Annotated in this window: 57 protein-coding genes and 1 tRNA gene (1 of these 58 only partly in view); 25 read left to right on the top strand and 33 right to left on the bottom strand. The window is 63.9% G+C overall.

Features of this window, described 5'->3' with window-relative positions:
* Window positions 1–232: 232 nt before the first annotated feature.
* Complete coding sequence (locus DBZ32_RS11410) at window positions 233–3,184, top strand: [protein-PII] uridylyltransferase (protein WP_235830149.1); 2,952 nt, start codon at window positions 233–235, stop codon at window positions 3,182–3,184.
* A gap of 55 nt (window positions 3,185–3,239) precedes the next feature.
* Here the strand turns inward: DBZ32_RS11410 and DBZ32_RS11405 are convergent, their stop codons facing one another.
* Window positions 3,240–5,435: an ATP-binding protein gene (locus tag DBZ32_RS11405; RefSeq protein WP_162906725.1), complete on the bottom strand. Its 2,196-nt coding sequence runs from the start codon at window positions 5,433–5,435 to the stop codon at window positions 3,240–3,242.
* Between the two features lie 179 nt (window positions 5,436–5,614).
* Between DBZ32_RS11405 and DBZ32_RS11400 the strand changes: the two genes are divergently transcribed.
* Window positions 5,615–6,157 carry a response regulator gene (locus tag DBZ32_RS11400; RefSeq protein WP_119167282.1) on the top strand — a complete coding sequence of 181 codons (543 nt, stop codon included), beginning with the start codon at window positions 5,615–5,617 and terminating at the stop codon, window positions 6,155–6,157.
* A 121-nt stretch (window positions 6,158–6,278) separates the two neighbouring features.
* Here the strand turns inward: DBZ32_RS11400 and DBZ32_RS11395 are convergent, their stop codons facing one another.
* From DBZ32_RS11395 to DBZ32_RS11375, 5 genes are all read right to left on the bottom strand, one after another.
* Window positions 6,279–7,478, bottom strand: a complete 1,200-nt coding sequence (locus DBZ32_RS11395; RefSeq protein WP_119167759.1) for a phosphoglycerate kinase — start codon at window positions 7,476–7,478, stop codon at window positions 6,279–6,281.
* Window positions 7,479–7,705: 227 nt separating this feature from the next.
* Window positions 7,706–8,743: an endonuclease/exonuclease/phosphatase family protein gene (locus tag DBZ32_RS11390; protein ID WP_119167281.1), complete on the bottom strand. Its 1,038-nt coding sequence runs from the start codon at window positions 8,741–8,743 to the stop codon at window positions 7,706–7,708.
* Between the two features lie 145 nt (window positions 8,744–8,888).
* Window positions 8,889–9,542 carry a GNAT family N-acetyltransferase gene (locus DBZ32_RS22465; RefSeq protein WP_119167280.1) on the bottom strand — a complete coding sequence of 218 codons (654 nt, stop codon included), beginning with the start codon at window positions 9,540–9,542 and terminating at the stop codon, window positions 8,889–8,891.
* Window positions 9,543–9,676: 134 nt separating this feature from the next.
* A complete protein-coding gene (locus DBZ32_RS11380) occupies window positions 9,677–10,486 on the bottom strand; it encodes a M48 family metallopeptidase (protein WP_119167279.1) in 810 nt (269 codons plus the stop codon).
* 54 nt (window positions 10,487–10,540) lie between these two features.
* Window positions 10,541–11,305 carry a creatininase family protein gene (locus DBZ32_RS11375; RefSeq protein WP_119167278.1) on the bottom strand — a complete coding sequence of 255 codons (765 nt, stop codon included), beginning with the start codon at window positions 11,303–11,305 and terminating at the stop codon, window positions 10,541–10,543.
* A gap of 89 nt (window positions 11,306–11,394) precedes the next feature.
* On the opposite strand from DBZ32_RS11375, the gene DBZ32_RS11370 reads away from it, so the two are divergent.
* Window positions 11,395–11,811, top strand: coding sequence for an EVE domain-containing protein (locus DBZ32_RS11370; protein ID WP_119167277.1), 417 nt, complete (start codon window positions 11,395–11,397; stop codon window positions 11,809–11,811).
* Window positions 11,812–11,821: 10 nt separating this feature from the next.
* Here DBZ32_RS11370 and DBZ32_RS11365 read toward each other — a convergent pair whose 3' ends face one another.
* Window positions 11,822–12,979, bottom strand: coding sequence for an AAA family ATPase (locus tag DBZ32_RS11365; protein ID WP_119167276.1), 1,158 nt, complete (start codon window positions 12,977–12,979; stop codon window positions 11,822–11,824).
* 111 nt (window positions 12,980–13,090) lie between these two features.
* Here DBZ32_RS11365 and DBZ32_RS11360 point away from each other — a divergent pair, with 111 nt between their 5' ends.
* The 6 genes from DBZ32_RS11360 (at window position 13,091) to DBZ32_RS11335 (ending at window position 19,164) form a co-directional block, all read left to right on the top strand.
* On the top strand, window positions 13,091–13,477 hold the full coding sequence (locus tag DBZ32_RS11360; RefSeq protein ID WP_119167275.1) for a Rieske (2Fe-2S) protein: 387 nt from the start codon (window positions 13,091–13,093) through the stop codon (window positions 13,475–13,477).
* Between the two features lie 178 nt (window positions 13,478–13,655).
* On the top strand, window positions 13,656–15,593 hold the full coding sequence (gene acs, locus DBZ32_RS11355) for an acetate--CoA ligase (RefSeq protein WP_119167274.1): 1,938 nt from the start codon (window positions 13,656–13,658) through the stop codon (window positions 15,591–15,593).
* 551 nt (window positions 15,594–16,144) lie between these two features.
* Window positions 16,145–16,366: a hypothetical protein gene (locus tag DBZ32_RS11350; RefSeq protein WP_119167273.1), complete on the top strand. Its 222-nt coding sequence runs from the start codon at window positions 16,145–16,147 to the stop codon at window positions 16,364–16,366.
* Between the two features lie 36 nt (window positions 16,367–16,402).
* Window positions 16,403–16,771 (top strand): hypothetical protein, encoded by a 369-nt coding sequence (locus tag DBZ32_RS11345; protein WP_119167272.1) that lies wholly within the window; start codon window positions 16,403–16,405, stop codon window positions 16,769–16,771.
* Entirely contained in the window at window positions 16,768–17,856 is a 1,089-nt protein-coding gene (locus DBZ32_RS11340) for a sulfotransferase (RefSeq protein ID WP_119167271.1), read from the top strand. The genes DBZ32_RS11345 and DBZ32_RS11340 overlap by 4 nt, the downstream gene beginning before the upstream one ends.
* A gap of 12 nt (window positions 17,857–17,868) precedes the next feature.
* On the top strand, window positions 17,869–19,164 hold the full coding sequence (locus DBZ32_RS11335; RefSeq protein ID WP_119167270.1) for an arylsulfotransferase family protein: 1,296 nt from the start codon (window positions 17,869–17,871) through the stop codon (window positions 19,162–19,164).
* 16 nt (window positions 19,165–19,180) lie between these two features.
* Here DBZ32_RS11335 and DBZ32_RS11330 read toward each other — a convergent pair whose 3' ends face one another.
* From DBZ32_RS11330 to DBZ32_RS11275, 12 genes are all read right to left on the bottom strand, one after another.
* Entirely contained in the window at window positions 19,181–19,501 is a 321-nt protein-coding gene (locus tag DBZ32_RS11330; RefSeq protein ID WP_119167269.1) for a phosphoribosyl-ATP diphosphatase, read from the bottom strand.
* Window positions 19,498–20,343 carry an imidazole glycerol phosphate synthase subunit HisF gene (hisF, locus tag DBZ32_RS11325; protein WP_119167268.1) on the bottom strand — a complete coding sequence of 282 codons (846 nt, stop codon included), beginning with the start codon at window positions 20,341–20,343 and terminating at the stop codon, window positions 19,498–19,500. Before hisF ends, DBZ32_RS11330 begins: the two co-directional genes overlap by 4 nt.
* Window positions 20,340–21,089 carry a 1-(5-phosphoribosyl)-5-[(5-phosphoribosylamino)methylideneamino]imidazole-4-carboxamide isomerase gene (hisA, locus tag DBZ32_RS11320; RefSeq protein ID WP_119167267.1) on the bottom strand — a complete coding sequence of 250 codons (750 nt, stop codon included), beginning with the start codon at window positions 21,087–21,089 and terminating at the stop codon, window positions 20,340–20,342. Before hisA ends, hisF begins: the two co-directional genes overlap by 4 nt.
* Window positions 21,086–21,637, bottom strand: a complete 552-nt coding sequence (locus DBZ32_RS11315; protein ID WP_119167266.1) for a GNAT family N-acetyltransferase — start codon at window positions 21,635–21,637, stop codon at window positions 21,086–21,088. The genes hisA and DBZ32_RS11315 overlap by 4 nt, the downstream gene beginning before the upstream one ends.
* A gap of 7 nt (window positions 21,638–21,644) precedes the next feature.
* Window positions 21,645–22,289: an imidazole glycerol phosphate synthase subunit HisH gene (gene hisH, locus DBZ32_RS11310; protein WP_119167265.1), complete on the bottom strand. Its 645-nt coding sequence runs from the start codon at window positions 22,287–22,289 to the stop codon at window positions 21,645–21,647.
* Window positions 22,290–22,351: 62 nt separating this feature from the next.
* Window positions 22,352–22,939: an imidazoleglycerol-phosphate dehydratase HisB gene (gene hisB, locus DBZ32_RS11305; RefSeq protein WP_119167264.1), complete on the bottom strand. Its 588-nt coding sequence runs from the start codon at window positions 22,937–22,939 to the stop codon at window positions 22,352–22,354.
* A 180-nt stretch (window positions 22,940–23,119) separates the two neighbouring features.
* Window positions 23,120–23,329, bottom strand: coding sequence for a cold-shock protein (locus DBZ32_RS11300; RefSeq protein WP_119167263.1), 210 nt, complete (start codon window positions 23,327–23,329; stop codon window positions 23,120–23,122).
* 272 nt (window positions 23,330–23,601) lie between these two features.
* Complete coding sequence (locus DBZ32_RS11295; protein WP_119167262.1) at window positions 23,602–23,811, bottom strand: cold-shock protein; 210 nt, start codon at window positions 23,809–23,811, stop codon at window positions 23,602–23,604.
* A 235-nt stretch (window positions 23,812–24,046) separates the two neighbouring features.
* On the bottom strand, window positions 24,047–24,412 hold the full coding sequence (locus tag DBZ32_RS11290; RefSeq protein WP_235830199.1) for a DUF2927 domain-containing protein: 366 nt from the start codon (window positions 24,410–24,412) through the stop codon (window positions 24,047–24,049).
* A gap of 52 nt (window positions 24,413–24,464) precedes the next feature.
* Window positions 24,465–24,770 (bottom strand): hypothetical protein, encoded by a 306-nt coding sequence (locus DBZ32_RS11285; RefSeq protein ID WP_119167260.1) that lies wholly within the window; start codon window positions 24,768–24,770, stop codon window positions 24,465–24,467.
* Between the two features lie 234 nt (window positions 24,771–25,004).
* The gene (locus DBZ32_RS11280) at window positions 25,005–26,537 is read right to left on the bottom strand and encodes a YifB family Mg chelatase-like AAA ATPase (RefSeq protein WP_119167259.1); all 1,533 of its coding nucleotides are present in this window, start codon (window positions 26,535–26,537) and stop codon (window positions 25,005–25,007) included.
* 161 nt (window positions 26,538–26,698) lie between these two features.
* On the bottom strand, window positions 26,699–27,160 hold the full coding sequence (locus DBZ32_RS11275) for an EF-hand domain-containing protein (RefSeq protein ID WP_162906724.1): 462 nt from the start codon (window positions 27,158–27,160) through the stop codon (window positions 26,699–26,701).
* A 236-nt stretch (window positions 27,161–27,396) separates the two neighbouring features.
* On the opposite strand from DBZ32_RS11275, the gene DBZ32_RS11270 reads away from it, so the two are divergent.
* Complete coding sequence (locus DBZ32_RS11270; RefSeq protein WP_119167257.1) at window positions 27,397–28,152, top strand: response regulator; 756 nt, start codon at window positions 27,397–27,399, stop codon at window positions 28,150–28,152.
* Window positions 28,149–29,528 (top strand): sensor histidine kinase, encoded by a 1,380-nt coding sequence (locus DBZ32_RS22460; RefSeq protein WP_119167256.1) that lies wholly within the window; start codon window positions 28,149–28,151, stop codon window positions 29,526–29,528. Before DBZ32_RS11270 ends, DBZ32_RS22460 begins: the two co-directional genes overlap by 4 nt.
* Here the strand turns inward: DBZ32_RS22460 and DBZ32_RS11260 are convergent.
* A complete protein-coding gene (locus DBZ32_RS11260) occupies window positions 29,525–30,106 on the bottom strand; it encodes a uracil-DNA glycosylase family protein (RefSeq protein ID WP_119167255.1) in 582 nt (193 codons plus the stop codon). The two genes, DBZ32_RS22460 and DBZ32_RS11260, sit on opposite strands and share 4 nt — an antisense overlap.
* Entirely contained in the window at window positions 30,103–30,846 is a 744-nt protein-coding gene (cobB, locus tag DBZ32_RS11255; RefSeq protein WP_119167254.1) for a Sir2 family NAD+-dependent deacetylase, read from the bottom strand. The genes DBZ32_RS11260 and cobB overlap by 4 nt, the downstream gene beginning before the upstream one ends.
* 105 nt (window positions 30,847–30,951) lie before the next feature.
* On the opposite strand from cobB, the gene DBZ32_RS11250 reads away from it, so the two are divergent.
* On the top strand, window positions 30,952–31,467 hold the full coding sequence (locus DBZ32_RS11250) for a low molecular weight protein-tyrosine-phosphatase (protein WP_235830148.1): 516 nt from the start codon (window positions 30,952–30,954) through the stop codon (window positions 31,465–31,467).
* 10 nt (window positions 31,468–31,477) lie between these two features.
* Window positions 31,478–32,323, top strand: coding sequence for a fructosamine kinase family protein (locus DBZ32_RS11245; protein WP_119167252.1), 846 nt, complete (start codon window positions 31,478–31,480; stop codon window positions 32,321–32,323).
* On the opposite strand, the gene polA is transcribed toward DBZ32_RS11245, so the two are convergent.
* Window positions 32,320–35,178, bottom strand: a complete 2,859-nt coding sequence (gene polA, locus DBZ32_RS11240) for a DNA polymerase I (protein ID WP_119167251.1) — start codon at window positions 35,176–35,178, stop codon at window positions 32,320–32,322. The genes DBZ32_RS11245 and polA overlap by 4 nt on opposite strands.
* An 81-nt stretch (window positions 35,179–35,259) precedes the next feature.
* Here polA and DBZ32_RS11235 point away from each other — a divergent pair, with 81 nt between their 5' ends.
* On the top strand, window positions 35,260–35,643 hold the full coding sequence (locus tag DBZ32_RS11235) for a bleomycin resistance protein (protein ID WP_119167250.1): 384 nt from the start codon (window positions 35,260–35,262) through the stop codon (window positions 35,641–35,643).
* 104 nt (window positions 35,644–35,747) lie between these two features.
* Here DBZ32_RS11235 and DBZ32_RS11230 read toward each other — a convergent pair whose 3' ends face one another.
* Together DBZ32_RS11230 and DBZ32_RS11225 are read right to left on the bottom strand one after the other, a co-directional pair.
* Window positions 35,748–36,113 (bottom strand): helix-turn-helix domain-containing protein, encoded by a 366-nt coding sequence (locus DBZ32_RS11230; protein WP_119167249.1) that lies wholly within the window; start codon window positions 36,111–36,113, stop codon window positions 35,748–35,750.
* A 313-nt stretch (window positions 36,114–36,426) separates the two neighbouring features.
* Window positions 36,427–36,792 carry a hypothetical protein gene (locus DBZ32_RS11225; RefSeq protein ID WP_119167248.1) on the bottom strand — a complete coding sequence of 122 codons (366 nt, stop codon included), beginning with the start codon at window positions 36,790–36,792 and terminating at the stop codon, window positions 36,427–36,429.
* Window positions 36,793–37,228: 436 nt separating this feature from the next.
* On the opposite strand from DBZ32_RS11225, the gene DBZ32_RS11220 reads away from it, so the two are divergent.
* Window positions 37,229–38,950 (top strand): putative bifunctional diguanylate cyclase/phosphodiesterase, encoded by a 1,722-nt coding sequence (locus DBZ32_RS11220; protein WP_208539197.1) that lies wholly within the window; start codon window positions 37,229–37,231, stop codon window positions 38,948–38,950.
* Between the two features lie 55 nt (window positions 38,951–39,005).
* Here DBZ32_RS11220 and phaR read toward each other — a convergent pair whose 3' ends face one another.
* Both phaR and DBZ32_RS22645 read right to left on the bottom strand, forming a co-directional pair.
* Window positions 39,006–39,665 carry a polyhydroxyalkanoate synthesis repressor PhaR gene (gene phaR, locus DBZ32_RS11215; RefSeq protein WP_407923494.1) on the bottom strand — a complete coding sequence of 220 codons (660 nt, stop codon included), beginning with the start codon at window positions 39,663–39,665 and terminating at the stop codon, window positions 39,006–39,008.
* 324 nt (window positions 39,666–39,989) lie between these two features.
* Window positions 39,990–40,121, bottom strand: coding sequence for a hypothetical protein (locus DBZ32_RS22645; RefSeq protein ID WP_268877942.1), 132 nt, complete (start codon window positions 40,119–40,121; stop codon window positions 39,990–39,992).
* Between the two features lie 71 nt (window positions 40,122–40,192).
* On the opposite strand from DBZ32_RS22645, the gene DBZ32_RS11210 reads away from it, so the two are divergent.
* From DBZ32_RS11210 to phbB, 4 genes are all read left to right on the top strand, one after another.
* Window positions 40,193–41,491 carry an alpha/beta fold hydrolase gene (locus DBZ32_RS11210; RefSeq protein ID WP_119167246.1) on the top strand — a complete coding sequence of 433 codons (1,299 nt, stop codon included), beginning with the start codon at window positions 40,193–40,195 and terminating at the stop codon, window positions 41,489–41,491.
* Window positions 41,492–41,670: 179 nt separating this feature from the next.
* Window positions 41,671–42,843: an acetyl-CoA C-acetyltransferase gene (locus DBZ32_RS11205; protein ID WP_119167245.1), complete on the top strand. Its 1,173-nt coding sequence runs from the start codon at window positions 41,671–41,673 to the stop codon at window positions 42,841–42,843.
* Window positions 42,844–42,913: 70 nt separating this feature from the next.
* On the top strand, window positions 42,914–43,648 hold the full coding sequence (locus DBZ32_RS11200; protein ID WP_119167244.1) for a GNAT family N-acetyltransferase: 735 nt from the start codon (window positions 42,914–42,916) through the stop codon (window positions 43,646–43,648).
* Between the two features lie 157 nt (window positions 43,649–43,805).
* Window positions 43,806–44,531 (top strand): acetoacetyl-CoA reductase, encoded by a 726-nt coding sequence (phbB, locus tag DBZ32_RS11195; RefSeq protein ID WP_119167243.1) that lies wholly within the window; start codon window positions 43,806–43,808, stop codon window positions 44,529–44,531.
* Between the two features lie 99 nt (window positions 44,532–44,630).
* Here the strand turns inward: phbB and DBZ32_RS11190 are convergent, their stop codons facing one another.
* Complete coding sequence (locus DBZ32_RS11190) at window positions 44,631–45,536, bottom strand: DMT family transporter (RefSeq protein ID WP_162906722.1); 906 nt, start codon at window positions 45,534–45,536, stop codon at window positions 44,631–44,633.
* Between the two features lie 99 nt (window positions 45,537–45,635).
* Here DBZ32_RS11190 and DBZ32_RS11185 point away from each other — a divergent pair, with 99 nt between their 5' ends.
* A complete protein-coding gene (locus tag DBZ32_RS11185) occupies window positions 45,636–46,514 on the top strand; it encodes a LysR substrate-binding domain-containing protein (protein WP_119167757.1) in 879 nt (292 codons plus the stop codon).
* A gap of 19 nt (window positions 46,515–46,533) precedes the next feature.
* Here the strand turns inward: DBZ32_RS11185 and DBZ32_RS11180 are convergent, their stop codons facing one another.
* The gene (locus tag DBZ32_RS11180; protein WP_119167241.1) at window positions 46,534–46,965 is read right to left on the bottom strand and encodes a GNAT family N-acetyltransferase; all 432 of its coding nucleotides are present in this window, start codon (window positions 46,963–46,965) and stop codon (window positions 46,534–46,536) included.
* 359 nt (window positions 46,966–47,324) lie between these two features.
* On the opposite strand from DBZ32_RS11180, the gene DBZ32_RS11175 reads away from it, so the two are divergent.
* Entirely contained in the window at window positions 47,325–48,272 is a 948-nt protein-coding gene (locus DBZ32_RS11175) for a transporter (RefSeq protein ID WP_162906721.1), read from the top strand.
* 128 nt (window positions 48,273–48,400) lie between these two features.
* On the top strand, window positions 48,401–48,775 hold the full coding sequence (locus DBZ32_RS11170) for a hypothetical protein (protein ID WP_119167239.1): 375 nt from the start codon (window positions 48,401–48,403) through the stop codon (window positions 48,773–48,775).
* Between the two features lie 248 nt (window positions 48,776–49,023).
* On the opposite strand, the gene DBZ32_RS11165 is transcribed toward DBZ32_RS11170, so the two are convergent.
* Entirely contained in the window at window positions 49,024–49,959 is a 936-nt protein-coding gene (locus tag DBZ32_RS11165) for a LysR family transcriptional regulator (protein WP_119167238.1), read from the bottom strand.
* Window positions 49,960–50,063: 104 nt separating this feature from the next.
* On the opposite strand from DBZ32_RS11165, the gene DBZ32_RS11160 reads away from it, so the two are divergent.
* A complete protein-coding gene (locus tag DBZ32_RS11160; RefSeq protein WP_119167237.1) occupies window positions 50,064–50,483 on the top strand; it encodes a tautomerase family protein in 420 nt (139 codons plus the stop codon).
* 118 nt (window positions 50,484–50,601) lie between these two features.
* Here DBZ32_RS11160 and DBZ32_RS11155 read toward each other — a convergent pair.
* Window positions 50,602–50,692: transfer RNA gene (locus DBZ32_RS11155), tRNA-Ser, on the bottom strand.
* Between the two features lie 180 nt (window positions 50,693–50,872).
* On the opposite strand from DBZ32_RS11155, the gene DBZ32_RS11150 reads away from it, so the two are divergent.
* The gene (locus tag DBZ32_RS11150; protein WP_119167236.1) at window positions 50,873–51,196 is read left to right on the top strand and encodes a hypothetical protein; all 324 of its coding nucleotides are present in this window, start codon (window positions 50,873–50,875) and stop codon (window positions 51,194–51,196) included.
* Window positions 51,197–51,251: 55 nt separating this feature from the next.
* On the opposite strand, the gene DBZ32_RS11145 is transcribed toward DBZ32_RS11150, so the two are convergent.
* Together DBZ32_RS11145 and prfB are read right to left on the bottom strand one after the other, a co-directional pair.
* Entirely contained in the window at window positions 51,252–51,866 is a 615-nt protein-coding gene (locus tag DBZ32_RS11145; RefSeq protein ID WP_162906720.1) for an MBL fold metallo-hydrolase, read from the bottom strand.
* A gap of 139 nt (window positions 51,867–52,005) precedes the next feature.
* A protein-coding gene (gene prfB / locus DBZ32_RS11140) for a peptide chain release factor 2 (protein WP_119167234.1) occupies window positions 52,006–53,134 on the bottom strand; the annotation gives its coding sequence in 2 pieces (ribosomal slippage) (window positions 52,006–53,064 and window positions 53,066–53,134; 1,128 coding nt in all).
* A 149-nt stretch (window positions 53,135–53,283) separates the two neighbouring features.
* On the opposite strand from prfB, the gene DBZ32_RS11135 reads away from it, so the two are divergent.
* Window positions 53,284–53,766 (top strand): GNAT family N-acetyltransferase, encoded by a 483-nt coding sequence (locus DBZ32_RS11135; protein ID WP_162906719.1) that lies wholly within the window; start codon window positions 53,284–53,286, stop codon window positions 53,764–53,766.
* An 11-nt stretch (window positions 53,767–53,777) separates the two neighbouring features.
* Here the strand turns inward: DBZ32_RS11135 and DBZ32_RS11130 are convergent, their stop codons facing one another.
* On the bottom strand, window positions 53,778–54,326 hold the final stretch of the coding sequence (locus DBZ32_RS11130; RefSeq protein ID WP_119167232.1) for a penicillin-binding protein 1A. The gene runs 1,908 nt beyond the window's last position; 549 of the gene's 2,457 nt are visible here — the last part of the coding sequence; its start codon lies off the right edge, out of view; its stop codon occupies window positions 53,778–53,780.

Here is a 54,326-nt window from a genome sequence, read left to right as displayed (position 1 = left end):
ACCGCAGGTGGGGTTGGACTCCGTTAAGCCTCGGTTGCGTGATCGTGGTCCAGCGCGGCATTCTGCAGGAGCCAGTACAGATCGCTGTTGTGGTTGCGCGCATGGTTGCCATGTAGGGCCTAGGAATCTCAGCTGCAGGGTCTTCACCTTGTCGCAAGGCCTGATCCGTCAACATCGAACAGCGAGCTTCTCTTCAAGGCACCTCGGCGAGCGGACGGCCACGGTCAGACACATGGATACAGCGGTAACCCTCAAGCGCGATGCAGTTCGCCCCGACGGCGACACATCTTCGATGGTCGGGCGAACGCGGCGTCGCGGGTCGTCGCGGCCGCAAGGTGCCGGCAATCGGCGGGCGATTCTGGATCGGTCCAAGCTGCAGGACAAGATGGCCGGCCTCCTGATGCGTGCCTCCACGCCGGAGCGGGCGCGCAGCGAGATTCTGGAGCTTCTCAAGGGTGCCCTTGCCGAGGGCCGGGAAGAGATCCAGCGCCGCTTCGAAGCCGGGGCTTCGGGTCGCACGACCGCCGCCCTACTGGCCTGGCAGGCCGATCAGATCGTCCGCCTGATCTACGATCACGTGGGGCAAGACCTTTATCCGCTGGCCAATCCCTCGATGGCCGAACGGCTCGCCGTTGCGGCTGCCGGTGGCTACGGCCGTGGCGAGCTCGCGCCCTATAGCGACATCGATCTGCTGTTCCTGCTGCCCTACAAGACCACGCCGCGCAGCGAGCAGGTGATCGAATCCGTCCTCTACTTCCTGTGGGATCTCGGCTTCAAAGTCGGTCATGCGACAAGAAGCGTTGACGACTGCCTGCGTCAGGCACGGCAAGACGTGACCATCGCGACAAATCTGCTGGAGTCTCGCTTCTTGTGGGGTGACCAGGCGCTGTTCCTGGAGTTCAAGTCGCGCTACGCCGCCGAAGTGCAGGCGGGCAAGGGCATTTGGTTCGCGGAAGCCAAGCTGGCGGAGCGCAGCCGCAGGCACCAGCGCTACGGTCAAGGCTCGCGCTACGCGTTGGAGCCGAACGTCAAGGAGTCGAAAGGCGGCCTGCGCGATCTCCACACCATCTTCTGGCTTGGTAAATTTCTGTATCAGGTCGATGAGGTGGACAAGCTGATTGACAAGGGTGTCTTCACCAAAGCCGAGGCGAGAGCTTTCGAGAAGGCTCTCGAGTTTCTCTGGACCCTGCGCTGTTGGCTGCATTATCAGACCGGCCGCGGCGAGGAGCGCCTGACCTTCGATCTGCAGCATGCGATCGCCCCCCTGATGGGCTACAACGAGCATGCTGGCAAGAAAGCCGTCGAGCGTTTCATGAAGCGCTACTTCCTGGTGGCCAAGGACGTCGGGGACCTGACCCGGATCTTCTGCGCCCAGATCGAAGCGGAGCACAACCGGCGCTCTCGCTTCCGGATGCCTCTGCTGCGCCGCCGCCGTCAGATCGGCGGCTTCAAGCTGGAGGGAGATCGTCTGACGGTCAAAGGGCCGGAGCACTTTGCCGAGAAACCGGTCGATCTGCTGCGTCTCTTCCAAGTCGCGCAGGCCAACGATCTGGACATCCATCCCGATGCGCTTCGCTCGGCCACCCAGTCGCTGAAGCAGATCGACAAGTCGCTCAGGCAGAACGCCAAGGCTAACCAAGTTTTCCTGGATATCCTGACCGGCGACAAGGACCCTGAGACGGCGCTGCGGCGGTTGAACGAGGCTGGCGTGCTCGGCCGTTTCCTGCCCGACTTCGGGCGCGCCGTCAGCATGATGCAGTTCAACATGTATCATCACTACACTGTGGATGAGCATACGCTCTTCGCGATCGGCATCCTGCACGCCATCGAGCAGGGCAAGCTTCAGGAAGAAGCCCCGATCGCCAGCAGCGTCATCCACAAGGTGCTGAATCGCCGCGTGCTCTTTCTGGCGGTTCTGCTCCACGATATCGCCAAGGGCCGGCCAGGCGATCATTCGGAGGAAGGGGCCAAGATCGCCCACCGTCTCTGTCCCCGGCTCGGTCTTTCGTCGGAGGAGACGGAGACCGTCGCCTGGCTCGTGCTGCATCATCTCGCCATGTCCGATACCGCCTTCAAGCGGGATATCGACGATCCCAAGACGATCCAGGACTTCGCAGGATTGGTGCAGTCTCGCGAGCGTTTGAATCTGCTGCTCGTGCTGACTGTGGCCGATATCCGCGCCGTCGGTCCCGGGGTCTGGAACGCCTGGAAGGCTTCGCTGCTGCGCGAACTCTATTGGCGGAGCGAGGAAGTGCTGTCAGGCGGTTTCTCGACCGAGGGCCGCGAGCGGCGGATCGCAGGCAAGAAAGCGGCTCTGCGACAGGCGCTCGAAGAGTGCGCCGAAGCTTTCGAGCCCGAGTGGATCGAAGGCTTCCTCGATCGCGGCTACGACGCTTACTGGCTGTCGCTCGACGTCGAGACGCTGTTGCGCCACGCGCGGCTGATTCGCACTGCCGAAGTCGAAGGGCGGCTGCTGACGGTCGATACCTGGGTCGATCCTTACCGGGAAGCGACCGAGGTGACGATCTACACGGCCGATCATGCCGGCCTGTTCAACCGCATTGCCGGCGCCTTGGCGGTGGCGGGCGCCAATGTGGAGGTGGCGCGCATCTTCACCCACAAGGATGGCATGGCGCTCGACATCTTCTGGGTCCGCGACGCCGCCAAGGGCGGCGCCTTCGCCAAGCCGAGCAAGCTGGCCAAGCTCTATGCAGCGATCGAACAGACTCTATCCGGCTCGATCCGTCCTTTGACCGAGCTCCGCCGGCAGGCGCCGAACCTGCCGTCGCGTTTCGAAGTCTTCACTGTTGCCCCACGGGTGTTGATCGACAACGCGGCCAGCCGCCATCACACGGTGATCGAGGTCAACGGCCGCGATCGACCTGGTTTGCTCTATCGGCTGACCTTGGCGCTAGCTCGCCTTGGGCTGATGATCGATTCGGCTCAGATCACCACCTACGGCGAGCGGGCGGTCGACAGTTTCTATGTCCATGATGCGCTCAATTCTAAGATCGAGAGCCCTCAGCGACTCCGCGCGATCCGAAAGAAACTGCTGGAGGCACTGGAGGACGGTGTCTGCGCTCCGGCCGGTGCGCAGACGGTGAGGGCGCGCCCGAAATCCGCCGTCGGAGCCAAGAGCCTGGCGAAGCCGGCGAAGAGCAGGAAGCGCGCGGTAGCGAGCTGAGTGTTCGGACTAGGCTCGCAATATCTATGCGCGAAAGTCTAGATATTTCGAGATCTTACATGCTCCCGGATAACGACTTGTCGCTTTGCCGTTCGGTGCGCTGCCACGCGCTGGTATAGCCCTGTATCAGCACTTCGATTTCCCGCAGCTCTTCCTCGAGCGCGGCGGTGGCTGACTGCGCGTCACCGTACTCTCGGCTCGCCTCCAACCGCTCCGCCATAGCATGCAACCGGTCAAATCCAAGGTTGGCTGCAGCCCCCTTCAACGCGTGGGCCGACAGCTGAATTCGGTCCTGGAAGTCCGCTTTCTCGGAAAGAGCCGCTTTAACGTCGTCCACGCAAAGACCTATGGAAATCGGTAACCGGTTGAGGAGGTCGCTTACAGTCTGGCGGCCGAGAGCGAGTTCCAGAGAGTCGATGGTCTCGCGATTCCAGTGTGGGAACTGCGCAGTCTTCAAGTCGTGTAAAGTCGCCATGGAAGAACTGTCCGGGGGTGACGGAAAGGTCGACTCTCGGTTTCGACTCCGCGAGTCGGCCGAGCCGCCAAAGCCCCCGATGACGGCAACCAACTCACTCCAGTCGACGGGCTTCGTGAGCACGCCGTCCAGCCCGGCAGTATGATAGAGCCTCTTATTTTCCTGTGCTGCATCTGCGGTCAGAGCGAAAATGGGAGTCTCGGCGGCTTGACCGTCAAGCCGACGGATCTGGCGCGTCGCCTCCGGACCGTCGACGACCGGCATCTGCATGTCCATGAGAATCACGTCGACACCCTTCGCCGCCTCGCTGACGGCCTCGGCTCCGTCGGTGACAGCAACAACCTCTGCGCCGAGAGCCGTGAGCATACGACTGATCACCATTCGGCTTGCCTCGACGTCCTCCGCCAGCAGTATCCGGCGATTGGCGAAGGGTTTGGCCGAGACAAGATCGGTCAGACTGGGTTCGATCCGCGCCGTGTCGAACTCTTGGTAGCGCATATCGACGCGGCGGAATGGAAGTTGGAGCGTCATCGAGGTTCCGACTTTCTCCACACTTTGCAGAGTCAGGTCGCCGCCCATGGCGCGGGCCAGCTTGCGGCTGATCGCCAGTCCGAGACCGGTCCCGCCGAACTTCTGATCGACCTGCGCATCGGCCTGCTCGAAAACATCGAAAACGGCCTCCTGCCGACTGACTGGAATGCCGACCCCGGTGTCCCGAACGACGATCTGAATCATAGAGTGCTCGTCGTTCGGCGGGCCGACGTTGGCGGCGATTTCTACATGGCCTTCGGCAGTGAACTTCAACGCATTGCCAAGAAGATTATTCAGAATCTGTTCCAGTCGATGTCCGTCGATCTCGATGTATTCTGGCAGGTCCTTGCCGACTTCGAGTTTGAGGTCGAGGGATTTCGAGGTGATGGTTTTCTTGTAGAGCGTCTGAAGATCGTTCAGCAGTTCGTGCACGTTGAGGGGATGCTCGGTGAAAACCATGCGACCGGCTTCGATCTTCGATAGATCCAGGAGATCGTTCAACAGCTCGACGAGGTTCTTGGCTGAGCGGCGTGTCACTTCCAGCATCTCGTGATGCTCAGCCCTCAGGCGCTCCATGGACAGGAGTTCCAGAGATCCTATGATCGCCGACATTGGCGTGCGCAGTTCATGGCTGACGTGTGCCAGAAACTGTGACTTCGCCTCGTTGGCATCGTCCGCTGCGATGCGCGCGATTTTGAGCTGCTTTTCGGTCCTCCGTCTTCGGTCTTCGGAAAGCAGCAGCCAGCCAACGAGATAGCAGCCACCCGTGTGGGTGACCATGATCGGCACCGCCAACTCGCTCAATATGGTCTGTGCCAGTTCGATGCCGAGCAAGCTGATACCCAGCGCAATGGGCAGGATGCTGAGCAAGCCGGCGATCGCAAGATGCTGCACGCCGAAGCGGGGGTTGCGCTGCCGCAGATGCCAGAGCCCGATTGACAGACAGACGAAGCCAACGATGGCGAGCAAGGCCGGTACCGTTCCCGCACCGCCGATGGCGATTCGGATTCCGCCTATACTGAGCCCCGCGACGACAGCGGCTAACGGACCGCCAAAGGCCCCCGACAGCAGGATTGGGACCGCGCGTACATCGAAAATGATGCCGGGTGCGAAATCCACGGGAAGATACATGGCGACAGCGCCTGCGGCACCGAAGACGAGCCCCATTGCCAAGGAGCGAACGATCGCGACGGCCTTCTCAAGGTGGGGGACGACGGCGGCATAGGCGACGGCGAGGGCAGCCATCAAACCTAGATTCTCTACTAGAGGGACTAGCAGTGTGAAGTTGGGCATCAACGTCTTCGCAGACTATCTCGCGCAGGGGATGAAACCCTGAGGTCTGTAACCTTACCACACTCTTACCTTGTTTCCGTAATCTGGAAAATGTACAGTTCGGAGATGGTTCTTTGCAAGGAGACATTCAAATGAATAAGATTGTATTTGTCGTAGATGATGTAGAAACAGATCGAGAATTAGTTGCAGATAACTTGATTAAGAGTGGATTTTCTGTCGTAAAATTTTCAAATGGTGAAGAAGCCGTTCGCGCTGTTGAAACCGTAAAGCCCGTCGCTGTTGTATCCGACATCTTTATGCCCAAGCTGGGGGGGCTCGAGATGATCCGATTACTTCGCCGAAAAGGTTATTGTGGACTGATTGTTGCGATGTCAAGTGGTGGGAATTTCAATGGGTTTGATGCGATTAAATATGCAATTGTATTGGGTGCTGATTTGGGCATTAGAAAACCGATAAATATTAAAAAAATCGGAGCCCTTATTTCTGTTGAAATCGAAAGAGCATCTTTTAAAAATGGAATTAACAATTTGGATTTTCTAAATACACCGCAATTTGCCAAAGAATTTTCGCGTTTAGCTATTAATTCGAAAGATATAGCCCGAAGATATTGGAGCTCTTTCGTCAGGACAAATCTGATCACCTCTCACAGGGCGATATGCCAGGCGAAGAACTGAAATTCCCGCAAAAATTGCACATATGTGAATCTTGTGAATCTCTACCGTTTAGACAGATTTCTCCCATTGCTCGCAAGCAGTGTGGAGCAGGCGAATGGAATGCCAAAGCCTGCCCGGGATCCTAAGCTGCGTCTTCCAAGGCTTTGACGCCGGGCAGGGTTTTGCCTTCGAGCCATTCCAGGAACGCGCCGCCTGCCGTAGACACGTAGGAGAAGTGTTCGAGTGCTTTGGCGTTCGCCAGAGCTGAGACTGTATCGCCGCCGCCGGCGACGGTGAGCAGTCGCCCTGCCCGACTGTAGTCGGCCACTGCCCTCGCGACGAGATTGGTTCCGCTGTCGAAGGGGGGAACCTCGAAAGCGCCGAGCGGGCCGTTCCAGACGACCGTCTTACAGCTTCCCAGGCGCTTGACGATATGTTCGGCGGTTGCCGGGCCGATGTCCAAGATCATGCGGTCGGCCGGGACGTCCTTGACCGAGACAGTGTCGTGGACCGCATTGGCGGTCAGGCTTTTCGCCACCAGAGCATCTGTCGGCAGCAGGATGTCGCAGTCGTTGGCTTTGGCGATCTTGACGATCTCCGTCACGGTGTCTGCCATTTCCGTCTCGCAAAGTGAGGTGCCGACATCGACGCCCAGGGCATGCAAAAAGGTATTGGCCATGCCGCCTCCGACCACGAGAAGCTGCACCTTGCCGACCAGATTGCCGAGCAGGTCGAGCTTCGTCGAAACCTTGGCGCCTCCGACAATTGCGGCGACCGGGCGCTCGGGTCGTTCCAAGGCCTTGGACAGCGCCTCCAACTCCTGCTGCATCAGACGGCCCGCGGCGGCCGGCAGCCGGCGAGCCAGCCCGTCGACCGAGGCATGGGCGCGATGCGCCGCCGAGAAAGCGTCGTCGATATAGAGATCGCCGAGATCGGCCAGGCTGTCGGCGAAATCGGGCCCGTTGGCTTCCTCGCCGGCGTGGAAGCGAAGGTTCTCGAGCAGGAGAACTTCGCCGGGCGCGAGTTTATTCACCGCATCCTTGGCGGTCCGACCGACGCAGTCCTCCGCGAAAGCCACCGGACGATTCAGCACTCCGGCCGCGGCTTCCGCCACCGGCCTCAGCGACATCTCCGGATCGGCTTTGCCTTTCGGGCGGCCGAAGTGGGCGAGCAGCACCACTTTGGCGCCACGCCCGACCAGATCGTCGACCGTCTGCTTGGAGCGTAAAATCCGGGTCGTATCGGTGATGCGGCCGTCGCGCAGCGGCACGTTGTAGTCGACGCGGACCAAGGCCGTCTTGCCGGAAACCTGCAGGTCGTCGATCGTCTTGAAGCTGGGCATGCGGTCCCGCCTGTTGTTGAGATGAACGCGAAGGAACTTGCGCCAGCGCAAGGCTGACAATTCAGCGGCAGTGATACTCGATCTTGCGCCTCTGCGCCAAGGCGCCACAGGATGAAGGCCCTGGTAGGCCGATGGCGTGTTTGAGCGCGCTGTCTCTAAAACTCTTGCCGGACTGGTTGCAGAGGTCGGCAGTCGAACTGCTGGCCGGGAGAAATCGTCGAGAACCGCTAGAGCTCAAGAGTGACGCTCTGGGGGCGATGATCGCTCGGCAGCTTCTCGCGCTCGCCCGGCAGGTCCTCCCGAACCTGGGCGTTGAAGACGTCATGCTCGATCAGGCCGGTTGATGCGCGTGTGCCGGCGTTCCAGTAGAGGCTCGCCGACAGGAGGATATGGTCCAGCAGAATCTTGCGGTCCTCCACTTCCTCGATGAAGTCGTCGAAGATCGCCGTCCAATTCAGGTCCTTCGGCATATCGTCGACGAAGCCGTGACGCAACATGCGGGGCGGAATGTAGGGCGAGCCGGCGAGAGTGTTCGCCAGGCCATGGGTCAGATAGCGCTTCTCGAAGTAGTCGAACCCGGGACCGTCGTTGAAGTCGCCGATTAGGGCGAGGGCCGCTTGTTCGTCTTGCGCGAAGCTGAGATCGAGGTACTCGCGCACGCGCATGGCTTCGGCCGAGATCCGTTGTCGCGCCTGCAGCGCCTCGCGCACATACTCGTCTCGACGCAGGGGATCGCGCCATAGCCGCTCACCCTGATGGACATACTTCGACTTGGCATGCAGGTTGATCAGACGCAGCTCGCGCCCCGAAGAGGTCATGATCTTCAGCACAAGCGGCGGACGGGTGAAGCCGTAGCTGTCGAGCACCAGGTCGCGATCGACGTCGACCTCCCAATCTGCCTCGAAATCCAAGCCCAGCTCTTGAGTGATGCGAAAGACATCGGCGACGGCGTCGCTGCTGCGTTTGATGAGGGTATAGAGTTTCTGTTGCCCCGCGCCGGCCGGCCCTTCGACGGCGTAGCGGTCGCCGAGAAACTGGGTGATGAAAAGCACCATCTCGCTCTTGCGGCTCGGCCCCTCCTGCAGAGCCACGATGTCTGCATTCATGGCCTCGATCACCGCAGCGACACGTATACAGAGACCGGGCAGGTCGCTTACTCCGCCGACCTCCTCGGAGCGGCGAAGCTGTGGGGCTCCGGCATTGTCAGCCGTGAACCAGCGGTTCATCCATTCGACGTTCCAGTTGGCGATCTTGAGCGTCGGCACGGTTCACCTCCTGAGTTTTGGGCAACGCGGAGGGCAATGCTATCCCAGAGAGATAACGGTGCGGTGACGATGGGTGAGAAGCCGTTGCGACAACTTCCGGACGCCCTTCTCGGTCCTTTGTCTCGTCCGCCGGAGAGACGAAAACTCACAGCGCTTTGAGCAGCAGAACCCACTCGCCGGTCGGACCGTCCGGCCAGGGCACAAGCGGACGCCTCGCGGTCTCTATATATCCATGACGCAAATAAAGCGCGAAGGCACCGAGATTGCTGGAGTCGACGATGAGGCTCATTTGTGCGGCACCAGTCTCTCGCGCCTTCTCTTCGGCCAGGTCGAGCAGCCGGCTGCCAAGGCCCCGGCGCTGGAAGGCCGGCAGCACCGCCAGCACGTTGACGTACCAGGAGCCCGGCGCTCCGGCTGCGGTCACCGCAGCCTCTGCCTCGGCCTCCAACTCCACCAAGGGCCGAACGGTCGCCGGTAGCTCGGCCAGATCCCCGGCCTCGAAGGGCGCGTCCTGGCGGTAACCGACCAGCATGCCGGCAACTTCCGGCGCCGCTCCGGGCGCCAGCGGCGCCTCGATCACGACGGCGTTGCGATAGGAAAACCCGCCGGTCTCCCGCCGGGCCCGCTCGATCCCGGCGTCCAGGGCGGTCTGCCCAGTTTCGGCCGACGCGGCCCAGAGATGCAGCGGCAGCCCCTCGCCCGCGAGGTTCGCCAGTTCGACGAGCAAGGGCGCATCGTCCGGGCGTGCCGGGCGCGCAGAGGGTGTGGAGCCCGTGCCGCCTAATTCCGTCCGTGTCATTCCTATTCCGCGTTTGGTCCGCCGCGTTGCCCAAGGCGCTTGTCCGGCTGGGCAAGCGATGACCTTAAGATAGAGAACGTCGGGTCCTGAAGCTGTGACGGATTTCACGGCCGCCGCCGCGTGCCAAATCCGATCTAGCCGCCGTAGCGCAGCAACTCCGCGCCATGCCGCCGGAGCCAACTCTTGGTCCAGCCGGGCTCATCGCTTAGCGCCTCGCAGAGGCGCCAGAAGGCGGGGGAGTGGTCGAGGTGAACCAAATGAGCGACTTCGTGGGCGACCACGTAGTCGAGCACCGGAAGGGGAGCGAAAACCAGGCGCCAGGAAAAGTTGAGGTCGCCGCGCTGCGAACAGCTTCCCCAGCGGCTGCGGGTGTCGCGCAAGGTTATGCGACCCAAGCGCCGGCCTTGGGGCTGGATCTTTCGCGCGGCCTTACCGTCCGGCGAGATGTCGCGGTCGACAAGCTTTGCTGCCTTGGCACGAGCCCGGCTGGTAATTTCGCGGCGTGCCTCGGTCTTCAGATGGTCCGTGATGCGGCGCGCGAGATGCTCCGCCGCCCCGCCAACCCAGAGAATACCTTTGTCCTTCCAGGGCGGCCGCCGGCTCCAGGGCGCGTGCTTGACCAAGTGCTCTTCGCCCAGGATCGGCAAGAGCGCGCCGTCGGTGAAGGGCAGGGGCGCGGGCAGACGTTTGAGACGGGCCGCGATCCAACCGCGGCTGCGGTCCACGAAAGCCAGACCCTCCGACAAGGCCACGCCCGACGGAAGGGTGAGAGACAGCCCGTCACCGCCGTCGGCCGCCGTGCCGGGTGCCAGGCGCAGGATGATGCGGCGTGCACGCGCATTGACGCGCACCGCGATCGGCACCGTGCGGCCATCGATCTCGACGGTTGGCGGCGCGGCAACCGGTGGGGGCGCCGTCTTCAGCAAGGCCTGGATTCGACTCATAGCAGTGGAATCTTATCAGGAGCGCTCGGAGTCGCGCAGGCCTTGCCATTGCGCTTAGCCGGATGCCGCGAAACTCCGCCAGTCCTCCGAGAGAGTCCTGACGGCCGTCTCATAAAGCTTTCGACCCTTCTCGACGCTGGCCAGGGTGGGGTCGCTGCCCATGCGGCCGTCCGGGAACTTGCGTCGGTAATCGGCGGCGTCGGTGAAGCCACCGCTGGGCGCCACTCTTGGGCTCATCTCGGCCGCGCCCCGTTCGGCCCGCTGCGCCTCCTCCGGGTAACCGTAATAGGTCAGAGAGATCTCCGAAGCGGTGGCGTGTTGGCCGTCGCTGCCGCCGAACAGTTGCTTTGCCAGGGCCTGGACGTCCCGATGGTCCCACCAGTTGCGCAGGCGACAGGTGAGCGCCGGGCGGTTTGTTGGCGCGGCGCCCAGGCTGGCCTGCGCATAGACCTCCGAGAAGGCGGCCGAAACCGTGGCGATGTTTCCGCCGTGGCCGTTCAGGAAGTAGAAGCGGTCGAAACCATGGCGGGCGAGCGAGTTGATCCAGTCCTGCAGTACGGCGATCAGGGTCGAAGGCCGCAGCGTCATGGATCCGGCGAAGCCCAGGTGATGTTGCGCCATGCCGACGGAGACCGTAGGGGCAACCAGAGCGCCGGTCTGCTCGGCGATGCCGCCCGCCAAGATTTCGGGGCAGAGCGCATCGGTACCGACGAAGCCGGTCGGGCCGTGCTGCTCGGTCGAGCCGATCGGGATCAGGATGGCGGTCGAGGTCTTGAGGTAGGCCTCGACCTCCGGCCAGGTGGAAAGTTGCAGTTTCATGAGGACTCCTCGATGGGCGGGCCCTCTAGGCTAGCGCCGCAGCAGCGCTTTTGCTATCCGCAGTGCGAACGATAAGCAGGGAGTGCGTCATGGCCTATTGGCTGATGAAGAGCGAACCGGGCACCTGGTCCTGGGACGATCAGGTTGCCGCCGGCACCGACCATTGGGATGGCGTGCGCAACTACCAGGCCAGTAACAACCTGAAAGCCATGAAGCTGGGCGATCGAGCTTTTTTCTATCATTCGGTCAACGAGAAGCGGATCGTCGGTATCGTCGAGGTGGCGCGCGAGTACTACCCCGACCCCACCGACGCGTCCGGCCGCTTCGGCATGGTCGACGTCACGGCGGTCAAGCCGGTAGCGCGGCCGGTGACGCTTGCCGAGATCAAGGGGGAGCCCAAGCTCGCGGAGCTTCCGCTGCTCAAGCAGTCGCGCCTCTCGGTCATGCCAATTCCAGACGAGGCTTGGCGCCTGATCTGCTCCCTGGCGGAGACCGATCCCGATTGAGCCGTCCGGGCTAGCGCTTCGGCCAGGTCCAAGGTGGACTCTCCGCAGTTCCGATTAGCGTTTCCCCCAAGCCCTTCCTGAGTTCGTAGCCGGTGCAGTGGCCGTGTTGCTTGAGGGCGTTGACGAGAGGAGCTGCATGAGAAACGACGATGATCTGAGACCGCTTCGAGGTCTTGGCGATTAGCCGCGCCAGCGGCTCCAGAAGAACCGGGTGCAGACTCGTTTCGGGCTCGTTCAAGACCATCAACGGAGGTGGTCGCGGGGTAAGAAGGGCCACCACGAGCAGCAGATATCGCAGCGTTCCGTCCGAAAGCTCGGCGGCTCGCAAGGGCCGCAGCAGTCCATGCTGACGCATGACGATCTCGAAGAGGCCGTCGGTTACCGTCACCTCCACCGAACTGTCTGGAAAGGCATCCTCGATAGCGTCGTGCAACGCTTGAGGATCGCCGATCTCAAGAATGGTCTGAAGCGCTGCGGCGGCATCGGCACCATGAGAGGCTAGAACGGGTGTTCTCGTTCCGACCTGCGGGAAGCGTACCGGGGCTTCCAGATCGGTTCTGAAGTGATCGTAAAAACGCCAGGACCGCATGCGTTCTCGCAGCGCGAGGAGCTCCGGAGCGCCGCGCGGGTCCGACGCGTGGGTCATCATGCTTTCGAAGCTCGGCAGGCTGGTCAGAACGTTTCGGCGTATGCCCGCCTCGTCCACGACAGTGACGCTCGGCCCGTTGCGCTGCGCGAGCAAGTTGGTGCGTTTGAGATGTTCGCCGACCCAAAGGGCTTCGGTTTTGATTTCGGGATCGTAGTTGAACAGAGAGCGGCCAGCGCGGAACGGCAGGCCCAAATCGATCGCATAGCCATAATCGCTGTCCGCGAAGCCCAGTTTCAGACTGACCCGTTCGCGCCTTACCGTTCCTTGAATGGCGACGTCGCCCGTCTTCATGCCGCGAGAGAAGGCTTCCGGTCCTGCCCAGAGCGTCGATTGCAATCCGCCCTCCAGGGCGAGAGCTCCGATGGCCTGCCCTTGCGCAACATCCGCCAATAGGCGCACGGCCTTGTAGAGGCTCGACTTGCCACTCCCGTTGGGTCCGGTGATGACCGTCAGCTGTTCGAGCGGAATCACGAGATCCCGCAGGGAGCGGTAACCGGAAACTGCGAGGGTCAGGACCATGGGCGGTTCGTTTGATCCTGTTGCTGTGTCGGATCTCCGTACTTGCACAAAGAACACCAAAACGCTTCAAACCGCTATAGTTGCTGCCTGGACCGAGACCACCGAGGCGTTATGGCCGCTCCCCCACTTAGTCGTTTGCGAGAGCTGCCGCTCCGCCTTTGCCGTCTGACGGAGATCGAGGATGGCGAGGGCAAGTCGCTGCAGGTGCATGATCGCTCGGGTCCGCGCGAACTGGTGCTGCTGCGCGACGGCGCGACCGTGTACGGCTACCTGAACAGCTGCCCGCACCTGGGGGTGCCGCTGGAGATGGTGCCGGACCGCTTCATGAACGCCGCCGGCACCCACGCGATCTGCCGCACCCACGGGGCGCTTTTCGAGCCCGCGACCGGGTACTGCATCTCCGGTCCCTGTGCCGGACAGTCGCTGACGGCCATCGATGTCGAACTGGATGACGAGGGATGGTTGCTGCTGACCGCGCCCTTGCCCGCCAGCGGTTAGGCGCTCTTGTCCGCTTCCGACGATTAGCTTGTACGCCTACGGTCCGCGACCCGCTGTTGTTAACCGGAGTGCTTTTCTGGAATAGTCGATGCCGCAGCGAAGTCTATTTCCAGTTGGGGGCGGCAAGACCAACGACCGCGCCCCTGAAATGAGCAGAGCAAAGGGAGCGCGACCGCAGATGAGCAGTACTTACCCTGTACCCGACGAGTTTGCCGAGACGGCCTGGATCGACGCCGCCGGCTATCAGAGGATGTACGAACAATCGGTCGCCGACCCGGAAGGCTTTTGGGGCGAGCAGGGCAAGCGTATCCATTGGTTCAAACCTTACGATGCGGTCAAGGACGTCTCCTACGGACCGGGCGAGGTGAAGATCCGGTGGTTCCACGACGGGACCACCAACGTCGCCTACAACTGCATCGACCGGCACCTCGACACCAAGAAGAACGACACGGCGATCGTCTGGGAAGGCGACAGCCCCAGCGAGCACAAGCACATCACCTACGGCGAGCTCTACGAGGAGGTCTGCCGTCTGGCCAACGTCCTGAAGGCCAACGGTGTGCAGAAGGGTGATCGCGTCACGCTCTATCTGCCGATGATTCCCGAGGCCGCCTACGCCATGCTGGCCTGCGCGCGGATCGGCGCGATCCATTCCGTGGTCTTCGGCGGTTTCTCGCCGGATGCCCTGGCCGGCCGCATCCAGGACTGCGGGTCGACCTTCGTAATCACCGCCGACGAGGGCCTGCGCGGCGGTCGCAAGGTGCCGTTGAAGGCTAATACCGACAAGGCGCTGGAGTCCTGTCCCGACGTGAAGACCGTGCTGGTGGTGCGCCGCACCGGCGGCTCGATCACTTGGGCAGACGGCCGCGACCTCTGGTACCACGAGGAACTGGGCAAGGTTTCCGACGACTGCCCGGCCGAGGAGATGGCGGCGGAGGATCCGCTCTTCATCCTCTACACCTCCGGCTCGACCGGTCAGCCGAAGGGCGTGCTGCATACCAGCGGAGGCTATCTGGTCTATGCCTCCATGACCCACCAGTACGTCTTCGACTATCACGACGGCGAGGTCTACTGGTGCACCGCCGACGTCGGTTGGGTCACCGGGCACAGCTACATCGTCTACGGTCCGCTGGCCAACGGCGCCACCACCTTGATGTTCGAAGGCGTGCCCAACTACCCGGATGCGTCGCGCATGTGGGAAATCTGCGACAAACACAAGGTCAATATCTTCTATACGGCGCCGACTGCCATCCGCGCCTTGATGCGCGAGGGCGAACAGCCGGTAAAGAAGACCAAACGCACGTCCCTGCGGTTGCTCGGATCGGTCGGCGAGCCGATCAACCCGGAAGCCTGGCTGTGGTACCACAACGTGGTCGGCGAAGGACGCTGCCCCATCGTCGATACCTGGTGGCAGACGGAGACGGGCGGCATCCTGATCACGCCGCTGCCGGGCGCGACGCCCCTGAAGCCCGGCTCCGCCACTCGGCCCTTCTTCGGTATCAAACCCGTGATCGTCGATGCCGAGGGCAAGCATCTCGAGGGCGCGACCGAAGGCAACCTTTGCATCGCCGACTCCTGGCCGGGGCAGATGCGCACCGTCTATGGAGATCACGACCGTTTCGTACAGACCTACTTCTCGACCTATCCCGGCAAGTACTTTACCGGCGATGGCTGCCGTCGGGATGAGGACGGCTACTATTGGATCACCGGCCGGGTTGACGATGTGATCAACGTCTCGGGTCATCGTATGGGTACTGCGGAGGTTGAATCCGCTCTGGTCGCCCATGCAAAAGTGGCGGAGGCTGCAGTGGTCGGTTACCCGCACGACCTCAAGGGGCAGGGTATCTACGCCTACGTCACGCTCGTGGCCGGCGAGGAGCCGGAGGAGGCGCTGCGCAAGGAGCTGGTGCAGTGGGTGCGGCGCGAAATCGGTCCGATCGCCAGCCCGGACCTGATTCAGTGGGCGCCGGGCCTGCCTAAAACCCGCTCCGGCAAGATCATGCGGCGCATCCTCCGCAAGATCGCCGAGAACGACTACTCCAACCTCGGAGACACCTCGACGCTCGCCGATCCGGGTGTGGTCGACGATCTTGTCGCCAATCGCATGAACCGTGCCTAGTATCTGAAGGGATCTGCCGGCTGGCGCCCCACGGTCTCGTGGGGTGCCAGTCCTTCGGTTTCCCGGGTGGAACCGGAGAGCAGATTTGAGACAAAAGGTGGCTTCGCTCCCTCGTCCGAGTTGGGGCCGTCTCCAGGCTTCTAGACCTGTTCCGGCGAGCGTAGGGGCTGCGGCCACAGCTGTGGCCCGACAGGGAGGTCGGAAGTCCCCTGGGCTTGTCTCCTAAAGGCAACTCGCTCAAGTACTATCAGTGCCGCGCGAGCTTCGGGTCGCGACGCCCCTCCATTCTGCTGCCGAGCCTTGGTTTGCTCGCGGTCGAACGATCACACCCGCCGCTCAGTCATACCGTTGCACCAGAGATGTCTCGGCAACGTTCCATCTCCTTTGCCACATATTACAGGCCACGGTCTCCACAATCGTTCCGCGCAGTCCGTGGCGCATGGCAGGCCGTCGCCGGCTTGTCCGAAATCGGATAAAATACAGATAGTCGGAGGTTCGTTGCGATGAAGGGATGGAGACACGATAGCCGCAGTCTTTGGCGGCACGCAGTCTTGAGCGGCGCACTCCTTCTCTCCAGCGCCACGCCGGCGCTGGCTTACATCGGTCCCGGCGGAGGACTCTCCGCACTGGGAGCGATTCTTGCCCTCTTCGCGGCAGCGGGCCTGGCGTTGGTCGGCTTCGTCTGGTTTCCCATCAAACGGATGCGGGCTGCCCGCCACAAGGCCCGGCAGCAGCACGCCGGTGCAAGCGACGGGCCGGGGCACAAAAACTGATAACTCCGCTCCTCCGCCGATGAGAGCGATGCCCCGATGACGATTGTTTTTCTCCTGCTGGGGATCCTGGCATTCGCCCTGATTCTGCGCTGGCTCGGGCTTGGCGCGGTCGTCGCGCACAGCGGGCAGCGTTTGCGCAGCGTGACCGGCCTGCTTCAATCGGCAGAGGTCGACGATGCCGAAAAGGAAGCGGCTGCCCGCACGGCCGCCGTCGCTCTGATGGGAACCTTCATGGCGATTCTTTGGCGTTCCTCTTTGGCGCTGGGTGCGGCGCTCTTCTGCGTCTGGCTCGGTTTTGCCTTTGGATTGTATCGCCTGGACGAGGCCGCGACGTTGGCCATCGATCCACTGTTTCTCGGACTGGCCGTCGCCGTCTCCGTGATCGCCTTGGTGATACGCCGATGACCTCTGCCGAACGCTACAGTGGCGTCGATCGACTGCTGCATCGCCTTGCCTTCTCAGGCTTTCCTCTACAGCTCGCGCTTGCGGACATGGAGGATCGCTTTTTCGCTGCGGACCTTGCCGAGGGTCCGCCGGAACGGCCGATTCTCATCGCCGGCCTGCCGCGCGCCGGTACGACACATTTGCTGAACGTTCTTGCCGCGTCCGAAGAGTTGGCAACAAACAGCTATCGCGACATGCCCTTTGTGCTGGCACCGCTTCTCTGGGATCGCTTCTCCCGCCCTTTTCGCAAGACCAATGCACTTCGTGAGCGTCCGCATGGCGACGGCATGGCCGTTGGATACGACAGTCCCGAGGCTTTCGAAGAGACGGTATGGCTGACCTTCTGGCCCGACAAATACGGCGAGGATCATATCGCTCGTTGGACGGCGGAAGACCGAGATCCGGAGTTCGAAGTCTTCTTCGCCCGGCAAATGCGCAAAGTTATTGCCCTGCGTACACGCGGTGAGCAGGACGGTGCTCCGCGACGCTATCTGTCGAAGAACAATTCCAATATCGCCCGGCTGGAACTCCTGCCCGCTCTCTTTCCGGACTGCCGCATCCTCATTCCCTTTCGCGACCCTCTGTCTCACAGCCAGTCTCTCTATCGTCAACATCGACGCTTTCAGGAGATTCATGCGGAAGACCCCTTCGCCCGGCGCTACATGGCAGCACTCGGGCACTTCGAGTTTGGTGCCGATCTCAAGCCAATCGCCTTCGACTCGCTGTCGGGTTCTCCCGATGATCCTCTTTTCTGGCTGAGCTACTGGGTCTCGGTGCATCGAGCTTTCGCGGCGCTCGACAGTGAAACCATCGTCTTCATCGACTATGCGGACCTCTGTCGGGATCCGCTGCGGACGGTCGAGCGCTTGGCCGACAGTGTGGGAGTCGACTGCTCGGCTGCGATGCGGAGTGAAGTCGAACGTGCGCATGCGCCGTCCCAATACGACCTGCCCGGCGATCCCGCTTTCGAAGCTCTGCTGCCCTCGGCACAGGCGCTTTACGAAGACCTCAAACGCAAGGCTTGTACCTTGTCACCAATTCAATAGGGGCGTTGAACCATGGCCGAGCGCCTCTCTTACATCGTTTTTCTCCTATCGCTTGCGATCTTGGCCTTTTGCGCGGGCTTCTTCGTCGCTTTCCGCCAACTCCCACCGACCAGCCTGGTTGCCCAGCTTTATGAGGACTCGCTCGATCTTTTCCGGAACTGGCGGCACGACCTGGGGATTGAGCCCACACTTCTGTTGGTCGAAGCGCCGGTACCGGGCGCCGAGCCGACAAACAGTCTCAACCCAGAGCGCATGATGCCGGGCCTGCGTCTGGTCTCCGAGCTGACGCCGGGACGGCAAGCTCTCGCGGGACTGCGCTTGATCGACCCCGAGGGCGCCGAACTCCACTACTGGCCGGTCGACTACGCGATTCTGGCGCCCGAGGGCGAGAGTCCCAATCGTGTCTTTCTGCATGGGGTCGTACCGCTTGAAGATGGTTCGATCGTCGTCAACTTCGACAACGGCGGCGTTCTGGCTCGCCTCGACAGCTGCGGCGATCCGCAATGGGTGCTCGACGGAAATTTCCACCACGTCGTCAGCAACTCCGGACGGGATACGGTTTGGACCTGGCAAGCCGTGCCGGATTCGGACGGGGTCGAGCGAAAGAGCGACCGCGAGTACATGGTAGAGGTCGAAACGGAAACCGGGCTGCCAATCCGCCGTATCTCCTTGGAGGACGATGTCATTCTGCCGCACGGCCTTCAAGGTCGCTTTGCCATACGTGGGGAGGAGCGTGCCAATGTCGTCGACTTCGGCTTCGATCCGTTCCATCCGAACGACGTCGAAGAACTCTCGGAGGAACTGGCGCCCGCTTTCCCTCTTTTTGACGCGGGCGATCTTCTCATCAGCCTGAGATCGCTGAACATGGTCGCGGTTCTCGACCCGGAAAGCGGTGAACTGAAATGGTCCCGGATCGGGCCCTGGCATCGGCAGCACGATCCGGACTTCCTGCCGGACGGCACGATCTCCGTCTACGACAACGCGATGGGGACCGGGCGTTCCGCAATCCTGCGGGTGGATCCGGAAACCGACGAGGTCTGGAGCACCTTCGAAGGCGACCCACCAGAGAGTTTCTATTCCTATCGGCGCGGCCGGCATCAGGTTCTCGAAAACGGCAATATCCTGATCGTCGAAAGCGAGGCCGGCCGCGTCCTGGAGACGGCGCCGGACGGAGAAGTGGTCTGGATCTACAACAACCGTTTCGATGAGAATCGCAATGGTCTCATCAACGAAGCTTTCCTGCTCAACTACAGCTTCTTCGCCGACGGTCTGCCGAGTTGTGTGCGCGAGACTGAGGAGACTCCCTAAAGCGCGATCGTCAGTCCTACTTCCGCGCGGCCTTCTCCGATAGGCCGCTAGTCCCCGCGCGCTTCGCCAGCTTGGACCAGACGTCCGCCGGATCGAGACCGCTGGCGGTCCAGAGCACCAGCAAATGGTAGAGCAGATCGGCGCTCTCCGCCGCCAAGGCCGCGCGATCGCCGCGCATCGCCTCGATCACCGTCTCCACCGCTTCCTCGCCGACCTTCTGGGCGATCTTGGGGACGCCCTTTGCCAGAAGTTTCGCCGTATAGGACTCGCTGGGGTCCGCCTGTTTGCGCGCGGCAATGGTTTCGAGCAGACGCTCCAGAACGGCGGCGTCGCTCATACCTTTACCCCCTCCGACATCGCCAAGTCCTGCGGCTCTCCGGAAAGCTCGGTCGGCCGGACCGGTAGGCCGGCCTCGGCCAAGGCCTGTTTGGCTTCTTCAATAGAGATTTCGCCGAAATGGAAAATGCTGGCGGCCAGCACGGCCGTCGCGTGTCCGTCGCGCAGTCCTTCGACCAGATGCGCGGAGGTTCCGGCGCCACCGGAGGCGATGACCGGGACGGGCACGGCATCGGCCACGGCCTGAGTCAGTTCGATATCGAACCCCGACTTGGTACCGTCGCGGTCCATCGAGGTCAGCAAAATCTCCCCGGCGCCGGCTTCGACCATCCGCCTGGCCCAGGCGACGGCATCCAGGCCGCGCGGCCGGCGGCCCCCGTGCGTGAAGACTTCGAAGCCGCTTGGAATTTCGGCACGCCGGTTTCCGTCCTCACCCGGCTCGGCCCGCTTGGCGTCGATTGCCACCACGATGCATTGGCTGCCGAATTTCTCGGCGGCCTGCCGCACGAAGTCGGGTGTTTCGACCGCGGCCGTGTTGATCGAGACCTTGTCGGCGCCGGCCAGCAGAAGTTCGCGGATGTCCTCCAGGCGCCGCACGCCGCCGCCGACGGTCAACGGCATGAAGCATTGCTCGGCCGTCGCCCGCACCACCTCCAGGATGATGCCGCGCTTCTCGTGACTGGCCGTGATGTCGAGGAAACAGAGTTCGTCCGCTCCGGCCGCGTCGTAGATCTTCGCCTGCTCGACCGGGTCGCCGGCATCGCGTAGGCCCACGAAGTTCACGCCCTTGACCACCCGCCCGTCCTTGACGTCCAGGCAGGGGATGATGCGCAGCTTCATCATGGGCTGATTCCATCCTCCGGCGAACCGGCCAGAAGATCCAGAGCCTGAGCCGGATCGATCCGCCCATCGTAGAGCGCGCGGCCGCAGACCACGCCGGCGACACCGATCTCTTCCAGCGGCATCAGGGCGGCCAGATCGTCGATCGAAGCGACTCCTCCAGACGCGATAACCGGAATTCGCACCGCTTCGGCGAGGGCTGAAGTCGCCTCCAGATTCACCCCTTCGAGCGCGCCGTCCCGATCCACGTCGGTGTAGAGCAGTGCTGTCACGCCGGCGTCCTCGAAGGACCTGCCGAGATCGACGGCCGTCGTCTCGCTGACCTCGGACCAGCCCTCGACCGCGACGCGGCCGCCACGGGCATCGACCGCGACCACGATCCGGCCAGGGAAGCGCTTGGCGGCCGCGCGGACCAGGGCCGGGTCCTTGATCGCGACCGTGCCGAGAATCACCCGAGTCACGCCCAGTTCCAGCCAGCGCTCGATCGTCGCCATGTCGCGGATGCCGCCGCCGAGCTGTACCGGCAGGCGTGTCGCCCACAAAATGTTCTGCACCGCGTCGGCGTTCACCGGCCGTCCCTCGAAGGCGCCGTTGAGATCGACGATATGCAGCCACTCGAATCCGGCAGTGGCGAAGGCTTCGGCCTGAGCGGCCGGATCGTCGTTGAAAACCGTGGCGGCCTCCATCTCGCCGCGCAGCAGCCGAACGGCTTTGCCGTCCTTCAGATCGATGGCGGGAAACAAGATCATGGCGTCACGGCGTCCGGATCGAGGTCTCGGTAGTAGTAGAACCCTGTCACCCAGCGTCCGTCGACCCAGGCATAACGCGGATTACTCCCCCAGCGTCGAAAGCCGAGCTGCTCGTAGACGTGGATCGCGCGCTCTTGGGTTTCGCGAACGTCCAGCTGCAGGACTTCCAACCCTGTCTCGCGGGCGGTCTTGGCCACGCGCTCGATCAGCTGTACCGCAAGGCCGTAGCCGCGTGACCAGGGCGCGAGGAAAAAGGTGCTGAGTGTTCCGACGGTCGCGCCGGCCTCGTTGTTTCGCGTCGGGCGTACCAGCTGAGCCGAACCGCCGATCGTTCCGTCCAACCGGGCGACGAAGAGGTCGCGTTCGGGAACCACCAGGATTCCTTTCCAGTAGGACTCCATCATCTGCCGCGGCGGCGGCGTCAGCCACCCGAAGCCGCCGCCGTCGACGATTGCCGCTTCCGCGGCGTCGCAGAGGTCGTGCAGGTCGGTGCCTAGAATTTCGGTCAGACGCTCGACCTTGCGGGGGACGCTTTGGTCTTCAGGCATGACGGATTTAGGGACTCCAAGCCAGGAAGTTGGCGAGCAGGCGTAGGCCGGTGGCCTGGCTCTTCTCAGGGTGAAATTGCGTGCCGATCAGAGTGTCGCGACCAACCGTAGCGGTCACCGGTCCGCCGTAGTCCACGGTAGCCAGAACTTGAGACGGATGTGCGGCCTCCAGGTGGTAGCTGTGAACGAAGTAGGCATGGGCGCCGACTGGAAGTCCGTCCAGTACCGGATGCGCCCTTTCCCCGAGGATCAACTCGTTCCAGCCCATCTGCGGGATTTTCAGTGCGGGCTCCTTCGGCGACAGCTTGACCACGTCACCCGCGATCCAGTCGAAGCCCTTGTGACAGCCATGCTCCAGGCCGCGGCTGGCGAAGAGCTGCATGCCGACGCAGATGCCGAGGAAGGGCCGGGCACGAGCACCCACGGCCTCCTCAAGCGCGTCCGCCATGCCGGGAATGGCCAGCAGGCCGGCCCGACAGTCGCCGAAGGCGCCGACGCCCGGCAAGACGATCCGGTCGGCCGCCGCCACCTCTTCCGGCGCACCCGTGACCGCGATCTCGCGGTCGAGACCGGTTTCGCGGGCCGCCCGCTCGAGCGCCTTGGCGGCGGAGCGCAGGTTCCCCGATCCGTAGTCGACGATGGCAACAGTCATGGCGAATCTGAAACCAAACCTGGCTGAGGGCCGAAGCCGAAGAGGCGCATGAGGGACAAGCCCTACAGAAGGCCCTTGGTCGACGGCACCTGGTCGGCCTTGCGGGTGTCGATCTCGAGGGCCTTGCGCAAAGCCCGCGCCAGCCCCTTGTAGCAGGACTCCACGATATGGTGGTTGTTGAGGCCATAGAGGGTTTCGACGTGCAAGGTCATCCCGGCATGCTGGGCGAAGGCCTGGAACCACTCGCGGAACAGCTCGGTATCCATCTCGCCGAGCTTGTCGCGCGTGAAGTCGACCTTCCAAATCAGGTAAGGCCGGTTGGAGAGGTCGAGCGCCACGCGGGTCAGGGTCTCGTCCATGGGGATCATCGCGTCGCCGTAGCGCACGATACCCTTACGGTCGGCCAAGGCCTCCGCGACCGCCTGGCCCAGTGCGATGCCGCTGTCCTCGGTTGTGTGGTGACCGTCGATATGCAGGTCGCCCTCGACGGTCAGCTCGATGTCGATCAGGCTATGACGCGAGAGTTGCTCGATCATATGGTCCAGAAAGCCGAGGCCGGTCGAGACCTTATAGCTCCCGCTCCCGTCTAGATTGACGGCGGCCGAGATCTTGGTTTCGCTGGTCGAGCGGTCCACCTGGGCGCGGCGCATGGAATTCCCCTTGGTGTGAAGGCCGGGGTTGTAGCAACCCCGCTCGCCTATTTCCAGGGCCGACGACGATCCCGATGCATGCCTCGGACTCCCGCCAGGCTGATCCGCGATGCAGAAACGACGAAGGCCCCCCGGTTTCCCGGAGGGCCTCGCCGATCGTTTCGACCTGAAGTTCGACGCTTAGCCGACGACCTTCAGATCTTCTGCGGCGGCTTTGCCATTGCGGCCCTGCTGCAGCTCGTAAGAGACCTTCTGCCCCTCGTTGAGGGTCGAAAGGCCGGCGCGCTCCACTGCGGAGATGTGCACGAAGGCATCTGCGCCGCCGTTGTCCGGTTCGATGAAACCGAAACCCTTAGTGGGGTTGAACCACTTGACCGTACCGGTCGCCATTGTCTGTATCCTCTCGTCGTGTCTTCCGATCCGGGGTCGCCGACCTGCGAACCCCGGTTGCAGTCGCAGTCTGGTCGTGAGTCGTGCGACGGCCTTTGGAAGGGACGAAGCGTAGCGACAACGAAACAAGCGCAACTGACGGTGTGAATGTGCGACTCACTCGATCTCTTTGCAAGTGATTGCGCCGAGCGGCCTGGAGAGGCCGCAACGAAAAAGGCCCCCCGGAGAACCGGGAGGCCTTCTCGTGATCGACTAAGTCGCAGATGCGGACGTTAGTCGACGATCTTCAGGTCCTCGGCTGCGGACTTGCCGTTGCGGCCCTGCTGCAGCTCGTAAGAGACCTTCTGCCCCTCGTTGAGGGTCGAAAGGCCGGCCCGCTCGACGGCCGAAATATGCACGAAGGCATCCGCGCCGCCGTTGTCCGGCTGAATGAAACCGAAACCCTTGGTCGGGTTAAACCACTTGACCGTACCGGTCGCCATTATCTGTATCCTCGTCATCGGATCCAAAGTTCCAGGGCGGCGGTGTTGCCGGCCCCGGTCGCAGTCGCAGTCTGGTCGTAAAGTCGTGCGACGGCCTTTGGAACGGACGAAGCTTGGCGACAACGAAACGATAGCAACTGACGCTATTAATGTGCGCTACCCTTGCCCGCGTTGCAAGGGAGCTCTCGGTTCGGTCCGCGACGATGACGGTCTGCCGCCGAGTGTCGGGCAATCCTCACGGTTGCGGTTCCGTTCCCGCGCGATCTTCCGCAAACCAGGCTCCGACAGCTGTCAGCGCCTGATTTCGCCGCATTCCGGACCGCAGGTCTTCGTCGTAGAGGGCGCGGATGATCGCGCGGTCCGTTTCCGTTGGCGTCGAACTGCGCATGTCGTCCGAAAAGATCGAAGGCAGCCCCGGTAGGTCGTTGTTTATGCCGATCGCACGAGAAACTTCCTCGACGATGCAGGTCCGCTTCTTCGTCGGAGACAGGTCGTTCCGGATGTAGACCCAGGCTTTAAAGATCTTCGGCACCTCGGTCCTGTACTGGAGCACGGCTCCATCGTAGAAAATCGCACCCGGGCGAACTCTGGAGTCTATCAAGGTCAAGCAGGACGCCGGCTCCGACGCGGCTCGGTCGGCCGGCTGGTCGTCGTTATTGGTGACGAGGGGCCGTGTTCGATGGCCGGCGGCCGTCGCCGAAATGGACTTCTATGTTGGCGGCGGCTGGATCCGCAACCTCGACGAAGTCCCGTCCCGTCAAGCTTGACAGGAGTCGCGCGACGGTGCGGACTTGCTCCGCCTCTTCGCTGTTCCTCGGAGCGTTACTGGCGAAGGTCAGCTCCTTTTCTTCCCAACGTAACAGATGATCCAGGTCCCGGCCGTCTTCCGAGGAAAAGATCAGCCGGTCGAAGATCGCGATGAACTGCTCGGCCGTCAGATCGCCATAGGCTGAAGGCATTTCCCGGAAGTCGGCGCTCCTGGGGCGATCCGAAGCCTGTCCCAAGAACCCGTTGTGGAAAGCAACGCCGGTGAGACCCGCGAAGATGAGTGGGAACAGGACCCAGGCCAGCCGACTGGGGCGTTCGGTGATCCACTCTAGACGTCCAGGCGGTTTTCGGACGACCCTAGGAATCTCTAAGTCCTCCCCAACAGACCTCTATCCTTTTCGAACGTGGCCGGAGCCACGTCTGCGTCACCGTCCCGGCACCATGCGGCGATAGGACAGCGCTTCGGCGATATGCGGGCGTTGGACGGAGGTTTCGCCGTCCAGGTCGGCGAGCGTGCGGGCGACGCGCAGCACCCTGTGATAGCCGCGGGCGGAAAGGCTCAGGCGCTCAGCGGCCTGGGTCAGCAGCTCCCGGCCGGGGCCGTCTGGGGCCGCGACGCTTTCCAGCAACTGGCCGTCCGCCTCGGCGTTGTGGCGCGGGGGCTTCTCCACGGTTCCGGCTTCGGCGGCCTCGGCGTAGCGCTTCGTCTGACGCGCGCGGGCGGCGGCGACTCTGGCCGCGACGGCTTCGCTACCCTCGGCGGGCGGCGGCAGCGTCAGGTCGGCGGCCGAGAGGGCCGGAACCTCCACCGTCAGATCGATGCGGTCGAACAGCGGCCCGGAAATCTTCGATTGGTAGTCCCGGGCGCAACGCGGTGCGCGGCTGCAGGCCTGCGCAGGGTCGTCCAGGTGGCCGCAGCGGCAGGGATTCATCGCCGCGACGAGCTGAAACCGGGCCGGGTAGCTGACGTGGGCGTTGGCGCGGGCGATCGCGACCTGCCCGGTCTCCAGAGGTTGCCGCAGGGATTCCAGAGCGTTGCGATTGAACTCCGGGAGTTCGTCGAGGAACAGAACGCCCAGGTGGGCCAGCGAAATCTCGCCCGGTCTGGCACGCAGGCCGCCGCCGACCAGCGCTGGCAGGGAGGCCGAGTGATGGGGGTCGCGGAAGGGGCGGCGGCGCAGCAGCTTGCCCTCCTCCAGAGTTCCGGCCACCGAGTGGATCATGGAGACTTCCAGCGCCTCGGCCGGCGCCAGCGGCGGCAGAAGGCCGGCCAAACGTGCGGCAAGCATTGACTTGCCGGAGCCCGGTGGGCCCATCATCAGCAGGTTGTGACTGCCGGCCGCGGCGATCTCCAGGGCGCGCTTGGCGGTCTCCTGCCCCTTGATGTCCATCAGATCCGGACCGCCTCCGGCCAGGGACTGGGCGGCCGGATCCGGCGGGCGCAGCACCTGGGTGCCCTTGAAGTGGTTGACCAGGGCCAGCAGCGTTTCGGGCGCCAGAACCTCGATCCCCTCGGCCCAGGCCGCTTCGCCTCCCTGACTGGCCGGGCAGATCAAACCCTTGTCGAGGGCCGAAGCGTGGATCGCGGCCGGCAGCACGCCGGCGGCCTTGGCGATGCGACCGTCCAGCGCCAGCTCGCCCAGCGCCACGTACTCCGCGATCTCGCCGGCCGGCAGCACTTCCATGGCCGCCAGAAGGCCGAGGGCGATCGGCAGGTCGAAGTGGCTGCCTTCCTTCAGCAGGTCGGCAGGAGCCAGATTGACGACGATGCGCTTGGCCGGAAGGCCAAGGCCGATGGCATGCAGCGCCGACTTGACCCGCTCCCGGCTTTCGGCGACCGCCTTGTCCGGCAAGCCGACGACGGAAAAGGCCGGCAATCCGGGGCTGATCTGCACCTGGACGTCGACCTCGACCACCTCGACGCCCAGAAAGGCGACGGTACTGACCCGCGCAACCACTCCGTCGGACGCCCTATGCTTGTGTCTGACTGCTCATCGGCTATCAGGAATAGGCGAAGCGGACTTTGAGGTCACGCGCGAAAACCCCGTGCCGAAAAGCCCTGAGGGGGCAGCCGACGGGCCACCCCCTCCACCGGGAGTTAGGATCGGGGGCAGGAAACCTAATCCCGGTGTCGGCGTTGACCGTGATGCTCACGGATTTCCGAGCGGGAGACGGTGCCGTCCTCGTCGGCATCGAACCTCCCGAACATGCGGTCGAGTGGCTGGTCGAACTCGGCAGCCGTGATCCGGCCGTCGCCGTCGGCGTCCAGGCTCTGGAAGCGGTCGACCATGCGCTCGCGGACCATCGCCAGCCAAACAGCCTCGAACTCGGCCAGTTCAAGAGCGCCATCGCCGTTGGCATCTCCATCGCCGAAACGCTGGTTGCGATATTCGGTCAGCTCGGCTCGGGTGACCTGGCCGTCGCCGTCCAGATCGACGCGCTCGAACATCTGCATCATGTGGCCGCCCCGCCCGCCATGGCCGCCTCCATAGCCGCGATCTGCCGAAGCGCCGCCGACGGCCGCCAGCACCAGGCCGGTTACCAACAGGCAGCCGAGCAGAATTTTCGTTTGAAGTTGCATCTTGCGGTCCTTTTCCTTCGTTGTGCCCTTCGCCGGTCCCGTCATCGGTTCCGGACGCAGTCATCGCGTCGATCCCGGTTGACGAACGGGCGATGTGTTGAACCTAGGCGCCGGCTGTCGCAGAGGTTTGTCCGGAGTGGAGGAAAGAGTCGCAAAGCATGGCAAGCCCCGGGCTTGCGACAAAGCGTTACAAATTCGCCGCGCGGAGCGGCGTCTCCGACGGCAGAATGACCCCTATGGACGATAGCCCGCACATCCTGGTGGTCGACGATCACCGTGAGATCCGCGACGCCCTGGCGAAGTATCTCGCCAAGCAGGGCTATCGCGTGACCGTCGCGGAGTCGGCCGCGGCGGCCCGGCGCAGCCTGGAGGTGGCGGCCATCGATCTGGCGGTGATCGACATCATGATGCCGGGGGAAGATGGTCTCAGCCTGACCCGTGACCTTCGGGCGAAGGGCGACCTGCCGGTCGTGCTGCTGACGGCCGTGGCGGAGGAGACGGACCGTATCGTCGGGCTGGAGCTGGGCGCCGACGACTATGTGACCAAACCCTTCAATCCCCGTGAGCTGCTGGCCCGGATCAAGGCCGTGCTGCGCCGCGCCCAAAGCCTGCCCCCTCAACATCCCGTCGTTCGCACCGAGGCCGGCCGCACTGGAGGCGAACGCCTGCGCTTCGCCGACTGGATTCTGGACTTCGACCGGCGCGAGCTGTTGCGCAGCGACGGGACGGCGGTTCCTCTGTCGACCGGCGAATTCCTGCTGCTTGGCGTCTTCCTACGTCATCCGCGTCGCGTGCTCAGCCGCGATCAGTTGCTCGACCTGACGCGCGGGCGGGCGGCGCAGCCCTTCGACCGGGCGGTCGACAATCAGATCAGCCGCTTGCGCCGCAAGATCGAAGCCGATCCGAAACAGCCCAATCTCATCGTCACCCATTGGGGCGGGGGCTATGCCCTTGCCGCCGACGTAGCGCCGGCCGAAGGGGCTCCGTCGTGAGCCGCAGCGGCTTCAGGGTCGGTGGCCACCGGGTCAAGCTCTGGCCGGAAAGCCTGGCCGGACAACTCATCGCGCTCTTGCTGGTCGCCCTGGTCGGCAGCCAACTTCTCGCCGGGCTTTTGTTCTTCGGCGAGCGGCGTGACGCCCTGCTGGCCGTGCAGCGCGATCACACCCTGGCACGCACCGCCTCTGTCGTACGCCTGTTGGCCGCAACGCCGCCGGATCAAGCCCAGCGGGTGCTGGAGGCCTCGTCCTCGCGTCTACTTCGCTTCCGTCTCTCACAAGGGCCGGTGCCGGAGGCCGGAAGACGTCAGGGACGGATCGAGCGGCGGCTAGCGGCGGATCTGGCTGGTTATCTCGAAGGGACGGGCGCCGGCGCCCCTCGGATTGGCCTGACCCGCCTGAACGGGCATGGCCATTATGCGCGCTTCGGGCTGACCCTGGCCGTGCCCTTGGGACCGGAATCGGAAGCTCCCTGGCTGGCCGCGAGCACCGTCGCGCCGCTGCGCCCGGCCGGCTGGGCCTGGCCGGCGGTTGCCGCCTTAATGGTCTCGGCGGCGACGATCAGCCTGGTCGTCGTTCTGATGGTGCGGCGGGTCACGCGCCCGCTGCGCCGACTGGCCGATGCCGCCGAGGCCTTCGGCCGGGGCGAGCCGGGGGCACCGCTGGAGGTCGAGGGACCGGTCGAGGCCCGCCGCACCGTGGCTGCCTTCAACGAGATGCGCGCCCGCATCCGCCGTTTCGTCGATGACCGCCTACGTCTGCTGGCGGCAGTCAGCCACGATCTGCGCACGCCGATCACCGCGCTGCGTCTGCGCGCCGAACTGATCGAAGAGACCGAGACCCGCGAGAAGATGCTCGAGACCCTGGAAGAACTGCAGCGCATGGTCGAGGCGACCCTCAGCTTCGCGCGGGAAGAGTCGACGCGAGAGCCGACTCGGCGTGTCGATCTGGCGGCTCTGGTCGAGGCGCTGGTGGCCGACTTCGCCGAACTGGGCCGGCCGGTGTCCTATCGCGGACCGGAGAGCCTGACCGCCGAGCTGCGCCCCGACGCTCTGCGGAGGGCGCTCCGCAATCTGGTCGATAATGCTCTGACCTACGGCGAGACGGCCGAGGTCACTCTGGTCCGGACCGAGGAGGGGACGGAGATTCACGTCGACGACAGCGGTCCCGGTATCCCCCCGGAACAGCGCGAGCGGGTCTTCGAACCTTTTCAGCGTTTGGAGAGCTCGCGCAGTCGGGAGACCGGCGGGGTCGGTCTGGGCCTTGCGATCGCCCGTTCCGTCGTGCGCGGCCACGGCGGCGACCTGACGCTGCACACCGCCCCTGGCGGCGGCCTCCGCGCGACCCTGAGCTTGCCGAAAACGGCAGCCTAAAGCAGCGCTTCGACGCGGCGGCGCAGCTCCGGCAGGATCTCGGCCTCTAACCAGGGATTGCGCTTCAGCCAGGCCGTGTTGCGCCAGCTCGGGTGCGGCAGCGGCAGAAAGTCCGGGCCGTAATCGCGCCAGGCCCGCACTGTCTCGGTCAGGGTCTTCTTGCGTGCGGGACCGAGGTAGCGAGCTTGGGCGTACTGTCCGACCAGCAAGGTCAGTTCAAGCCTGGGCAAGAGCGGACGGAGGCGCGGGTGCCAGGTCGGCGCGCAGATCTTCTTCGGCGGCTTGTCGGCGCCGCGCGCGTCCTGGCCGGGGTAGCAGAGCCCCATGGGCAGAATGGCCAGGCGGGTTGCGTCGTAGAAGGTTTCGCGGTCGATCCCCAGCCAGGCCCGCAGGCGATCCCCCGAAGGATCGTTGAAGGGGATGCCGCTGGCGTGGACTCGCGTGCCGGGTGCCTGCCCCACGACCATCAGGCGCGCACTCCGGCCGGCCTGCAGGACGGGGCGCGGCCCGAGCGGCAACTCCGCCGCGCATAGCCGGCAGGCCCTTGCTTCGGCGAGGGCCGTCTCCAGGGCGCTCATCCCGCGACGCCGGTCTCTGCCAAGACCTCCTCGACCCAAAGCGGGACCAACTCGCTGGCCGGGCCGTAGCGTTTCTCGGCGAAGAGCGTGGCGCCTTCGCTCGGCTCAAGGTTCAGCTCCAGGGTATGGGCGCCGGCCTCGCGTGCCTCCGCCACGAAGCCGGCGGCCGGGTAGACGTTGCCCGAGGTGCCGATCGACACGAAGAGATCGCAGTCGGCCAGGGCGCCATAGATGCGCTCCATCTCCAGCGGCATCTCACCGAACCAGACCACATGCGGGCGCAGTTGGCCGGTGGAGCTGCAGCGGGAACACCGGCTGGCGCTGTCGATGTCGGCCGTCCAGACACTGTCGGCCCGACAGGCCAGGCAGCGGGCCCGCAAAAGCTCACCATGCATGTGCAGAACCGGGCCGGCGCCACCGCGTTCGTGCAGATCGTCGATGTTCTGCGTGACCAGCAGCATCTCCTCACCGAGCGCCCGGTGCAGTCGGCCCAAAGCCCGATGCGCCAGGTTCGGCTTGACCGCCTGGTCCTGTAGCTGACGCCGACGGGCGTTGTAGAAGGCCTGCACCTTGACGGGGTCGCGGCGGAAACCCTCGGGCGTCGCCACCTCCTCCAGACTGACCTGCGACCAGATGCCGTCGGCGTCGCGGAAGGTGTCCAGTCCGCTTTCCTTGGAGATTCCGGCGCCGGTCAGCACCACGATTCGCTTGCTCGAGGACGTGACGGATGAAGAAGTCATGGGGCAGGGTGTCTTGCCGGGCGATCGCTTGTCCACTCTCGGGTTGTCCTCATCTTGGAGCTCTGCGATATGACCGGCGGCAATCCGCAGCTAAGAGGAAATGACGTGAGCGATCCGCGCGATGAGGTTGGACGCCAGGGGCAACCGCAAAGTCTGCTGTTCGTCTGCAGCGGCAACATCTGCCGCTCGCCCAGCGCCGAGGGTGTGATGCGCAAGCTGCTGGACGATGCCGGTTTGACCCAGGTGCGGACCGGCTCGGTCGGCACCGGCGGCTGGCATGTCGGCGATCCGCCGGACAAGCGGGCCCGCGACGCCGCCGCCCGGCGCGGCTACGACCTCTCGGCCCTGCGAGCGGAGCAATTGGCCGATTGGCATTTCCAGGACTTCGACCGGCTCTATGCCATGGACCTGGGCCACCTGCGCCACATGCGGGCCCGGGTGCCGGCGACGCTCAGATCCCGGGTGCGGCTCTATCTGCATCCGCTCGACCCGGAGGCCGCAGGCGGGCGGGAAGTGCCCGATCCCTACTACGGCGATCTCTCCGGTTTCGAAGACGCGCTGGACATCGTCGAGGCGGGCGCGCGCGAGATCCTGACGGCCTTGCAGGGCGGCCGCCTGTGACGCCGGTTCCATGACCTTGGCCGAAGCGGTCGAGGCGGCGCTTGGCGTCCGCCCCAGCTCGCTGCGTTCTCTGGGCGGCGGTTGCATCGCCGAGGTCGTCGCTCTCGACCTGCCGGACGGCCAGCGGCTGGTCGCCAAGCGCGGGGCATCCGGTCAGCCGGGTCTGGAGCTCGAGGCCTGGATGCTGGCCAAGCTGCGGGACCATCGCTTGCCCGTACCCGAGGTGATCCATGCCGGTAACGACCTGCTGATCATGACCCGGCTGGACGACGGCGGCCGCCTGGATGCCGCCGCGGAAACGCGCGCGGCCGAAGCGATGGCCGCCCTCCATGCCAACAGCGCCGAGGCCTTCGGGCTGGAGCGGGAGACTGTGATCGGCAGCCTGCCGCAGCCCAATCCCTGGAACGAGCGCTGGCTACCCTTCTTCGCCGAGCAGCGCTTGCGCGCCATGGCGCGCCTCGCTCACGAGCGAGGCCGTTTGCCGGCGGAAGACCGGACGAGTGTCGAGGATCTCGCGGGGCGGTTGGACCGCTACCTCGACGAACCGCAACAGCCGGCCTTGCTGCACGGCGACCTCTGGAGCGGCAACGTTCTGGTCGGCCGTGACGGCGCGGTCGGCTTCATCGATCCGGCGGTCTACTACGGCCACCCGGAAGTCGAGCTGGCCTTCACGACCCTCTTCGGCACCTTCGGCGAAGCCTTCTTCCGCCGCTACGCCGAGCTGGCGCCGTTGGAACCGGACTTCTTCGAGGCGCGCCGCGACCTCTACAATCTCTATCCCTTGCTGGTGCATGTCGCGCTCTTCGGCGGCGGCTACCTGCAGGGCGTTCGGCGCGTGCTGCGGCGCTTTCTTTAGTGCGCCTCGTCCCAGGTCTCGCCGAGGCCCACGTCGGCGACCAGGGGAACGGAGAGCTCCAGGGCCGGGGCGCAGGCACCCTCCATGACCTGCTTGACCAGGGTCGCCGTGTCTTCGATCTGGGCTTCGGGCACCTCGAACAGCAGTTCGTCGTGGACCTGCAGCAGCATGCGGGCCTCCAGCTTGGCTGTTTCGATCGCCGGCGCGATGCGGATCATGGCGCGCTTGATGATATCTGCGGCGCTGCCCTGGATCGGCGCGTTGATCGCCGCGCGCTCGCCGAAGCTGCGGCGCGCCGGGTTCTTGTCGTGGATGGTCGGCAGATGGATGCGGCGGCCGAAGAGGGTGGTGACCCAGCCGCGCTGCTTCGCCTCGGCCTTGGTGCGCTCCATGTAGTCCTGAATCTCGGGATAGCGCGCGAAGTAGGCGCCGATGTAGGCGCGGGCCTCTCCCTGGGGGATGCTCAGGTTCTGGGCCAGCCCGAAGGCCGAAATCCCGTAGATGATCCCGAAGTTGATCGCCTTGGCGCGGCGCCGGGTGGCCGGGTCCATCTCCTCCAGAGGCACGCCGAAAACCTGGCTGGCGGTCATGGCATGGATGTCGTGTCCGGCGGCGAAGGCTTCGCGCAGGGCGTCGACCCCGGCGATATGCGCGGTCAGGCGCAGTTCTATCTGGGAGTAGTCGACGGAGAGCAGCTTGTGTCCCGGCTCGGCGACGAAGGCACGGCGGATCTTGCGGCCCTCCTCGGTACGAATCGGAATGTTCTGCAGATTCGGATCGGTCGAGGAGAGACGGCCCGTCGAGGCGATTGCCTGGCCGAAAGAGGTGTGCACGCGCCCCGTATCCGGGTTGATCTGAGTCTGCAGCGCGTCGGTGTAGGTCGATTTGAGCTTGGCGATCTGCCGCCAGTCAAGCATGCGCGCGGGTAGGTCGTGACCCTGTGCCGCGAGCTGTTCCAGGATGTCGGCCCCGGTGGCGTAGGCGCCGGTCTTCCCTTTCTTGCCGCCCGGCAGGCCCAACTCGTCGAACAGGATCTCGCCGAGCTGCTTGGGGCTGCCGATGTTGAAGGACCGACCGGCGAGGCTGTGGATTTCCGTCTCCAGCTCGCCCATGCGCGTCGCGAAGTCGTTCGAAAGGCGCTTGAGCTGGGCCGTATCGACCTTGATGCCGGCCTCCTCCATGGCGACCAGAACCGGGACCAGCGGACGCTCCAGGGTCTCGTAGACGGTGGCGAGTTTGTCCGTGACGAGCCTTGGCCGGAACAGGGCGTGCAGCCGATAGGTGACGTCGGCATCCTCGGCCGCGTAGTCGGTGGCCCGCTCGAGCGGCACGCGATCGAAGGTGATCTGCGACTTGCCGCTGCCGCAGACCTCCTTGAAGGGGATCGGCGTATGATCGAGGTGCAACTTGGAGAGCTCATCCATGCCGTGGCCATGCAATCCGCCCTCCAGCACGTAGGACAGCAGCATGGTGTCGTCGAGCGGCGTCACCTTCAGGTCGTAGCGGTGCAGCACCTCCAGATCGTACTTCAGATTCTGCCCGATCTTCAGCACCGCGGGGTCGGCCAGCAGTGGGCGCAGAAGATCGAGAGCTTCTTCCAGCGGGATCTGTTCCGGTGCGGCGCCGGCCTCGAAGTCGAGGGATTCGCCGTCGCCACTGTCGCCCTTGTGGCTGAGCGGGATGTAGCAGGCCTCGCCCGGCGCTATGGCCAGCGAGACGCCGACCAGCCTGGCGCGCAGGGAGTCGAGTGAGTCCGTCTCGGTGTCGACGGCGACTCTGCCGGCCTCGGTGGCCCGCGCGACCCAGTCCCTCAAGGCCGCCGAGGTCTGCAGCGTCTCGTAGCCGGACCCCGGGGGCCGCTCGGCTGGGGGTGCAGCGGCTTGGGGGTTGGGTGTCGCCCCGACTTCCTTCGCGTCCGGTACCACTCCTTCCCCGCCGTTGGGGACCAGCTTGTCGGCCAGCCGGTTCAGAATGCTGCGGAACTCGTAGCGCTCCAGGAAGTCGCGCAAGGTCTCCGGGTCAGGCTCGCTGAGGCCGAAATCGACCAGATCGGCTGCAACCGGTACCTGCTGCTCCAGCGTTACCAGCCGCTTGGAGACGCGCGCCAGCTCGGCGTTTTCGATCAGCTTCTCGCGGCGCTTGGGTTGCTTGATCTCCTCGGCGCGCTCCAGCAGCGTCTCCAGGCTGCCGTAATCCTCGACCAACTGGGCCGCCGTCTTGATCCCGATCCCAGGCACGCCGGGTACGTTGTCGGTGGAATCGCCCGCCAGTGCCTGAACGTCGATCACCTTCTCCGGTGGCACACCGAACTTTTCGATCACCTCCGCGCGGCCGATCGCTTTGTCCTTCATGGGGTCGAGCATGTCGACTCCTTCGCCGACGAGCTGCATCAGATCCTTGTCGGAAGAAACGATGGTCACCCGCAGGCCCCGTTCGGCCGCTAGCCGCGCGTAGGTGGCGATCAGGTCGTCGGCCTCGTAGCCCTTCTGCTCCAGGCAGGGCAGGCCGAAGGCGCGGGTCGCTTCGCGGATCGCTGCGAACTGAGGAACCAGCTCCTCGGGCGGTTCGTCGCGGTTCGCCTTGTAGTCGGGGTAGATCTCGTTGCGGAAGGACTCGCCCGAATGGTCGAAGATCACCGCGAGGCCGTCCGCGTCGGTATCGCGCAGCAGCTTGATCAGCATGTTGGTGAAGCCGAAGACAGCGTTCGTATGAACGCCGTGGCTGGTCATGCGCGGTGGGATCGCGAAGAAGGCTCGGAAGATGTACCCCGAACCGTCGATCAGATAGAGATGCTTGTAGGGCGGCGCGCCGGCGGCTGAGTCTTTCGTGGGGTCGTTCGCAGGAGTCTCGATCATGCTTGGCAAGATGCCGCGAGGTCGTCGCGCTGTCGAGGCGCTTCGGCTAGTTTTGACGGCCTGCTTGAGAGGACCTACGTGATGACTGCTGTCGACCGTCCCGACTATCCCAACCCCGACTACGCCTGCCCCGTGCTGCCATCGCTGGATTTCGACGAGACGGAGGCCTGGTACAACAAACTGGGTTTCGCCAGGCTGGGGCGGTGGGAAGGCTACCTGATGCTTGGGCGCGGCCCGCTGGAGTTGCACTTCTGGGACTGCCAGGACCGGGCGATCTGCGAGGCGTCCGGTGCTTACCTGCAAGTCCGCGACGTGGATGCCTACGATGCGGCGTGGCGGGACCTGATTTCCGTTCCGGCCCGCATCGGGCCCTTGGAAGACAAGCCTTGGGGCATGCGGGAATTCCCCCTGTGGGACCCCCACGGCAATCTCTTTCGCGTCGGCACGCCAGTCCAGTCCGGGTGATTCATCGCCGGCGCCGGGGCGTGTCCGTGAAAGGTCGGAGCGGTCCTAAAAGGAATGGCAAGGGGGCTGGTGCAGGCTGCGTTTTCGACGCCGCCGCGTCCTATTTAGTCGTCTGCGATGGCCCTACAGAGTTGCGCGAAAGCTTCGCGGCAGCGGTCGTTCCGGATGCGCGTGAAGTTGCGGGCGACGTCCAGGCTCAGCCGCTGGCGGCCATTCGGTGTCGTTGCCGTCGGTGTGCCGGCCCCGTCGAAGAAGTAGTTGGCGTCAACACCGAGCACCTGAGACAGCATATGAAGGCGCGCGGCCGAGATGCGGTTGATGCCACGTTCGTACTTGTGTGCTTGCTGATAGGTCACACCGATCAAATCGGCCAACTGCTGTTGAGTAAGGCCCAGAAGCGTGCGGCGTTCGCGAATGCGGCGGCCGACGTGTTGTTCAATTTCCCGGTCGCTGACCTTGTCTCGATCCACGCGCTTTAACCAATAGTTTCAAATCAAAACGTCTCACACCTGGCGCGATATATTTTGTATTTTCTCGGATGCGAGAATCAATGAAAAAGCGGCTATTGCTTTGGATAAAAAATTTCAGCTTTGGGTATAACTATAAATTGGCGTACAAAATTACTCTATAGAATCGAGTTTTCGCACTGCTTTTTCTAAAGAAATTTACCCGGAAGATTTGTTTTTAGCAGGTATTTCGGGGTGGTTATATGGAATGTCTTATGAGTCGAGGACATCCCGGGACGTTGATCTGTCTGTCACCCGAGGTTGAATTCCTGCATGTCTAGATGTGAAAGCGAAAGATGATGGGGGCCTCACTGTAGAATTCCGGCTCTGCTCCTTGTCGTCGATAGGTGCGGCAAGCTTCGGCCGTGTAGCACCGGTCTGCCTGCCGCTCCGCGCCGCCGGTGCCAAAGCCGTTTCGTGCTGCCGGCTCCTGAGCTCCGTCCAGCGCGAGGGTCAGCAGCAAGACTGCGGATTGGTCTCGTGGTCGTGCCGTGACGGTGGCGGCCACCGGTTCGATGGCGCGCGCGCTCGTCGCTCCAGCGATCGAGGCGTCAGCCGCAACGCTGCCCTTGGCCGCGTTTACGCCAGCGCCGATTGCTGGAACTCTAGTTACCGTACTGCGCAGTGCCGGAACGCCGGCCATAACTCAACCCCATTTCTGGCGCATAGAATTCATCTGCATACGTCAGTTCGCGACCCTGCAGACCGTTAACATACACCTTAGAGTTAGGGTAAAAAAAGTATGAACAAGGGGTTTGATGCAATCAAAGACAAATTTTATCTACTAGAGGGATGATTAACCATGATTATTAGTACAATATTGGATCGTATAAGGTTGCATAATATGATAATATGCTCGAGTTAGTGGCGCGAACGTTGTAGAGGCGTACTCTACTTAGATGGCGCGTCAAGGTGACCGAAAGCAGAGATTTCACGCTTTCTTAAGCGCTAATACGGGATCCTGACGGTTGCCACCGGCCAGTCGGCGCTCGATGAAGAGGCGACGATCGGGCTGGTCGGAATGGCGTATTGAGGTAGGAGGGCGGGCCTTGCGGCGGTCAGCCAAAGTCGTAGAGGGCTTGTCAGATCTTGCGCGCTGGCGTTCCGCCGTCGAGGCGGCCGGCGACGTTGTCTATGAATGGGATCTGGTCGCCGATCACATCGTCTGGGGGGGCAAGGCAGCGGCCTTGTTCGCCGTCGACGAGTCGAATCTGCCGGTCGGCGGCGAAGCCTACCACGACCGGATTAATCCGGAAGACCTGCCGCGCCGGCTGCGCGCACTGACCGATCATCTTAGCAACGACGACCCGTTCGACTGCGAGTATCGGGTGCGCGACGACAGTGGTGACTACCAGTGGGTTCACGATCGGGGTGCCGTAGAACGCGGACCCAATGGGACGCCGGCGCGCTTGCTCGGAACCCTGCGCGGGGTGACGCAGCGCAAGCAGAATGAAAGCCGTTTGGAATATCTCGCGAACTTCGATGACTTGACCGGTCACTACAACAAGCTGCGCCTGCGCGAAGCCTTGGATCATGCTCTGGCCAACGCCTTGCGCTTTCAGCGCACGGGCGCCTTCGTCGTGGTGGGTGTCGACGCGCTCTATAAGATCAACACCGCCTACGGCTACGAGGTCGGCGACAAGGTCCTCGTCGAAGTCGGTCGCCGGCTCGACCGTTGTCTTCGCGCCGCCGACGTGATCGGCCGTCTCGGCGGTGATCGTTTCGGTATCGTATTGGCCTCCTGTCCTTCGGGCGAAGCCCAGGCGGCGGCGGAGCGCATCCTCCAGGCCGTGCGCCAGGGCCCGTTTCATACCCAGTCCGGCCCGGTTCACGTCGCGGTTTCCGCCGGTGTCGTCGTCTTCCCGCAGCAATCGAAGACAGCCGTAGACGTCATGACGAAAGGCGAAGGCGCCTTGTTGGCGGCCAAGACCGCAGGCCGCGACTGCGTTTCGGTTTATTGCCTGTCCGAGGCCCAGCGCGACGACTTCCGTGCATCCATGACGATCGGCGAAGAGGTCAAGCAGGCCTTGCGGGACGAGCGGCTGCTATTGGCTTTCCAGCCGGTGGTTGACGCCAAAAGCCATCACGTCAGTTGGTACGAGTGCCTGCTGCGAATGCGCGATCCGGCGGGCGAACTGGTGCCGGCCGGCGAGTTCATTCCGATCGTCGAGCAACTGGGCCTGATGCGGTCTATCGATCGCCATGTTCTCGATCTGGCCGTGGCGGACCTGATCGCCCACCCGAGTGTCACCCTGGCGATCAACATCTCGGGTTTGACGGCGGCCGACCGCTCCTGGTTGCGGGCCTTGGTCGGGCATCTGCGAGGCAGGCCCGATGTCGCACAGCGGCTGATCGTCGAGATCACGGAGACCGCCGCGCTGCACGACATCGAGGACTCCGCGCGGTTCGTCGCAACGGTGCGCGATCTCGGCTGCAAAGTCGCGATCGACGATTTCGGAGCCGGCTACACGACCTTTCGCCATCTCAAGGCACTCACGGTCGACATCGTTAAAATCGACGGCTCATTCATTCGCCATATTCGCGAGTCGTCGGAAAACCAGCTTTTCGTTCGCAACCTGCTGTCGTTGGCCCGCGCCTTCAACCTGGCGACAGTGGCGGAATGCGTCGAAGACGGCGATGCGGCCGATTATCTGTCGGAAGAAGGTCTGGATTTCCTGCAGGGCTGGCATTTCGGCAGGCCCGAACTTTCGCCGGCCTGGCGTAGCGGCCGACCGGCCGGGACCGAGGACTGGGAGCAAGCGGAAGGTAGTGCATTGCGTTACGTGCAGGCCGCGACCTGAGTCCCGGCATCGCTCCGATTAGCGATCCAATGTCCGCTTAACCGGCTTCGGTCGGCTACTTCTGATCTTCGCTGCCGGACAGACGGTCCAACTGCTGCTGCAGGCTGTTAACCTGCTGCTTGAGGGATTCGAGCTCTTCGATCTTTTCGCCGACAGTCTCGCCGTTGCCTTCGCCTGCGCCGTTGGGAAAGGGCGAGAACATCTTCATCGTACGCTGGAAGAGGGCGATATTCTGACGGCGCGCCTCTTCAATCTTCTCCATGTTGTCGCTCATGCTGCCGAGCGAGAACATGCCGCCCATAGACTTCTGCATGGCCTGGGCGACCTGCTCCTGGTTCGCTGCGAAGGCCTGCATCATCTGATCGAGATAGGTCGGGACCATGTACTGCATGCCGGCCCCGTAAAAGGAGATCAGCTGTCGCAGGAAGGAAATCGGCAACAGATTCTCGCCCTTGGACTCCTCCTCGACGATGATCTGCGTCAGGACGGGGCGCGTGATGTTCTCCCCCGTCTTCGCATCGTAGACTTCGAATTCCACGTCTTCCTTCACCATCTGGCACAGATGATCGAGGGTGACGTAACTGCTGGTCGCCGTGTTGTAGAGGCGCCGGTTGGCGTACTTCTTGATGGTGATGGGTTTCCCGCCACTGCCGCGTGCCGATGGTGCGGCGCGGCCCGCGCCTTCGCCGGCCTTCAAACTTTTGCTGTCGGTCACGTCGAGCTTGTCCTTGCTGCTGTGCTGTCGGCCCTGCCCGGTCGCTCGCCCCGTCTGCGGTCGTGACTCTTCGGAAACCAGTCCTCCACCGCCGGGCGAGTGTGCTGCGCTGCGGCAAGACCTGTCAATCTCTACGGCGACCGGCTCTGGCGATCGGCTCGGAAAGGGGCTCTGCGGCGACCGATGGCCCTACGGCGGCTGCGCCGCTGCGGGGCGAGCCCATGCTTGACCGGATTCCAAGCGCTCCCGATAGTGGGTCGGCATGAGCGAGGAGACCCCAGATCTCGATGCCCTGGCACGGCGAACGCTGGATCTGATGCAGGATCAGATCTCCGCGCTTGCCGCCGACCGCCAGTCGGCCGAACAGATGCAGCGCTGGCTGCAAACGGTTTTGCAGATCAGCGGACCGATGGCGGCTGCACAGGCCATGGCCGGCGCGATGAGCGCGAACGCCATGGCGGGTTGGGCTGGCTTGTGGCAACAGGGCCTCGCCGGAGCGGCTGCCGCAGGGGGAACGGAACGGAGCGATGGAGGCAGTCCGAGACCAGGACCCCGGTCGGAGCAGTCCGTACCGGACGGAGCCGCGCAGGCTGGGGCCGCGTCCCCTGCCGCTGCACCTGGCGATGGCGGGGCTCGCCTGGAGCGGTTGGAGACTCGCCTCGCTGAGCTCGAGGCCGCCTTGGCTCGGGCTACCGCCGGCCAGTCCGCCGGATCTGGCGCGGCGGGCCAGCGATCTGGAGCGAGACAGCGCAAGCGCAAAACCTGAAGCGCTCGCCGCCGCTCTGCAGCGCGAGGCCGTGCGGCGCGCGCATCGTCTGCTCGATGGAATCGAAGCCTACCGGCAGCACGTCTACAGACGCGATCTGCCGGAGCCGCCGGTTCTCTGGCGGGCCGGAACGACTCGCTTGCTCGACTACGGTGCCTGCGCCGAGGCAACGGTGCCGGACGGCCCGCCCATCCTGGTCGTGCCCTCGCTGATCAACCGCGCCTACATCCTCGATCTCTCCGCACGCATATCCTTGCTGCGCTGGCTCGCGGCGCAGGGGTTCCGGCCTCTGCTTGTCGATTGGGACGCGCCGGGTCCGATCGAGCGCGGCTTTTCTCTCACCGACTACGTCGCGGGGCGGTTGGAGCAGGCACTGGATGCGGCGCTGGCGGCCACCGGCCGCAGGCCTTTGCTCGCCGGCTACTGTATGGGCGGTACCCTGACCGCCGCTTTGGCCCAGCGCCGTCAGCGCGATCTGGCGGGTCTGATCCTTCTGGCCGCGCCATGGGATTTCCACGGCGACCAGCCGCAGGCCGCGCCGCTGGGCCTCGGCAGCCTGCTGTCCTTCGGTCCGGCGCTTGACGTCTTGGGCGAGTTGCCCGTCGACGCCATTCAAGCGCTTTTTGCCGCCGTCGATCCCCTGGGCGGCGTGCGCAAGTTCCTGGCCTTCGCCGGGTTGGATCACGAGAGCGGCAAAGCCGAAACCTTTGTTGCCCTGGAGGACTGGCTGAACGATGGCGTACCCTTGGCCTCATCGGTCGCGCGCGATTGTCTCGGCGGCTGGTACGGTGCCAATACGCCGGCGCTCGGCGCGTGGCGGATCGCGGGCCGGGCGGTGGATCCGTCAAAGCTCGGCTTGCCCAGCCTTTGCATGATTCCGGCGCAGGATCGGATCGTCCCGCCGGCTTCGGCCCGGGCACTGGGAAGCGCCATTCCGAACTGCGAGCTGCGTGAACCTGCGGTGGGCCACATCGGGATGGTCACCAGCGGCCGCGCGCGGGCATTGGTCTGGGAGCCGCTGGCGGCGTGGATGCGGACAAAGGCCGAGGCTGCGGCCTGAGCCTGCGCGAAACGCTGCCGTGACACGCCATCGGTTGCGCCGAAGGCGCTGCTCTTCTTAAATGCAGGACACAGGCTTTTACGGTGCAACACCGTAAGCCCAAGAAAGATAGCGACAGGCAGATGCAAGGGGCCGCGTCATCCGGCGTGCGCCGAACCTCACGGATCGGAGGATCTTCCATGAGCGACATCGTCATTGCGGGTGCGGCCCGCACCCCGGTCGGCGCCTTTAGCGGTGCGCTGTCAAGTGTACTCGCGTCCCATCTGGGCGCCGTGGCCATCAAGGAAGCTTTGCAGCGCGCAAAGGTGGAGCCGGGCGAGGTGGACGAGGCCATCGTCGGTCAGATCCTGACCGCCGGCGCCGGCCAGAATCCGGCGCGCCAGGCCGCCATGGAGGCGGGGCTGCCGCAGGAAAAGACGGCCTATAACATCAATCAGCTTTGCGGGTCCGGCCTGCGCGCCGTCGCGCTCGGTTACCAGGCGCTGCTCGCCGGCGACAGCGAGATCGTCGTGGCCGGCGGGCAGGAGTCCATGAGTCAGGCTCCGCACTGCGCGCATCTGCGCAATGGCCAGAAGATGGGCGACATGAAGTTCGTCGACACTATGATCAAGGACGGCCTCTGGGATGCCTTCAACGGCTATCACATGGGCAATACGGCAGAGAATGTCGCCCGCAAGTGGCAGCTCACCCGCGATGAGCAGGATGGCTTCGCGGCAAAGAGTCAGCAGAAGGCGGAAGCTGCGCAGAAAGCCGGCCGCTTCCAGGAGGAGATCGTTCCCGTTACCATCAAAACCCGCAAGGGCGATGTGACGGTCGAGAACGACGAGTACCCCAAGCACGGTACCACGACCGAGACGCTGGCCAGGCTGCGCCCGGCCTTCGACAAGGAAGGAACGGTGACCGCCGGTAACGCCAGCGGGATCAACGACGGTGCCGCCATGGCCGTGCTGATGAGCGAGGCCGAGGCCGTCAAGCGCGGCGTAACGCCCTTGGCCCGCATCGTCAGCTGGGCCACCTGCGGTGTCGACCCGGCGATCATGGGGACCGGCCCGATCCCCGCGAGCCGCAAGGCGCTGGAGAAAGCCGGTTGGTCGACCGAGGACTTGGATCTGGTCGAGGCCAACGAGGCCTTTGCAGCCCAGGCTCTGGCGGTCAACAAGGACCTCGGTTGGGATCCGGAGAAGGTCAACGTCAACGGCGGTGCCATCGCCCTCGGCCATCCGATCGGCGCGTCGGGCGCGCGTGTTCTGGTGACCCTGTTGCACGAGATGCAGAAGCGCGACGCCAAGAAAGGATTGGCCACGCTTTGTATCGGTGGCGGCATGGGTATTGCCATGTGCGTCGAGCGCTAAAGACCCTTCAGTCGGAGTTTGGGACGGGCCGCCGCCAGGCGGCCCGTTCTGCTTAAAGCGTCATGCGCCGATGAAACGAGAGATGATCACCCGTGCCGAAGCGCGGATGGCGGAGGGTTGGCCGGCGGCGGAGAGGCTCGTCTGCGACGGTTGGACCTGCCAGCTCGATGCGGGTGTGACCCGGCGGGCCAATTCCGTGCTGCCGCTGACATGGCAGGGCGGAGATCCCGAGGCCGCGATCACACGCGCCGAGACGCTTTACCGCGGCCGAGGCCTGCGGCCGATCTTCAAGATCAGTCCGGTCACCCAGCCAGCGGATCTGGACGCTCGCCTGGCGCAGCGCGGATATCGCGAAGAGGGTCAGGCTTTGGTTCTGGGCCGCCCGCTGGCCGGCGCCGAAGCCGAGCCGCAAAGGCCGGTACGTCTGGATCGGAATGCCACAAAAGTTTGGTCCGAGATCTGCCATGGCGGCGGGCCGGAACGCGCCGTGCGGGAGGCGATTGTCGGGCGTATCAGCCGGCCCTGCATCTTCGCGGTCGCCGAGGTCGGCGGCGAAGCCGCGGCGGCCGGCTTGGGCGTCGTCCTCGAGGATCTGCTGCTGATCACCGCCCTGGTCACCCGGCCCGCGCAGCGCCGCCGGGGCGCCGCCCGCGCAATCATCGCGGCGCTGGTGAGTGCTGCTGCCGAACGCGGCGTCCGGGACCTGATCCTGCAGGTGGAGGCGGACAACCCTCCGGCGCAGGCGCTCTACGCGGGTCTCGGCTGGTCCGAACTCTACGCCTATGCCTATCGCAGTCTGCTCTAGCCGGCGCGATGGCGTCCCGCTCTAAGCGTCTGCGAAGCTCACCATTGCAACGGTTGGTTCGTGCCGTCCGTCGTGTTTTTATGAGCGCGACGGCATCAGACCGTCCGGCGCTGCGTCCTGTGGCGCCCGACCTCGGAGGCGAATCAAGGAGACAAGCATGTCCGGACGTTTGGCATTGGTCACCGGCGGAACCCGCGGCATTGGGCGCGCGATCTGCGAAGCGCTGAAGAATGCCGGCTACCGTGTGGTCGCGAATTACGGCGGCAACGACGAAGCGGCGAAGACGTTTTCCGAAGAGACCGGAATCCCGGTCGCCAAATTCGACGTGTCCGACTTCGAGGCGGTCAAGGCGGCGGTGGAGGCGATCGTCGCCGACCACGGAGCGATCGAAGTGGTCGTCAATAATGCGGGCATCACCCGCGACGGCACGCTGCACAAGATGTCGGCGGACCAGTGGCAGGCGGTGATCGACACCAACCTGACCTCCTGTTTCAATCTCTCGCGCTGTGTCATCGATTCCATGCGGGGTCAGAACTTCGGACGGATCGTCAACATCGGCTCGATCAACGGTCAGGCGGGCCAATACGGCCAGGTCAACTATGCCGCTGCCAAGTCCGGCATTCACGGTTTCACCAAGGCACTGGCGCAGGAAGGCGCGGCCAAGGGCATCACGGTCAATGCCATCGCCCCCGGCTATGTGGAGACCGATATGGTACGCGCCGTACCTGCCAACGTGCTGGAGAAGATCGTCGCCAAGATCCCCGTCGGCCGACTTGGCCAACCTGAAGATATAGCGCGAGGCGTACTCTTCCTGGTCGGCGACGACGCCGGCTTCATCACCGGGGCCACCCTCTCGATCAACGGCGGCCAGCACATGTACTGAGCCAGCATACGGACTGAGGTCGCCGACTTGCCGGGGCAGCCAGCGTTCGGACCTCGCCGAGTGAGGCTCCCCGGCGGATCGTTTACCTACCGGGTTGGATCATTTGCGAGGGCGGGCAACCGCCAGGCCGGCGAGGAGGAGGAGACCGCCGGCCAGTTGGCCGAGCAACAAGGCCTCGCCGAAGACGGCCCAGGCCGCGGCCGTGGCGACCAAGGGCTGTAGTAGCAGTACCAGGGCCGAGTAGGCGACCGGGAGCTGCTTCAAGCCCCGCGCCACAAGTCCTTGGCCGAGGGCATGGCCGATCAGGCCCAAGGCGGCCACGGCCGCCCAGCCCCGAAGGCTGTCGGGCAGCAGCGGGTCTCCCATAACCAGAGCGATGGCGAGCAGCGCAGAAGCCGCCGCCGCCGAGGACCAGAACATGAGTGCGGCAGTGGTGAAGACTGCGCGTAGCCGCTTCAGCGTCAGCAGGTAGGCGGCGTAGAAACCGGCCGCGGCGACGGCTTGCAGATCACCGGTCAAACCGGTCTCCGCGCTGCGCGCACCGGCCATGCTGAGCCAGAGGGCGCCGCCGACCGCCAGCAGCATCCCGCCGAGATAGCGCAGGCTCGGCCGTTCCCCGAACAGCGCCCAGGCGCCGAGGCCGACCAGGATCGGAGCAAGGTTGACCAGAAGAGTCGCATTGGCCACCGAAGTGTTGGCCAAGGCGGCATGGAAGAAGCCCAGGTCGCCGGCGAAGAACAGTCCCGCAGCCACCAGCAACAGAAGGTCGATGAGCTTGGCCGGCCGGCGCTCCGCCGGGGCCGGCAGCAAGGCCATGAGCAGACAGAGGGCCAGGCTCGCGAAGGCCATGCGATGGAAGGCGGTCGGGATCGCGCCCAGCTCGCTGAGGCGCGCGAAGATCGGCGCGAAGCCGGTCATGGCGGCACCGAAGGCGACGGCGATCAGGGCCGCGGTTCCATCGGAAAGCGGTCGGCGGCCCCCGGCAAAGGCAAGTCTGAGGCTCATGGAGAAGCTCCCTGCTGGACCATTGCCGCAGGTTATGCCTTGGTAATTCATAACGAAAACGAATTGCTATGATTAACTTCATCAAGCATCATGATGGTTATGTCACGACCTCTCGATCTCGATTTGCTGCGTGCCTTCGTCGCCATTGCCGAGACCGGCAGCTTCACGCGCGCCGGGCAGGACCTGGGGCGCACCCAGTCGGCTGTTTCCATGCAGATCAAGCGGTTGGAAGACCAGCTCGAAAGCCGTCTGCTCGATCGTTCGCGCCGCAACGTCGCTGTTACGGGCGAGGGCCGGCTGCTGCTCGGCTACGCCAAGCGGTTGCTGCAGCTGAACGACGAGGCGGTGGCACAGCTTCTGAGGCCCGAGGTCGATGGCGCGGTCAAGCTGGGCACGCCGGACGACTATGCCACCTGTTTTCTGCCGGGGATTCTCGCCAGCTTCGCCCAGGCGGCGCCGCGTGTCCGCATCGATGTTGCCTGCGACGAGTCGCTCGACCTGATCGGCGAAGTGGAGGCTGGGCGCCTCGACCTGGCTCTTTTGACCCGCACGCCGGCCATGCGGGATGGCGAGGCCTTACGGCGCGAGCGGCTGGTCTGGTGCGCCAGCCCCGGCAGCCCGGCTCTGCGGGCGGAGCCCTTGCCGCTCGCGCTCTTCCCCGAGGGCTGCCTGTTCCGCCAACTGGTGGCACAGGCCTTCGATGCCGAGGGGCGTGACTGGCGGGTCGCCTATTCCAGCCCGAGTCTCACGGCGCTTGCCGCGGCCGTCTCGGCTGGGCTGGCGGTCACCGTCCTGGCCGAGTCGACCGTGCCGTCCGGTTTGCAGATCCTGGAAGCGGGTAGCGGACTGCCGCAGTTGCCGAGTGTCGAGATTGCGCTCTTCCGCCGGCCGGATACTCTGAGCACGGCGGCGCGTCTGCTCGCTCAGCACATTCGAGAAACCTTCGGCCGCGCCCAACCGGCATTGGCTGCGGCGTAACGCCGCCGTCTCCTGCGAATCAGCGATTGAGACTGATTTCCATATCGCGATGAGGGATGCCGGCGTCTTGGTAAACTGCTCCGATCTCATGGAAACCAAGCTTTCGGTAAAAGTCTAGAGCATGCGTTTGAGCGCCGAGCCGGATGATCGAAATTGCCTCGGTCCGTGAGATCACGTCGACAGCAAACTTAATGATGTCGGCTCCAATCCCTTTGCCGCGCCAGAGACGAGACACGCAGACACGTTGGATCTTCGCGACAGGCTCGAGATAGGTGATTCGCGCGGCTCCAACGGCTTCGCCGTTGCAACGGGCCAGTATGTGCAGGCAGCGATCGTCCAAACCATCCATCTCGTCGGCTTCCGCAATGCCCTGTTCATCGATGAAAACCTCACGCCGCAGTCGCAGGCAGTCGGCCTTTTCTGTCTCATCCTCGACAACGTCGATCTTCATCTTGGGCTCCGCTGAATTTGAGGTTATCGGGCCAGGGGAATTTGGGGCCCGGCCGTTTGTGAGGATATACCCCGAACGTCGGTTGCCCGAAGCGCCCGGTTATGGAGAGGGCGGCTCGTTGTTGCAACCTTTGCAAGGTGTGTTTCCACGCAGCGTCTTACCGCTTTCCGAAGCACGCTCCGCTAGTATCGGAGCATCTGCCTCTCGTCGCCTTCCGATCGGCGTATGGACGGCGTCTCTCACTAGAGGTGTGCGACAAAATGGCTTTCGGGGAAGCGTGACGTTTCTGCGGCAGATCAATGCTCTACCCCAGATAGATCGCTAGTGTGCCTTCTATTGCGATGCATAAGGAGGGAATGATGCCGCAAGGCCTGCTTCAGGGGATGAAAGGTGCGATTGCGCTCTCGACCCTGGCACTTACTGTCGGATTTGCCGGTCCACTGGCTGCCGAGGAGTCCGGTAGCAACTTTCTCGGTCTCGATCTCAACGGATCGCTTGGAGAAGGCCGTCATAGCCGCTACGTGCCGCCCCTGACCAACCCGATCTTCAACGAGACGCCCTATATCACGACCGAGGCACGCGGCTTCTACTTCTACCACGACATCCCCGACGACTTCGTCACCGGCGGCGGGCATGTGAATCTGGCCGCACTCCAGTTCAGGCTGGCGATCACGGAGCGACTGGGCTTCATCGCCACCAAGGACGGCTATGCCGACCTCAACTTCGATGAAGTTCTGCCGGACGAAGACGGCTTCGCGAACATCGCTCTTGGCTTCAAGTACGCCGTGATTTCCGATCCTGAGAACGAGGGTATTCTCACCGCAGGACTGCGCTATGAGATTCCCATTGCCGATCTGGAGACAGGCGGCATCGAGCTTCAGGGTAACGGCGACGGTTTCTTGAATCCCTTTATCACGGGTGCGCGCGCCTTCGGCGATCTCGGTCTGCAGGCCAGCCTCGGGGCGAACTTCGCGTTGGATCCGGACGAGGACACCTCCATCGTTCATTATTCACTGCATGCCGACTACGAGCTGCTGCCCGGCTTCTTTCCCATCGTCGAGCTCAACGGCTTTACGGCCTTCAACAATGCCGATCGTTTGACCGGCGCGCTTGGCGACCTCGACGGCGTGGATGTGCTCAACTTCGGCAGTGACGACCGCGGCACGACGGTGACGATCGGCGGTGGCGCCCGCTATCGGCTGAACGATCACTTGCAGTTCGGCTCAGGCGCCGAGATTCCCTTGACCGACAGGGACGACACGATCTTCGGCTACCGGCTGTACTTCGACGTCGTCGCATCGTTCTGATTACGTTTGAGACGCAAACGCTCACGGCATCGACCAGCCGGATCGTCGTGACAAGGTGAAGCCGCTTCGTAGCGAGTCGCTGCGGAGTGGCCTTCACGCCGGCGTCGAAACGCCCCAGACGGTCGGGGATGACGACCTTCATTCCATCACCTTGGCACGTAGCCGGAGATCGGGAGCGGTGCAGATGCCGGCGCGGCTATGGCGGCTCGTCGGGGTACTTCCACCTCCGTCCGGACAATGTCTTCCACCGCAGCGCGGAGGCCTCCTTCCGGGGCGGTGGGGATTACCAAGTTTACGAGGAGGACTACGACGCCTATGTCGCTGGGACCAGCAACCTGTCGGAAAGCGGGAACTGGCGCGTCGAGCAGACCGAAGACGGCACCATGGCCGGGCTCTTCGGGGGTGATGGAAACACCTGGGATTTCCTGTTGAGCGATATAAAGAACGGGCGCTGGCTGCGCGGAGATTTCAAGTATTTCTCGGAAATCGGCAGGGCGAACTGAAACTGACTTCGGTCGTCGTTTCTCGACCCAATGCGTTTCGTCACAGACTCTCGTCGCTGCGATAGCCGCTCGCAAGCAACTGCTATGGCGGGTCGGCGCGCGACCTGCGGCGAGGGACCGTTCACAGGTGATCGAGATGCGGGATATGTCTCGGTTGTCGCTATAGGACAGCAGCAAGCTCGAAGCTGGTTCCGGTGTCACCACTCTTTCAGATTGCGCGCTTCGCTTCCAACTAACCGGACCTATGTTCAGGAGTTGACGGTCGAACCGCGGAGGGGCGCCAGCTCGTCTCCGTGAGCAAAGTTGTATTTGAGAAAATCGACGAACACCCTGACGCGGGGAATGGACAGCCGTCCGGGCGAAACCAGAGCGGTTATGGGTTGCGGGTCGTCGTCGTGGCAATCGGCAAGCAAGGGAACGAGCCGCCCCGATGCCAAGGCTTCGGTGCCGAGGAAATCGCCCAACCGGATGATCCCGACACCCGCGATCGCCGCCTGAAGCAAGGCGTCCGCACTGTCCGAAGTTACCGCTCCCCTCACGGCGATCTCGATCCGGCGGCTGTTCTCGTACAATGGCCAAAGTGTCTGTCGAGAGAACCCTGTCAGCAGCAGGCAGTCATGGTCCAACAGATCACGAGCGCTGCGAGGCGTTCCGCGAGCCGCGAGGTAGTCGGGGCTGGCGGCGATGACCCGCTTCACGGTTCCAAGCCGGATCGCGATGAGATCGCTATCCGCCAGAGGGCCGACGCGCACCGTGACGTCGATCTGTTCGGCAACGGGGTCGATGCGCCGGTCGCTGACGGAGATATCGACCGTGATCTCGGGATACCTCTCCAGCAGAAGCGGCAGGAGCGGCGCAAGCTTGTGATGGGCGAAGGCGGTTCCGCAGTTGACACGCAGATGTCCGCGCGGACGGCCCATGACTTTGGACACGTCCGCTTCGGCGGCCTCCACGACCTCCAGAATGTTCCTGGCATAGACCGCGAAGGTTTCGCCTTCTGGCGTCAAGGCCAGCCGCCGGGTGGAGCGGTACAGCAGCTTTACGCCAAGGCTGTCTTCCAGTCGCGAGATGATGCGGGACACACCCGATGACGTGAATCCCGTTTCCTTCGCAACGGCCGCGAAGGTGCCAAGCTCCAGAGTTCGGACGAAGATGGCGATCTCGGGCACCAGTGGCTGCTTCATTCGTGACAATCCAGCAAGATAGATTGCTGATTCAGCGGTTTTTCGCCAGGTGAGTCCATAATACTGGATGGAGACTGTCTCTCACAGTCTCGAAAGGACGTTCCATGCCCCTCGCTCGAATTTCCGTTCCCGCAGCCCTTCCGGCCGGGAAAACGCGCAAACTGGCGGACGCGGTGCATGACGGGCTCGTCGCAACCTGCAACGTGCCGCTCAAGGATCGGTTTCAGCTCATCTCTGTCTTTGAAAGCCGCTGTATGATCATCGACCGGAACTTTCCGGACGTGAACCGAACATCCGAAGCCTCAATCGTGGAAATCTTGTTTCTGGAAGGTCGGAGCGTTGCACAAAAAACCGCGCTTTTTCAGCATGTTGCGGCAGGAGCGATCGAAGCTGGTTTCGTCGGCGACGACATCATGATCGTTCTCTCGGAAAACGCGCCAAGGGACTGGTCGTTAGGCTGTGGACGGAGTTACGGGCGAAACCACGCGCCCGATGGTTCAGCCTCGACTGGCTCACGTCAGTGACGTCAATCCGTCGTTTACGGCCCATGGCTGGAGTGGGTCACGCGACATCCGAATGGCAGGTTGGCCGCGTCTCGGACCGTCGTACAGCCTAACGAGGCGTTGCATAAGCGGCGGCAAGTGGCGGTGAGGGAGGGATTCGAACCCTCGAAGAGCTGTTAACCCTTACACGCGTTCCAGGCGTGCGCCTTCAACCGCTCGGCCACCTCACCACGACAGGGCGGACTAGGTAGCGAAGCTGGGGCGCGGATGCAACGGCGAACTTGGGCGTGGCCGAGGCCGTGAGGCCTTCGCGCGGCGTTCGGGGCATAGCCCCGCCGGTTGGACCGAACCGAAAGCCAGATGCCGTCCCGTCTTGCTCTCGCCACAGGATTGCGCCAACTATTCGGTCCATGCGTCTGGTCTTCCACCTGCTCGGCTGGTTGCTGGTCTTGTGCGGCCTGATCGTCTTTGCGGGCGATCTCTTGGCCTATATGACCTTGGACCTCTTTACGCTGCGTCCCTTTGGTGAGGTCTGGGCGGCGATCCATCGTGACAGCCTTGCGATGCTGCAGCCGGCCATCGAGCGCCATGTCTGGGCACCGCTGTGGCAGGACATCATCTTCCCTGTCCTGCTCTGGCCAGCGGCCCCGGTCTTGTTTGCCTTGGGGCTGCTGGTGGTCCTGGTCACACGCCGCGGCGCTCCGCCGGTGAAGCGGCGAGGGTTCAAACGCTGACGAGCCGCCCGGCAGTTTACGGGCAGTGGGCGACTGCGATGAGGCCTTGGCCGGTTTAGGCCGCCCAGCTCTCGATCAAGGCTGCTACCGGCCGCCGGGCGCCTTCGAGAATCGCTACGCCGTCGCCGGGCAGTAGGATGTCGAAGTCCAGACTTTGCAGCCGTGCGACGGAGCTGCGCAGTTGCGCCGGATCGTCCAGTTTCTCGTCCGGCAGCAGCTTGCAGGCCCCGGCCGGCCAGCCGACGATCGAATCGCCGACGAAGAGGATGCGTCGCTCCGGCCAGAAGACCGCGATCTCGCCTGGCGATTTACCTGCGGCATCGACCGCTTCGAGCGGCCCGAAGGTCGCACCGACCAGCAAGGCGCCGTCGACGGCGACGCCCTGGCTTTCGGCGTGCAACCGGTCGGCCGGGTTGATCAGCGTCTTGGCGCCTGTCGCTTCCCGCACCGCATTCGCCGCCCGTCCGTGATTGCGGTTGGTCAGGAGGATCAGCGCGGCGCCCTTGGCGGCGATAGCGTCCAACTCGTCCGGAGTCGGCTCGACCGGATCGATCACCAGATTTCCGCCCAACTCGCTGTCGGACAGCTCCAGCAGATAGCCGTTGAAGTCGTAGCCGTGCGGCGGCGACAGCTTCGACCAAGTGTGAATGCCAGGTAAAATCTCGCGCATCGTCGTCCCTCCAGCTGTTTCCCGAGAAGCCGTTGACCGGCCTTCCGTCATCTCTCGTTGCACCCTGCTCCCGATCCCGTTCCGCACAGACCTGTCCAGGAGTGGTGGGGCGGGATGGACCTCGAAATCCGTTAGGCTTTCAGGCGTCCACCGCTTCGCCGACTTCCAGGCCGCCGAGCTTGGCGGCCAGCGCGGCTTCCAGGTAGTCGTCGATGTCGCCGTCCAGAACCGACTTGGAGTTGGTCTTCTCCACTCCGGTGCGCAAGTCCTTGACCATCTGGTAAGGGTGCAGGACGTAGGAGCGGATCTGATGGCCCCAGCCGATATCGGTCTTGGCGTCCTCCGTCGCTTGGGCCTCGGCCTCGCGCTTCTTCAACTCGTACTCGTAGATCCGCGCCTTCAGCATGGCCATGGCCGTGGCCTTGTTCTTGTGCTGAGAGCGGTCGTTCTGGCACTGAACCACAAGGCCGGTCGGCAAATGTGTAATGCGCACGGCCGAATCGGTGCGGTTGACGTGCTGCCCGCCGGCGCCGGAGGCGCGGTAGGTGTCGATGCGCAGGTCCTTGTCCTCCATCTCGACCTCGATGGAGTCGTCGATGACGGGATAGACCCAGGTGCTGGCGAAGGAGGTGTGGCGGCGCGACTGTGAGTCGAAAGGCGAGATCCGCACCAGACGATGCACGCCGGTCTCGGATTTCAGCCAGCCGTAGGCGTTGTGGCCGAGGATGCGGATCGTTGCCGACTTGAGGCCGGCTTCCTCGCCCCCGCTTTCCTCGATCCACTCGACCTTATAGCCATGCTGCTCGGCCCAGCGGACGTACATGCGCAGCAGCATTTCCGCCCAGTCCTGAGCCTCGGTGCCGCCGGCACCGGCGTTGACCTCCAGATAGGCATCGTTGCTGTCGGCTTCGCCGGACAGCAGGCTTTCGATCTCGGCCTTGTCGGCTTCGGCCTTCATCTTGGCCAGGTCCGCTTCCGCTTCGGTAATCGAGTCGTCGTCGCCCTCGGCCTCGCCCAGTTCGATCAGCGTCAGGGCATCCTCGAGGCGCTGTTGCAGCCCGTTGCTGCGCTCGACCTGCCCGGCCAGCGCGGCGCGTTCGCGCATCAGCCCCTGTGCCTTGTCCGGATCGTTCCAGAGCTCTGGATCCTCGGCGAGAGCGTTCAGCTCCTCCAGCCGCTTAAGGGCTCGATCCCAGTCAAAGATGCCTCCTCAGCAGGGCCATCGACTCACGAATCGAGTCGACCACTGCTTGTGTCTCGGCGCGCATGTCCGGCGCGTCCTCCCTGTTGCGTTCCCTTATATCTCCCCTGGATATAGCGACGCCGACCGATCTGCGACAAGTCTCGGCTTTGTGCGCCGGTATTGTCCGGATGGATGCGACAGCAGCCAAAGTCTCACTGGGAGAAGAATCAGCCGATGGTGTACGTCACGGAAGCGGGTTTGGAGGATATTGAGGACCTGGTGCCGCTCGCTCTGGAGATGGAGCGTTTTTATGGAGCCGACAACAAGATTGACGCGACCGTCGCTGCCGCGCGGTTGCGGGCGGCGCTGCCATTGCCTGCGGATGGAGCTCTCCTCCTAGCGCGGAGCGCGGAACCGCTCGGTTTCGCCATGCTCTATCGCATGTTTCCGGGTCGGGACCTGGAGCCCGTGTGGTACCTCAAGGAGCTGTTCGTGGTTGCGGCCGGTCGTGGACAAGGGGTGGGGGAACGTCTGATGCAGGCCGCCGCCGCCGCCGTGGTGCGGCGCGGCGGTCAACGCCTGGAGTTCACGACGGGAAGCGAAAACGCTGCGGCTCAACGTTTCTACGACCGGCTGCAGATCCCGGTCGTCGGGAAGGTTTTCTATCGTCTCGAAGACGAGGGGTTGGAACGTCTGGCGCGCTTTACGGCCACGTAGTCGGGCCCGGGCTAATAGAGTCCGGAGCCGCTGGTGCGCGGCGCTTGCGGGGCCGGTGCCGTCGGAGTGCCGGTTGCAGCGCCGCCAGGTGCCTGACCGGTCAAGACCTGGGTGGGATCATCGCGCTGGGGTTCCTCGCCCGGCTTGAAGGCCTCCCAGATTACATCGCTGTCGCCGGGACCGGCAGGCCGTCCGGTGGCGTGGGAGACGCGCATCAAGCGGATGCCTTCGGGAATGCGGAAGGGGGTGGCCGGTGCTTCGGCCAAGGCCTTCTCCATGAAAGCCTTCCAGATCGGCAAGGCCGCGCGGCTGCCCGCTTCCTGATTTCCCAGCGACCTGGGTTCGTCGAAGCCGACGTAGACGCCGGCGACCAGATCCGGCGAGAAGCCCACGAACCAAGCGTCGCGATAATCGTTCGTGGTGCCGGTCTTGCCGGCCAGGGGCTTACCGATCTCGCGCGCCCGAACCCCGGTACCACGTAGTATGGCGCCCTCCAGAATGGAAACCATCTGATAGGCACTACGAGGGTCCGCGACCTGGGCGCGGGTATCGGGCAGAGC

The organism is Algihabitans albus (genome assembly GCF_003572205.1).
Taxonomy (GTDB): Bacteria; Pseudomonadota; Alphaproteobacteria; order Kiloniellales; family DSM-21159; genus Algihabitans; species Algihabitans albus.
The sequence above is the reverse complement of the archived record's forward strand: the minus strand, read 5'-3'. Positions and strand labels throughout refer to the sequence as shown.

Coding starts and splice junctions, on each gene's coding strand:
- DBZ32_RS11410 (WP_235830149.1), top strand. CDS start 233: ATGGATACAGCGGTAACCCTCAAGCGCGATGCAGTTCGCCCCGACGGC.
- DBZ32_RS11405 (WP_162906725.1), bottom strand. CDS start 5,435: ATGGCTGCCCTCGCCGTCGCCTATGCCGCCGTCGTCCCCCACCTTGAG.
- DBZ32_RS11400 (WP_119167282.1), top strand. CDS start 5,615: ATGAATAAGATTGTATTTGTCGTAGATGATGTAGAAACAGATCGAGAA.
- DBZ32_RS11395 (WP_119167759.1), bottom strand. CDS start 7,478: ATGCCCAGCTTCAAGACGATCGACGACCTGCAGGTTTCCGGCAAGACG.
- DBZ32_RS22465 (WP_119167280.1), bottom strand. CDS start 9,542: ATGACACGGACGGAATTAGGCGGCACGGGCTCCACACCCTCTGCGCGC.
- DBZ32_RS11380 (WP_119167279.1), bottom strand. CDS start 10,486: ATGAGTCGAATCCAGGCCTTGCTGAAGACGGCGCCCCCACCGGTTGCC.
- DBZ32_RS11375 (WP_119167278.1), bottom strand. CDS start 11,305: ATGAAACTGCAACTTTCCACCTGGCCGGAGGTCGAGGCCTACCTCAAG.
- DBZ32_RS11370 (WP_119167277.1), top strand. CDS start 11,395: ATGGCCTATTGGCTGATGAAGAGCGAACCGGGCACCTGGTCCTGGGAC.
- DBZ32_RS11365 (WP_119167276.1), bottom strand. CDS start 12,979: ATGGTCCTGACCCTCGCAGTTTCCGGTTACCGCTCCCTGCGGGATCTC.
- DBZ32_RS11360 (WP_119167275.1), top strand. CDS start 13,091: ATGGCCGCTCCCCCACTTAGTCGTTTGCGAGAGCTGCCGCTCCGCCTT.
- acs (WP_119167274.1), top strand. CDS start 13,656: ATGAGCAGTACTTACCCTGTACCCGACGAGTTTGCCGAGACGGCCTGG.
- DBZ32_RS11345 (WP_119167272.1), top strand. CDS start 16,403: ATGACGATTGTTTTTCTCCTGCTGGGGATCCTGGCATTCGCCCTGATT.
- DBZ32_RS11340 (WP_119167271.1), top strand. CDS start 16,768: ATGACCTCTGCCGAACGCTACAGTGGCGTCGATCGACTGCTGCATCGC.
- DBZ32_RS11335 (WP_119167270.1), top strand. CDS start 17,869: ATGGCCGAGCGCCTCTCTTACATCGTTTTTCTCCTATCGCTTGCGATC.
- DBZ32_RS11330 (WP_119167269.1), bottom strand. CDS start 19,501: ATGAGCGACGCCGCCGTTCTGGAGCGTCTGCTCGAAACCATTGCCGCG.
- hisF (WP_119167268.1), bottom strand. CDS start 20,343: ATGATGAAGCTGCGCATCATCCCCTGCCTGGACGTCAAGGACGGGCGG.
- hisA (WP_119167267.1), bottom strand. CDS start 21,089: ATGATCTTGTTTCCCGCCATCGATCTGAAGGACGGCAAAGCCGTTCGG.
- DBZ32_RS11315 (WP_119167266.1), bottom strand. CDS start 21,637: ATGCCTGAAGACCAAAGCGTCCCCCGCAAGGTCGAGCGTCTGACCGAA.
- hisH (WP_119167265.1), bottom strand. CDS start 22,289: ATGACTGTTGCCATCGTCGACTACGGATCGGGGAACCTGCGCTCCGCC.
- hisB (WP_119167264.1), bottom strand. CDS start 22,939: ATGCGCCGCGCCCAGGTGGACCGCTCGACCAGCGAAACCAAGATCTCG.
- DBZ32_RS11300 (WP_119167263.1), bottom strand. CDS start 23,329: ATGGCGACCGGTACGGTCAAGTGGTTCAACCCCACTAAGGGTTTCGGT.
- DBZ32_RS11295 (WP_119167262.1), bottom strand. CDS start 23,811: ATGGCGACCGGTACGGTCAAGTGGTTTAACCCGACCAAGGGTTTCGGT.
- DBZ32_RS11285 (WP_119167260.1), bottom strand. CDS start 24,770: ATGCCTTCAGCCTATGGCGATCTGACGGCCGAGCAGTTCATCGCGATC.
- DBZ32_RS11275 (WP_162906724.1), bottom strand. CDS start 27,160: ATGCAACTTCAAACGAAAATTCTGCTCGGCTGCCTGTTGGTAACCGGC.
- DBZ32_RS11270 (WP_119167257.1), top strand. CDS start 27,397: ATGGACGATAGCCCGCACATCCTGGTGGTCGACGATCACCGTGAGATC.
- DBZ32_RS11260 (WP_119167255.1), bottom strand. CDS start 30,106: ATGAGCGCCCTGGAGACGGCCCTCGCCGAAGCAAGGGCCTGCCGGCTA.
- cobB (WP_119167254.1), bottom strand. CDS start 30,846: ATGACTTCTTCATCCGTCACGTCCTCGAGCAAGCGAATCGTGGTGCTG.
- DBZ32_RS11245 (WP_119167252.1), top strand. CDS start 31,478: ATGACCTTGGCCGAAGCGGTCGAGGCGGCGCTTGGCGTCCGCCCCAGC.
- polA (WP_119167251.1), bottom strand. CDS start 35,178: ATGATCGAGACTCCTGCGAACGACCCCACGAAAGACTCAGCCGCCGGC.
- DBZ32_RS11235 (WP_119167250.1), top strand. CDS start 35,260: ATGACTGCTGTCGACCGTCCCGACTATCCCAACCCCGACTACGCCTGC.
- DBZ32_RS11225 (WP_119167248.1), bottom strand. CDS start 36,792: ATGGCCGGCGTTCCGGCACTGCGCAGTACGGTAACTAGAGTTCCAGCA.
- DBZ32_RS22645 (WP_268877942.1), bottom strand. CDS start 40,121: ATGGCGTTCGCGCTCATCGCGCCGGCCATGGCCTGTGCAGCCGCCATC.
- DBZ32_RS11210 (WP_119167246.1), top strand. CDS start 40,193: ATGGAGGCAGTCCGAGACCAGGACCCCGGTCGGAGCAGTCCGTACCGG.
- DBZ32_RS11205 (WP_119167245.1), top strand. CDS start 41,671: ATGAGCGACATCGTCATTGCGGGTGCGGCCCGCACCCCGGTCGGCGCC.
- DBZ32_RS11200 (WP_119167244.1), top strand. CDS start 42,914: ATGAAACGAGAGATGATCACCCGTGCCGAAGCGCGGATGGCGGAGGGT.
- phbB (WP_119167243.1), top strand. CDS start 43,806: ATGTCCGGACGTTTGGCATTGGTCACCGGCGGAACCCGCGGCATTGGG.
- DBZ32_RS11190 (WP_162906722.1), bottom strand. CDS start 45,536: ATGAGCCTCAGACTTGCCTTTGCCGGGGGCCGCCGACCGCTTTCCGAT.
- DBZ32_RS11185 (WP_119167757.1), top strand. CDS start 45,636: ATGTCACGACCTCTCGATCTCGATTTGCTGCGTGCCTTCGTCGCCATT.
- DBZ32_RS11180 (WP_119167241.1), bottom strand. CDS start 46,965: ATGAAGATCGACGTTGTCGAGGATGAGACAGAAAAGGCCGACTGCCTG.
- DBZ32_RS11175 (WP_162906721.1), top strand. CDS start 47,325: ATGCCGCAAGGCCTGCTTCAGGGGATGAAAGGTGCGATTGCGCTCTCG.
- DBZ32_RS11170 (WP_119167239.1), top strand. CDS start 48,401: ATGACGACCTTCATTCCATCACCTTGGCACGTAGCCGGAGATCGGGAG.
- DBZ32_RS11165 (WP_119167238.1), bottom strand. CDS start 49,959: ATGAAGCAGCCACTGGTGCCCGAGATCGCCATCTTCGTCCGAACTCTG.
- DBZ32_RS11160 (WP_119167237.1), top strand. CDS start 50,064: ATGCCCCTCGCTCGAATTTCCGTTCCCGCAGCCCTTCCGGCCGGGAAA.
- DBZ32_RS11150 (WP_119167236.1), top strand. CDS start 50,873: ATGCGTCTGGTCTTCCACCTGCTCGGCTGGTTGCTGGTCTTGTGCGGC.
- DBZ32_RS11145 (WP_162906720.1), bottom strand. CDS start 51,866: ATGCGCGAGATTTTACCTGGCATTCACACTTGGTCGAAGCTGTCGCCG.
- DBZ32_RS11135 (WP_162906719.1), top strand. CDS start 53,284: ATGGTGTACGTCACGGAAGCGGGTTTGGAGGATATTGAGGACCTGGTG.